We start from the raw sequence: 57,671 nt of genomic DNA on the forward strand, positions 1-57,671 counted from the left end.
CCCGTTCGGCCGACGGCCGCCTGGAGGTCTTCGCCGCCGGAGCCGACGGCGTGCACCACGCCTGGCAGGTGGGCGTCAACGGGAGCTGGTCGGACTGGGAGCCGCTGGGCGGACCGGGCGGCGCGGAGCTGGCGATCGGCCCGAACGCCGACGGCCGCCTCGAAATGTTCGCGATCAACGCCAACGTGTTCCAGCACCGCTACCAGCTCTCACCCTCGGGCGCCTGGTCCGGCTGGGAGAACTTCGGCGGCGGCGGACGCGACATCGCGGTCGGCGCCAACGGCGACGGACGCCTGGAGGTCTTCGCCTCCGGGCCGACCGGAGTGTTCCACAAGTACCAGAGCGCGCCGAACAGCGGCTGGTCGGAGTGGGAGTCCGCGGGAGGCGGCCCGGCCAACAGCCGCATCGAGATGGAGAAGTCGTCCGACGGGCGCCTCGAAGTCTTCGCGATCAACGGCGATGTCTTCCAGCACCAGTACCAGACGGCCGTCAACGGCGGCTGGTCCGGCTGGGAGAACTTCGGCGGCGGTGGCCACGACCTGACCGTGGACCACAACCAGGACGGACGCCTGGAGGTCTTCGCCTCCGGACCCGCCGGAGTGTTCCACAAGTACCAGACGGACCGGGCCAGTTGGTCCGGCTGGGAACCCACTGGCGGCCCCGCCGACTCGCAGGTCAGCAGCGAACGCTCGCCCGACGGCCGGGTGGAGGTCTTCGCGATCAACGGCACTGTCGCCCAGCACTTGTGGCAGACCGGCGTGAACGCCCCGTACGGCCAGTGGGACACCTTCGGCGGCGGCGGTACGGAGGTCACCGCGGCCACCAACGCCGACGGCCGCATAGAGGTCTTCGGCACGAGCAGCGCCGGCGTCCACCACAAGTGGCAGACCGGGATCTCGACCTGGTCCGAGTGGGCCTGGCTCAACAACACCTCCGGCCCCGCCGTCAACTGATCCCCTGAGCGGTCCATCCGGAGAAGAGCACATGCATCCGATCAGCAGGCGTCACCTGCTGCGGACGGCCGGGGCGGGAGCACTCGTGCTCCCGCTCGCGGCCCGTACCGCCGCCCGTGCCGCTGCCGCCCCCACCGACGTCCCGCCCCACCAGTGGGTCGACGCCGGCCCCTTCACACCCGTCCACGACCCGTCCACCCCCGACCGCCGCCGCTACCTCAACGACCACACCCTGCTCCGGACGAACGGCCGCTGGCACCTGTTCGGCATCGTCGGCGACAGCGCCGCGCCCGGTCAGGCCCCGGACAGCAGCGCCGAGACCGCCTTCGCGCACGCCTCCGCGCCCACCCCGTACGGCCCGTGGACAACCCATCCCGACGCGCTGACCGTCGATCCCGCGTACTACGGCGAACAGCACCTGTGGGCCCCGCATGTGATCGAGGCCGCGGGCACCTACTGGATGTTCTACGCCGCGGGCGGCAGCGCCGGGGCCGCCATCAATTTGGCCAGCTCCACCGACCTGTTCACCTGGACCCGCGTTCCGTCCGGACCGCTCTTCCGGGGGCGGGCGGCGCGCGACCCCATGGTGGTGCGGATCGGCACCGACTGGGTCATGTACTACACCGAACTCTCCGCCGACGGCCACCACCTCGTCTGCTGGCGCCGCTCCCCCGACCTGCTGCGCTGGAGCGCGCCCGGCACCGCGTTCACCGACGACAGCACCGCCGCCATGGGAGTGTCGGTCACCGAGTCGCCGTACATCGTCGAACGGGACGGCTGGTTCTATCTGTTCATCGGGCCGCGCGGCGGCTACGACGGCACCGACGTGCTGGCCTCCCGCGACCCGTTCCGCTTCACCCTCGACGGATACGCGGGCCATGTCCCCGGCCACGCCGTCGAAGCGGTCACCGACGGGCAGGACTGGTACGCGAGCGCCGCCGGATGGTTCTCGCACGGACTCCGCCTCGCACCACTGACCTGGCAGGACGCGCCGCCGGTATGGCGGAGCCCGGACAACCCCGTGGCCGCCCTGGACGTCCACGGACGCCTGACCGTCTTCGCACTCGACGCCGCCGACCGCTCGATGCTGCGGCGCGTCCAGCTCGACCCGGACGCCGACACCTGGTCGGACTGGGAGCCGTTCGGCGGACCGGCCGGCGCGGTGCCCACGCTCGGCCGCGACACCGACGGCCGCCTGGAGGTGTTCTCGCTCGCCCCGCGAGGCGCCAACCTGCACCACAGGGTGCAGCGCCCGGACGGCGGCTGGGACGACTGGGAGGAGTTCGGCGGTCCGGCCGCGGCCGCGCCCGCCGTCGCCCGCGACGCCGACGGCAGACTGGAGGTCTTCGCCCTCAGCCCGGGCGGCACCCTGATCGCCCGCCGCCGCCAGTCCACGCCCGGCTCCCCGGCCTGGGACCCGTGGGACGCGGGATTCGGCGGACCCGCCGGAGCACCGCCGGTCGTCGGCGTCAACGCGGACGGACGCCTTGAGGTGTTCGCCCTCACCCGCGGCGGTACCGCCGTCCTGCACCGCTGGCAGCAGACACCGGGCGGCGCCTGGTCCCCGTGGGAGCGCTTCGGTACGGCGGCCGGTGCGGCCCCGCGCCTGGCCCGCGACGGAAGCGGACGGCTCACCGTCGCCGCGATCGCCCCCTCCGGCGTGGCGGCCTTCCACCGGCGCCAGTCGGTACCGAGCGGCGGCTGGGACGACTGGCAGCCGCTGTTCGGCTGGTCGGCCACGGCCCCGCTGCTCGTCCCCGGCGCCGACGGCCGCCTCGAAGGCTTCGCCCTCGCCCCCGGCGGCGAGCGGCTCGCCCACCGCTGGCAGGTCTCCCCCGGCGACGCCTGGGACCCCGGCGAGGACATCACCGAGTCCGGCGTCGCGCTCGCCACCACCCCCTCGGCGGCGGCCGACGCGACCGGCCGACTGCACCTGTTCGCGGTCACCGCGGACGGCCGGATACGCACCCGCGTACAGGAGCGGCCCAGCGGCGGCTGGCGTCCCTGGACCGCCTTCGGCACCCGCGCCGTCGCCCCCTGACCGGGGCCACTCCCCGCCTTTCCGCGTACGCACAGCCCCCGTTTCGGCCGTCACGGCCGCGCGCCGAAGTGGCGGATGCCACGCGGTGAAACAGCGGAGGCAGGCGGTAACGTTCCCTCTGTCGGACAACGGGGACGGTCGGCACGCGGGACGGGGGAGCGGTGAGCGGAATTGTCATCCACCTGCCGGAGGGGAACGGCGGCGACGCGGCGACGCTGCGGCTGGGCCCCGGCGAGCGCGTCCGTTTCGGCCGGGGTTCGGCCCGCACACCCGTCGAACTGCGCCTGGACGACGAGTCTGTGTCCCGCCTCGCCGGGGAGATCCGGGCGACGGACGACCACTGGCAGCTGAGCAATCTCAGCACCACCCACGGCTATCTCGTGGAGAATCCGGAAGGGGCCGGAGAGTATCTGCGCGTCCCGCCGCGCCGCGTCGGCGCGCCCATCCCGTTCGAGTTCTCCCGGGTGGTGCTGCCCTCCCGCCGCGAAACCCCGCTCTCCTTCCAGGTGTTCGCGCCCGACCACGTCTATCTGGACCCGCACGCGCCCGGCGGCGGATCCTGGGAGAGCCGCACTCTCACCGCGTACTCCCTGGACGAGACCGCCACGTACTTCCTGGTACTCGTGGCGCTCTGCGAGCCGTGGCTGCGCGACAGTTCACCGGTCGCCGTGCCGACCACCCCGCAGGTCGTCGAGCGGCTCAGCGGCTCTGGCTCCAGCCCGGGGCTGACGGCTCGCGCGGTCAGTTCGCACATCGACTACCTCGCCGACGAGAAGCTGCGCATCGGCGTCCCGACGGCCACGGACGGCCCCGAACGCGCGGCCCGCCGCAACGGCAAGCGCGAGGCCGTCGTCGCCCTCGCCCTGAAGTTCGGGATCGTACGGGAGGAGCACCTCACGCTGTTACCCCCGCGCACCGAGCCCGCCGAGCACGGACGGTAGGACGCGGTCATGGTGCACAGGGGCGCGGATCCGGCGGACAGCGGCGAGGCGGAACTCCTGCCCGTGGGCCACCGGATCGGCTCCTGGGTCGTCGGCGAACCGATCGGGGCGGGCGGCTGGGCGACGGTCTACGCCGGCCGGCCGGACCACGACGAACCGAACGATCTGGACGAGCACGACGTCGCCCTGAAGGTGATGCCGACCGCCGGACTCGCACCGCGCCAGGCACGCAACGTGGCCGAGGCCGCCCGCCGCGAACTCGAACTGGGCCGCGGGGCGGGCCACCCGAGACTCGTCCGGCTCCTCGACTCCCTGGTCCTGAGCGCGCCGGACCGGCCGTTGCTGGACGGCGCGATCGTCCTCGTCATGGAGCGGGCCCGGTGCAGCCTGCGTGAGCTGCTCGCGGCACCGGTGACCGAGGCCGAGGCCGCCCGGCTCGTCACCGGCATCTGCGAGGGCCTGGACCATATGCACCGCAGCGGCTGGGTGCACGCCGACCTCAAGCCCGAGAACATCCTCATCGGCCAGGACGGCGAAGTGCGCCTGTCGGACTTCGGCTTCGCCATCGAGCTGACCGGCACCCACGGCTGGACGGCCCCGATGGGCACCCTGGACTACCTGCCGCCCGAGCGGTGGCGGGAACCGCTCGGCGAGCGCGGCGTCCGGATACGGCCCAGCGCCGACATCTGGGCGCTCGGCATCATCATCCACGAGGTGTACGCCCAGGGCGCCTACCCCTTCCCCGGCGCCACGCCTACCGCGCGCGGCGCGGCCGTACAGGAGTACTCCGAGGGCCGAGCGGCGTTACGGATGGACGGCGCCGTCCCGGAGTTCTGGCGGGCCCTCGCCGCCGAATGCCTCGCCCCCACGCACACGGCCCGCGCCCCTCACACGGCTGAAAGCCTCCTCGAACGCATCCGGGCCCACACCGCCGAAGGCGGCACCGGGCGTTCCCGCCGCCGACTCCCCCGCGTTCGGCGCCGCCCGCTCTTCGCCGCCCTGCTCGCCGTCCTCGGGTGCGCGGCGGCAGGCGTCGCGCTCTGGGCGTATGCGGGAGGCGGCAACGACCAAGAGACCGGCCGGATCAGGGTGTTCAACGCCGAGCGGGGCTGCCAGGACCGAGCGGACCGCGAACCGCAGTGCAGCCTGGGCCTCGCGATCGATCCGCGGCGGCCGTACACCGCCGACAACGTCGTGGGTACGCGGGTGTGGCACGGCGACATCCTCGACGCGGAGTGCCAGCTGCCGCAGGGCCAGCCCATCATCGACGAGGAGGACCTGCGCTCCACCGTCTGGTTCCGGGTCCGCGTGCCGCGCGACGGCGCCGCCGCGACGCGCCCCGACAAGGCCTGGCTGCCCGCGGTCCGTACGAAGGACCGCCCGTCGCTCCCGCACTGCTCCGCGCGGTGAGCCCCACGACGGTATCCGGCTATCGGGCACGTGGTCCGGACGTCCATGCCGTACCGGGCGGTGGGGGCGGCGGAGGGGGAGGTGGTGGCTCGTTGTGGAGCAGTGGGAGCGGGGCGTGCAGACGCCAGATGCCCGGGAGGTTCAGTCGGCCCTGTCGTTTCGCCAGCAGGATCTGCTGGACGGAGAGAGACCCCTGCAGCACGCACTCCCCGCTGCGTACGGCGACCAGCTGGGCCGCGCGTACGACAGCGACAAGCCCGGTGATCCGGAAAGTCAGGTCGAGCCCCACGTCCAGGGTGCCGATCTTCACCCCGTCCATGAGCACGTCGACGTACGGGCGGTGGCGAGAGGTGATCGCGTGTGTCGCGAGCGCGACCACCTCCTCGCTGCCCGGGGCGGCGCGGGTGCGGCGCGCGGCATCGGTGAGGGCGGCGTGCTTGCGCCAGCCGCCCGCTGCCACGTCGAAGAGGTCCATGCCCAGGAAGGAATCGATGACGGTCGCCATTTCGCGCTGGACGGCCTCATCGGCTGCGGCTGTCAGGCGGCGGGTCGTTCCACTGAGGAGCTGCCTGGCCGCCCCGCTGCCGTCAAGCGGGCCGACGAGGGCTTCGACCGAGCCGGGCTGGTCCTGGCCGAACAGGAAAGCACGGACCGTGAACGGCCCTGTCGCCGTGGTAGTCGTGGTCATGACTTCACCTCGGCAGAGGCTGGGAGGGGTGACGGCATCACGTCACCCGGGCACCGGCCCCTCGGGCACCGCCACACCCCAATTCTCCTCCCTCTCGCCGCTCCTCGCTCGTCGTCAGCGGCGCATTCCCCGGCGGACGCCGCTCAATGGACGGCCGGGCCCGCCGACGGCAGATAGCGCGGTGCGCGCCAGGCCCGCAGCCTCTGCTCCACGGCCGCACCCAACGACAGCAGACCGGCGTCCTCACGATCGCCCGCCATCAGCAGCAGACCGACCGGGAGTTCACCCACGGATCCGGCGGGCACCGACAGCGACGGGTAGCCGGCGACGGCTGCGGGAGTGGAGGACGGAATCACGTCGTTGTCACCGCGGGCGCAGTCGGTCGTCCAGGCCGGCGGGTTCGTCGGCGCGGCGATGGCGTCCAGATCATGGGCGGCCAGCGTCTCGTCCAGCGAGCGCCGGGCCAGGTCCGTCAGCTCCGTACGTAGGGCGCGGTACTTCGGATCGGTGGTGGGTGGCGCGGCGAGGGCCTGCTCGAACAGTTCCTGCCCGGCGAAGCAGGCCTGTTCCTGCGGGTGGGTGCGGTTGAACGCGATCAGCTCGGCCAGATCGCGGGGCCCTTGACGCGTACCGAGATAGGCATCGATGTCCCGGTGGAACTCGCTGAGCAGCGCGGGGAATTCGAGCTCGGCCAGTCGGGCCTGGTACGGGGGCGTCACCTCGACGACCTCCGCCCCGGCGCCGCGCAGCTTCGCCGCCGTACGGGTCATCAGGGCGTCGACCTCCGGGCCGAGCGAAGGCAGTCGCCACAGCCCGATGCGCTTGCCCCGCAATCCCCCCTGACGTGATCCCCTTTCCTCCGGCGCGGCGAGAGCCGCCGCCCGCCCGGTGGGTCCCGCGGAGCCATCGCCGGTGAGCACGGACAGCGTGAGCGCGGTGTCGATGACGTTACGGGCCATGGGCCCGGCGGTGTCCTGCTCGGCGGAGATCGGCACCACTCCCCTCTGGCTCACCAGGCCGAGGCTCGGCTTGAGGCCGACCACTCCGTTCATCCCGGCCGGGCAGACGATGGATCCGTCGGTCTCGGTGCCGATCGCCACCTGGGCCAGGGACGCGGCGAGCGCGGCGGCCGACCCGGCGGAGGATCCGCACGGATTGCGGTCGAGGACGTACGGGTTGCGGGTCTGACCGCCCACGGCCGACCACCCCGACGTCGGCTTCGCCGCCCGGAAGTTCGCCCACTCCGACAGATTGGTCTTGCCCAGGATCACCGCACCCGCCTGCCGCAGCCGCGTCACCAGGACGGCGTCGGCGCCGGGCGGCTCGCCTGCCAGCGCGAGCGACCCGGCCGTGGTCGGCATGTCCCGGGTGTCGACGTTGTCCTTGAGCAGCACCGGGATGCCGTCGAGCGGTCCGCGCAGCCGGCCGCCGCGATGCCGGGCGTCGCTGGCCGCGGCCTGCCGCAGAGCCGACGGGTCGGTATGGAGCACCGCGTTGATCTTCGGGTCGACGGTCTCGATCCGCCGCAGGTACGCCCGGGTCAGCGCCGACGACGTCAGGGATCCCTTGTCCCTGTGCGCCTGTAGTTCTGGGATCGTCACCGTGTCGAGGTCGATCCCCTTGAGGGACGACGCTCCGGGCGACGGCGTGTCCGCGGCGCCTACGCCCTGCGCGTTCGACCCCGGCGCGGCCGCCAGCAGCGACCCGGCGACCAGGGCAGTGATCAGTGCACCAACTCCACTCATTCTCATGGGAGTCAGCGCACTACACGCGTACCGTCCGGCGCAAGAGTCGTCCCGGCCCAGAACCCACGACAGGGTCAGGTCATCGCTGCCGGGACGGGGCCTCGGCCAGAACCAGACGGGCGGCGGCCGCCCAGGTGACGGAGGCGGCGAGGCGGTCGCGCACGCTGTGCATCCGTTCGAACTCCTCGTCGCGGGCGCTCAGGCACTTCTCGATCCGCGCGGCCCATACCCTGGTGTCCTCCGCGAAGTCGCCCGTGACCGGAACGATCAAGTGGTCGGCCTCGGAGCGGAGTTCCTCGCGCAGCAGCTGCGCCAGCCCGCTCTGGTCGCTGACGAGCACGGGCACACCGCGCAGGATGGCTTCCTGGCCGACCAGGCCGAACGCCTCCGAGCGGGACGGCATCACCACCAGCCCGGCGCGCAGCATGTCGGACTCCAGTTTGCGCGGGTCGGCGGAGTAGGGGCGTACCACCACACGCAGCCCGGGACAGCCCGACCAGTCCCGAATGAGCTGCTGCTGCTCGTCGGCCTTCTCCGGCGGTGCGCCTCGGGCGAACAGCTCGATCGGCTCTCCCGCCGTTCTGCTCCGCAGTTCGTGCACGATTCCACAGGCCCGCGCGGCAAGGTCGACTCCCTTGAGCCGGACGTCCTCGGTGCGGCCGACGAACAGCACCTTGTGCAGCCCGTCCGGTGGAGGCCTGCGGCGCGCGAACACGTTCGGCACACCCCTCGCAGCCGGTCCGGTGGACGCGGGCGCATCGAAGCCCGGATCCAGACGCAGCGGTTCGGGAACTCCGGCGTCCCAGAGCTCGTTGGTGAAACGGCGTTTCAGCGCCGGGCCGACCGCGACCACCCGGTGCGCCGTCAGCCCCAGCTCGCGCTCGATCTCGGTACGTTCCTCCGCCAGCCGGGAGCGGTCGACACCGTCACCCAGCTTGTGCCATTCGATCTCGTCCGGCGCCATGTGGACGAAGTGCAGCCGGCGGGCGTGCGGGAAGAAGTCCTCCTTGAGGTGGGCGGCGGCCGGTCCGGTGACGCGGGCGTGTCCGATGACCAGGTCCGGCTGCGTACCGTACGGAAGGGCGGGGCGGCGGGTGAGCCGACCGTAGTCCGGGGCTCCCGGCGCGCCGGGGTGGGTGAGCAGGGTGACGCCCTTGTCCTTGGCGTCGGTCACCTCGGAGGCGTCGGCGTCCAGCACGACGCAGAAGACCTGGGCGCCCGCGGCCGCCATCGCCACACACAGGTGCCGGTTGAAGGTGCTCAACCCGCCGCGGCCCGAGGACCACTCGGTGGCGACGACCAGGACGCAGGTCCGCTCCGACAGGACCTGGAGGATGGCCCGTTCGGCGGCGGTCGCCCGATCGAAGTCGTCGAGGCCGGTCTCCTCGGCCGCGTCGACGTCCGCGGCCAGGTCCTCGTCCGTGGTCATGATCGCGTCGACGTCAGCGCCCACGTCCTCTTCGGCGGGAACACGGGACTCCTCGGCCTCGGGAGCCGCGAGCCCTGCGTCGATGGCGCCGCTGTCGGCCAGCGCCCGCAGCAGTGGCTCCGGCGCCGCATGGCTCAGATAGGCGCTGTCCCGCACGACTTCGCCGAGGATCCGGCCGGCCGCGGCGTGGGTGGCGAGGTGTTCGAGGATGTACGGGTCCGCCGCGGCCCAGTCGCTTCGTCCGTCGGTCGTGCGCGGGGCCAGGCGGGCCAGTCCCCGGGCCATGCGCCGCTGCTGCTCGCGCTCGTCGGCGGACGCCCGCAGGAACTCGGCGAGGGTGACGTGGAAGAGCCGGTGGACCGTGGTGCCGTCGGGCCTGGTGCTGTCGACCACGAGCGAGCCCGCCCGGTCGTGGAACCGCCGAAGCTCCTCGGGCGTACACACCTCGCCGGTGAGGGCCTCGACCAGTGGCGCCCACAGTCCGATGGGCAGGCCCGCTCCCTGCGCGTACGCGAGTGGCGACAGCAGGCGCTCCGAGCGCGCCTCGTCGGGACCGAGGGGTTGGATCAGGTCCCGGAACAGCGAGGTGAGGTTGTCCCCGTTCGCCACTAGCTCGTCAGCCGTCAGCGCACCCGCCGCCAGCAGGTGCACCATCAGGAAGGAGCGGTCCACCCGGCGGGTGATGTCACGCTCAAGGTCCCCCAATATCGCGGAGGCCTGGCCGGGATCCCGGGCCAGCCGCTGGGCGACCTGACGCAGGGCGTCCTCGTCCCGGTACTCGGGCGAGTCGAGGTCGAGAACCTCGACGTCCGGTCCCAGTGACCCCAGTTGGCTCGCACGGGTCGCGACGAGGAGCCGCACCGCGGGAATGCCGCCGAGCGAGCGGACGAAGTGGGCGAGCCCTTCGTCGTACGCGAACGGGGTGATCTCGTCGAGGCCGTCGAGGACGATGACGACAGGGTCGGTCCGTCCGCTCAGCGCGGCGAGCACGGCTCCCGGGCCCGAGCCCGGGGGCAGGCCGAGCGCAGAGGCTAGGTCGGCGATCAGGGACCGCGGCCCGTTGATGCCTCGGCCACTGAGCGGAACGACGGCCAGCCCCGGCGGCGGCAGCGTCTGGGGCTCGGTGTTCATCCTGGCCGGGTTGTCGGGGTCGGTCAGTGCCAGGAAGCGGCCGAGGAGGGCGGACTTGCCGGAGCCCGGCGCGCCGGTGACCGCCAGCGGTGGCACCGCGACGCCGGGCTCCGCCCGCACCCAGGAGGCGATCCGGGCCAGGGCATTCGTCCGGCCCACGAAGAAGTCACCCTGCTCGGCGGCGTGCGCGACGCCCCGGCTGCGCGGCTCGAAGTGGTCGCGGTGCTCGTGCCGCAGCCGGGCCACGCCCACGGGGTCGAGGGTGTCGGGCGGCAGGTCCGGCGCGTATCGGGGGTTCGGGAAGAAGACCTCCGTCTCCTCCGTACGGTGTCCGATGTAGAAGGCGCGAGTCGCCCGCTCCCCGAGGTGGCGGTGTATGCCCTGGAGCACGTCGGCGATGGGGAGGTGGCGTTGCCGCGGCCCGGCGTACGAATGAGTGAGCGCGTACGTCCAGGCGTCCACCAGGGACGCGGCGTCGTCGGCGGAGTCCCTGTTGAACGTGACCAGGTGGTACTCGCTGACCTGGGGCCGCGGGTGAATGTGGGGCGCGGCCCATCCGGCTGCCGCGCTGTGACCGGCTTCGGCCGTGCACACGTCGAGAACTGTCAGGGTGCTTCCCACACCGCTGACCGCGATCGTGGCAGCGAGGTCGTCGGCGGTCAGTGACGTGCGCGCGCGGCCCGGTTCGCTGTCCGAAGCGAACAGATACAGCCGCGACTCGTCGGCGAACCCGTGGCCGGCGTAGTACACGACCAGCACGTCGTCCGGCCCGAGCCTGGCTTCCTTGGTCCAGCGCACCACACCGGACGTCAGCTGCTCGACGGTGGGAGAGGTGCCGAGTTCGGAGAGGACACGTTCGTATCCGAAGCCCGCGAGCAGACCGGCCATCCGTTCCGCGTCCGACCCGGCGCCGGGAAGGTCCGGCAGGTGCGGTGAGTCGTACCGGGAGACACCGACGGACACCAGGAATCGCCGCCCCGCGCCCGTACTACGACGCCCCGCTTCGCCTCCGTTCACGCCCCTCCCCGACGTCCGCGCCCGCTCCCCGTGGGGCTGAAGGCCACCGCTGTAGGCAGGTCCGACCCTATGGCAAGCGGCCTGCCCGCCGCGACGCTTCTCCGGGAACTCGCCCTGCGGGCGGGGTTCTTGGCTGTGCATGGCGGGGGAGCGGAGCCGCGCCAACGGCTCCGCCCGGTGGAGCATGCGCATCGGACCGTCCGCCCGGCGCAGGAGCGGGGATTCTTCAAGGTTCCGCCCCTCGCGGTGAGTATGCCGCCTCACGGACTTGTTCATCGCCCCGGCTTCTTCAGAGTCCCAACTGTGGCCGTGACCAGGATGGGAGCGGGCAACACAGGCATTGTTCAGGCCAGGCGGCCGGGCTGCGGCATTGTTCAGCGGCAGGGGCATTCCGCTGATACGGGGGCGAAGGGTGCGTCTCGCACAAGGGTGTCCAGTGGGCCCTGCCGGGGGCATGGTGAGGGAGTCGGTCGTCACCCGTTTCGCCGCCCCGGCGGCAGCGTGAGCGGGCCGCAGCGCCAACTGCGGCCACCACGAGGCGGCGACCGATGCACTCTCACGGACCGTCAAACCTCAGCAGGAGTCACCATGTTGATCTCCGGTTCCCCTTCCCGATCCCCCTTCCCCTTCGGCACACCCGTCCGGACCGTCGTCATCGTCATCATCGTCGCCGTGCTGACGGCGCTGCTGACGCATGGCGGTTACAGCCCGAGCGCCGCCCTCTCCCTCATCGCCATGGTCACGGCCACGCTGGAGCCCGCCCGTCAGCTCACCGCCGCTTCGCGGAAGCGGCGGTAGCCGCCGTGGGCACGGGGCGGCGCGGGCGCCCGGAGCGCCCGCTCGACACCACCGTCCCGGCCCTGGCGGAGCTCGCGCACCACCTGCGCGGGCTCCGCCGCACGGCCGGGCTGACCCTCGACGAGATGTCCCGCGCGACGAACTGGAGCAAGGGCGCACTCAGCGCGGCGACCACCGGCCGCGACCTGCCACGTCCGGAACTCGTCGAGGCGTGGGTGCGTACGTGTGCACCCGGAGCCAACCGGGACCTGTGGCACGCCCGTTACGTCCGGGCCGCCGAGGCCTACCACCAGGCCCGCCCCGGGCAGCCCGGTACTGCCGTCCCGTCGCCCGCGACCGCGTCCCCGGCACCCGGCGCGCCCTCGGCCCGGCCCCCGAGTCCCCGCCCGACCGCGTCCATGGCGCCACCGCCCAGGGACGAGCAGACATGGCAACGGGAAGCCCAGCGCACCCTCGTCGGCGACGAGCGGCCCTGGGGGCCGAGGGCCCATCCGGCGCCGATCCCGCTGCGCTACACCACCGTCGGCGGGGACCTCACCGACCCCGGTCCGGCCGATCCCGATCTGAGCGGCACGTACGAAGACATCGGCGAGGTCTTCGCCCTGGTCGGCTCAGGCCGTCTGGTCATCCTGGGCGACAAGGGCAGCGGAAAGACCGAACTGGCCCGCCACTTGGGCGCCCGGCTCCTCGCCGACGCGGAGAGCGTTCCGGATGCCGACCCCGCCACTGACGGCTTCGGCCCAGACGTCACCGACACGGGCGCCGCCTTGCCGGTGATGGTCTCGCTCAGCGACTGGACGGCCGAGGACGAGCCGTACGGCATCGCGGGCTGGCTGGCCCGTCGGCTGACCGGCACCTCCCCCGACGACGTACGCGAACTCCTGGAGCAGCGCCGACTGCTGCCCGTGCTGGACGACTTCGACAAACTCTCCCCGCAGGGGCGCGGCCACCTCCTGCATGCGCTCAACCAACTGCCGGAGCGAGCCTCGTTCGTGCTGGTGAGCGGCTGGGCGGAGTTCACCGAGACCGTGGAGCGGACCGACACCGTGATCGCCCGAAGCTCCGGGATCCTGATCCGCCGCCTGAACGTCGCCGACCTGGACGGCTGGATACAGCGGACCTCCCGTGCCGTACCCAAGGCCGCCGCCTGGTCCCAGGTGCTGGAGGCGCTCCGCACCGACGCGGACGCTCCGGCCCGGGAGCTGCTGAGCGACCCCTTCTTCGCGGCGGCTGCCCGGCTGTTGTACAGCGAAGGCCGCGCCGACCCGGGCGAGCTGGTCCGGGACGGCGTGAGCGCGGTCGCCCTGGAGGCCCGTCTCGTCGACCGGCTGCTGGGCGCGGCCGCGCCGCCGCCGCGCCGCACGGGCGATGAACGGATCAAGGACGCCCAGGTCGACAAGGCACTACGGCTGGCGGCACGCGCCACGGCCCGCTCGGGCGACCCCGTCCGCGATCTGCGCACCTTGTACGTGGGGCCGAGGCAGGGCCGCCTGTCCGCCGCCGCGTACAGCGCGGCCCTGTTCATCGTGTGCTTCACCTTCGGCCAGGCGTTCTACGGGATGACGGCGGCGGCGGGCGGCTACCTGTATCTGCGTCACGACCTGGAGCGGCACCGTCCCGGCCGTCGGCGGCTCCGCATTCCCCCTTACATGAAGCTCAGCGCACTCGCTGGATCTCTCCTCGCTGTCCTCTTCTCCGCATTGCTGAGAATGCCCGGCGCGGATGCGACGCAATGGGCGGGGGTCGCGGCGGTCGTCGTGGCGCTCGGGGGCTGCTGTCTGCTGCTGGGCACTCTGGAAGGGGCGTACACACGGGCGTGCGTCGGCTCGCTCCTGCGGCTGCGCGACCTCGACCCGCCATGCCTCAAGGAGGCTCTGGCCGTCGCACAGCGCCGCGGCCTCTTGCAGCGGACCTCTCAGGGCATCGGCTTCACGCATCCGGCGGTGGCCCGGTGGTACAACGGGCAGTCCCTCCGCGGCACCGGCCCCACCCTGCCCAGGGCCGCGACGCGGAAGGGTGGGGCTGCGACGGCCACGGACCACTCCGCCTCGGACGCGAAATCCTCCACGAAGTAGCGGCTCACCGTGCCGTCCGCTCGATCCCTTCCAGGAACGGGACGATCGCGTCGATGAAGTGCTCGTTCCGGTCGCCTGCCACCATGTGCCCCGCGTCGGCCACATCGATGCGCCGCGCGTGGGGGACCGCGTCACAGAACTCCTCGGCGATGTCTTCGCGCACGACGTCGCTGATGCCGCCGCGGACGAGCAGGATCGGCACGTCGGCGCGGCGGGCGGCGTCGAGGAGGCGCTCCGCCATGCCGGGCGGGTCCGTCCGGCCCTCGAAGCTGTCCAGCATCCGGGGGTCCCAGTGCCAGACCCAGCGATCGCCCTGGCGTCGCAGGTTCTTCCGTATGCTCTCGGGGTCGTCCGGAGACGGGCGATGCGGAAGGGAGGCGGACACCGCCGCGGCGGCTTCCTCCACGCCCGCGAATCCGTCCGGCCAGCGGCGCATGAACTCGACGATCCGACGCACCCCGCGGGGATCGGGGCGGTGGGCGACGTCGACGAGCACCAGGGCGCGAATCGCCGCCCTGGGTACCTCTCCGGCAGCGAGCAGCGAACTCAGGCCGCCGAGCGAGGCGCCGACGAGTACCGGCCGCTCGCCGAGTTCGGCGACGAGCGCCCGGACGTCGTCGGCGAACAGGTCGAGGTTGTAGTCACCATCGGCCGACCATCCGCTGGCGCCGTGCCCCCGCAGGTCCGGGGCGGTGACCCGCCACCCCGACGCGGCCAGTCGAGGGCCGGTCCGATCCCAGGTGTGTCGCGTCTGGCCGCCGCCGTGCAGCAGGACGAGTGGCGGCGAGGACGCCGCGCCCCACACGTCGGCCGCGATCCGGATCCCTCCACGGCCCACGAAGCCGCGCGGCTGTGGCAGTGCGTCGGCCGTCATACCGTGCCTCTCTTCCGTAGCGGCGCCAGCAGGTGGTCGCGGTGGGGATCCGCGGCCGCCGCGGCGAGTACGACGTCGAGCGCGAACAGGGCGCGCGCGAGGAACCGGTCGTCGTCGATCAGGGCGGCGACCCACTGGTGCAGCGCGCCCACGCAGGACGTGGCGACCACGGCGGCCAAGGCGTCGGTGTCGATGTCGGCGCGCAGGAGGCCCCGGGTCCGTGCATCCGCCATCGCCCGGCGGAGTTGGCCGAGCGGACTGCGGTCGAGTACGAGGCCGCTCGCCTCCCACTCACGGACCATACGGCGCGAGACGACCGGGTCGTCCACGAACAGCAGGACGGTCGCCCTGACGACCTCCCTCGGGTCACCGGCTCCCCGCGCCGCCAGGCGGCGCTCGAGTTCGTCCATGAACCCGGCGGCGAGCGCCTCCCAGATCTTGTCGCGCGGTCCGATCAGGTTGTACACGGTGGCCGGGGAGACCTCCGCCCGCTCGGCGATCCGCTCGGTACTGATCACCGACTCCGGGCTCTCCCGCAGGAGTTCACGCGTCGCGTCGAGAATCCGGTTCCGCCGCCGGGCCTTGTGCTGCTCACGCAGGCCCCCTTCTACCGGCTGCATACGCGGACACCCCTTCGGGAAATTTAGAGAGTTATCTAAATTTAGAGGTGCCTCTGGATCGGAGCAAGGGTCGGGAGAGTCCCGTGCCCGCGATGTTCCAGGGGAGAGCCACCCACTGGGGCTCAGGCGCCGAGCCCGGAGTCGACGATGTGCTCGGCGAGTTCACGCGACGCAGCCACAGACCGACTGCCGGGGCGGGTCGCACCGGCGGCGAGGAGTCCGTCGACGAGGATGAGCAACTGATCGGCGGCGAACTCCGGTCGCGCGTGCCCGAGGGCGACGAACTCGTCGGCGAACAGGCCGTGCAAGGTGCGTCGGTAGGCCCGGGTGACCTCGTGTGCGGGGTGGTCCGGGTCGGAGAGGGCTAGATCGGCGGCGAGGTATCGGCAGCCGGGGAAGTCCGGGTCGGACACGATTCGGCCGAGCCGGTCGACCACCGCGAGGAGCCGGACGCGGGGGTCGTCGCCCGCTGCCGCCATCGTCGCACGGTACCGCTCCTCGTCCTCCGCGGTGCTGCGGCGCAGCATCTCGGCGATCAGTCCGTCCTTGCCGCCGAAGTGCTCGTACAGCGAACGCCGGGCGACGCCGGCCGCCTTGAGCAGGGCGTCCACGCCGACACCGACGCCCTGGGTGTACGTCAACTCCTGGGCAGCACGCAACAGTCGTTCGCGGGGGCCCGGCTTGGCGGAGATGGTCATGACGTGATTGTGCCAGCCCTTGACTCAATAGAACAACCGGTCTATCTATAGGAGTTGCCAGAAGTAGACCGGTTGGTCTATCTCTCCTCAGGAGGATTCGTGTCCGTACGCAGCACCGCCCGCGTCATCGAGCTCTTCAACCGCGCGTTCACCGACCACGAGGCCGGCCTCCTGGCCGACTTGGTCGCCGAGGAATGCGTCATGGAGAGCGTCCAGCCCGCGCCGACCGGCGAGCGAGTCGTCGGTCGCGAGGCGTGTACGTCATGGTGGGCCGCGCTCGCAGACGACCGCACCTCGCAGTTCATGCCGCAGGAGGTGATCGTGGCGGGCGATCGCGCCACGATCTTGTGGAACTACCGGTTCGGGGACGGCCCCCACGACTGGGTGAGCGGCGTCAACGTCATGCGCGTCGTGGACGGCCGCATCGTCGAGGCCCTCGGCTTCAGCAAGACCGTGGGAGAGGTCCCGCTGGCTTCGGAGTCCGACGCCGCATGACGCCCGGGGCCGACACCCACGCACCCCCCAACGAGCGCTTCCACCCACGTCGTACGACACGAAGGGCATGACCCCGATGCGGAGCTACCACCTGTCCCACAGCGGGGCCGGGCTGTCCGGCCTGGCCGTCCGCGAGCACGACACCCCCGTACCCGGCCCCGGCCAGGCGCTGGTGGCGGTGCGCGCGACATCCCTGAGTTTCCGTGAACTCATGGTGCTCGACGGGACGTACGTCCTGCCGGTCAAACCCGATGTCGTCCCCGTCTCGGACGGCGCGGGCGAGGTGGTCGCGGTCGGCGCGGGCGTCGACGCCGTGCGCGTCGGCGACCGCGTCGCGGCAACCCTCTTCCCCTCGTGGCAGGACGGACCGTTCGGCGCCGAGCACCTCGCGCAGCGCGGTGGCTCGCTGGACGGCATGCTCACCGAGTTCGCTCTGGTCGACGCGGATTCCCTCGTGGCCGTTCCCGCACACCTGACGTACGAGGAAGCCGCGACACTGCCCTGTGTGGCGGTCACCGCCTGGAACGCGCTCACCGGTGACGGAGCCGGCGTCCGACCCGGCAGCACCGTCGTGGTGCAGGGCTCCGGCGGTGTCTCCCTCTTCGCGCTGCAATTCGCCAAGGTGCTGGGAGCGCGCGTGATCGCCACGACCAGCGGCCCCGCCAAGGCCGCACGTCTGCGCGCACTCGGCGCCGACGCGGTCATCGACTACTCAGCCACACCCGACTGGCCGGGCGGGGTCCGCGCCCTCACCGACGGCCGGGGCGCCGACCGCATCGTCGACGTCGCCGGGCTGCTCGACGACTCCGTCCGCGCCATCGCGCTGTCCGGCACCATCGCGTGCGTCGGTTTCATCGGCAATGCCGCCCCACCGCTCGACTCCCGTGCCGTCTTCGCCTCCGGCGCGACCATCCGCAGCGTGGCGGTCGGCAGCCGCGCCCAGTTCGTCGCGATGAACGCGGTCATCGAGGCGCACGGGCTCCGGCCTGTCATCGACAGCGTGATCCCCTTCGACCAGGCCGCGGACGCCTACCTTCGTTACGCCGGCGGCGATGCGTTCGGCAAGGTGGTCATCAGTCACTCCTGAACCTGACGTGGCGGGTGAGCACGGGGATTGCCGCCCCTTACCGACGGGCCGCGTGCCAGCACGGCCGTCTCACGTCCGCAGATACGACGCCCCGTTGAGGTCCAGGACCGTCCCCGAGGCCCATTCCGCCGCCGGCGAGGCCAGCCACAGTACGGCCGCCGCGATCTCCTCCGGCGACGCCACCCGGCCGAACGGGCTCTGGGTGCGGATCGCCTCGCCCTCCGCGCCGCTGAGCCGGTGCGCGACCCGCTCCGTCTCGAAGAACCCGGGGGCGACGGAGGCGACCGCGATTCCGTACGGGGCGAGGTGCACGGCGAGGGACTGGCCCAGCGCGTGCACCGCCGCCTTGGTCGCCCCGTACGCCGGGTGGTCCGGTTCGCCGCGGAAGGCCCCGCGCGAGCCGACGTTGACGATCCGGCCGCCGCCGCCCTGCTCGATCATCCGGCGGGCCGCGAGGTGGCTGAGGTTGGCCGTCCCGAGGAGGTTGACGGACACGTGGGTCTGCCAGGCGGCCGCCCAGTCCTCGTACGCGGTGGTGGCGAGCGGGTGCGGGAGGTTCACGGCGGCGTTGCTGACGAGCACGTCAAGACCGCCGAGCCCTTGGGCCGCCGCCTCGGCGACGGCGTGCGCACCCACCGGGTCGGACAGGTCGCCTCCGGCGAGCACGTGCCCCGTACCGGCGAGGGAGCCGAGGGTCGCCTCGGCCTCCTCGCGCCGCGAGCCGAAGTGGACGGCCACCCGGTCGCCGTTGGCGGCGAACGCCTGGGCGAGCGCCCGGCCGAGCCCGCGCGAGGCGCCGCTGACGAGCACGCGGCGGCCGGTGGAAGGGAAGGCACGGGCCGAGGGGGTGGTGCCGGTGGAAGGGAAGGGCGCTGGGGAAGTCATGTGGATCATGATGCCCCTCACCCCGCGCGGCCGGGTCGGCCCCCGACCGCGCCGGTACCGCGTGGCCGTCCCGGACGAAGCTCCCCCTCACCGGCCGTGCGCGGCAGTGCCGTTACTCCCATTCCCACCGCATGGCCTGGAAGCCCGGCCCGGGGTCCTCGACGGTGAAGGCGGCGCGGCCGGAGGCGCTGATCCAGACCTGTTCGGCGGGGTCCATGGGGCCACCGGCGGTGGTGCCGGAGTAGCGGTGGCACCGGACGGGGACGGCGTCGGGGTGGAACTGGACTTCCAGGGTGTAGAGCCGGGCGGGGGCGCGGAAGCCGGTGCCGACCTCGCTGGTGCGGGCACCGGTGGTCCCGAAGGCGTAGGTGTACTCGATCACGTCGGTCTCGCCCTTGGTCAGGATCCGGTCCAGGAGCAGTTCCGAGACGGACAGCGGCACCGAGGTGTCGGAACGTACCCGCCCTTTACGGGCATTACGGATACCCGTGAGCTCGGGCAGTTCGCGCTGCGGGTCGTCGCCGCGGCTGATGAGCACCAGCCGGTCCACCCGCTCGTGCTCGGCGCGCAGCACCATGGTGACGGTCAGCCGCCGCTCGGCGCCGTTCTCGTCGATCTCGTACCGGTCGTGCACGGCGAGCCGGGTCAGCCCGTCGTCGTTGGAGCCCATCGCGTCGAGCAGGCCGGGCAGGCTCTTGTACTGCTGCCACAGATCCTCGGTCTCCAGCACCCGGGGTGCGCGGTTGACCCAGCGTCCGCGCGGGCGCTGGGGACCGAGCAGGGAGACCAGGGAGTCGGTGGGCAGCCCGAGCAGTTCCTCCAGCAGCCGGACGGCCTGGCGGGACTGGGGGCGTTCGGGGCGGCTGCGGCCGCGCCGCCAGTAGCTGAGAGTGGTCACGCTAACGGCGACCCCGCGAGCGGCCAGCCGGTGCTGGATGCGTTCCAGGCTGAGGCCGCTGGCGCGCACGGCGCAGTCGAGCGCGACCTCGAACGGGCCGTGGCGCAGGGCGTCGGCCAGGTCTGGCAGCGGGGTTTGTGGGGGCACAGGTGATCCGTCCTGCGTGCCGTGCGGGGGACCACATGCTAGCGACATCCAGCCAAACGGCAGGTGACACACGTCACGATCTGAACAGTCTTGGCCAGGGCCCTGATTGCGCGGGTGCAGGCACCGACCGTTCGTTCTGCTCCGCACACGCGCGCCCATCAGGGCAGGAAACAACGGGGACACACACCCGTTACTTGTCATGATCGTTTCACAGGGGTCCTTATTAAACAGAATTGGCAACTCATTGCCCCGGAGACGTAAATCCCGCCATTCTCCGGCCCCATGAAACGATCTCTGTTCGTCGGCACACTGTCCCTCGCGGTCAGCGGCCTTCTGATAGCCGGCGCGGGCACCCCCGCCTCCGCCGCCAAGGGTCCCCGCGCCGTCTCGCCCAAGCCGAGCAAGGCCCAGGCCGTGCGGGACGCCGCCGCCGAGGTGGCCGCGAGACCCAACACGGTCCGGGCGGGCGCCCACGACACCTTCCTGTCACACGACGTGACGGTCGACAAGGACGGCACCCGCCATGTCCACCTGGACCGCCGCTACCAGGGCCTGCCCGTCCTGGGCGGTGACGTCATCGTGCACTCGGCCCCCAACGGCGAGCTGCGCTCGACCTCGCTGACCCTCAAGGCCCCGCTGTCCCTCTCGGTGACCCCGAAGGTCAGCAAGCAGCGCGCCGTGGCCGTGGCCGCCGCGACGTTCAAGGGCACCAGGAAGGGCAGCAAGGCCGATCTCGTCGTCGACGCGACGGCGGCCACGCCGACGCTCGCCTGGCAGGTCGTCGTCGACGGCACCGCCCCCGACGGCTCGCCCAGCCACGTCCACACGCTGGTCGACGCGACGACCGGCAAGGCCGGGAAGTCCTGGAACACCTTCCACAGCACGGTCGTCCCGGGCACCACCGTCAACGCGCCGCAGACCACGGCCGTCGCCGGTGCCGCCGCCTCGGGAACCGGCCACGGCTACCAGGTCGGCGACGTCACGCTGGGCACCAGCAGCATCTCCGGCGGTTTCGAGCTCAAGGATCCGACCCGCGGTAACGGGGAGACGCGGGACGCCCAGAACAAGACCGTCACCAACGACTCGCCGCCGGCCGGCTGGGGCGTCGCCTTCACCGACACGGACAACGTGTGGGGCAACGGAGCCCTCACCGACCGTGCCACCGTCGCCGTGGACGCCCACTACGGCATCCAGGCCACGTGGGACTACTACAAGAACGTCCACGGCCGCAACGGCATCAAGAACGACGGCGTCGGCGCCCGTTCCTTCGTCCACTACGGCGTCAACTACGCCAACGCGGGCTGGGACGACGACAGCTTCAGCATGATCTACGGCGACGGCGCCTCCGGCCAGAAGCCGTTCACCGAGCTGGACGTGGCCGGCCACGAGATGAGCCACGGCGTCACCGCGGCCACCGCGGGCCTGAACTACTTCGGTGACGCGGGCGGCATGAACGAGTCCACCTCGGACATCTTCGGCACCCTGGTCGAGTTCAACGCCAACAGCCCGGCGGACAAGCCCGACTACCTCATCGGCGAGAAGATCAGCTCCACGCCGCTGCGGTACATGGACGACCCGAAGAAGGACGGCGTCTCGCAGAGCTGCTGGACCACCGGCACGAAGAACCTGGACCCGCACTACTCGTCCGGTGTCGGCAACCACTGGTTCTACCTGATGGCGGTCGGCTCCGGCTCGTCCAGCTACGGCAACAGCCCCACCTGCGACGGCGGTACGGTCACCGGCCTCGGCAACGACGCCGCCGGCAAGATCTGGTACCGCGCGCTCACCACGTACCTGACGGCCGCCTCCACGTACGCGGACGCCCGTACCGCGACCATCAAGGCCGCGACCGACCTGTACGGCGCCAGCAGCACCCAGTGCACCACCGTCGAGAAGGCCTGGAGCGGCGTCGCCGTCGCCCCGACCGCGACCACCTGCGGTGGCACCACCACCCAGCCGCCGAGCGGCTCCAACCTGCTGTCGAACCCCGGCTTCGAGTCGGGCGCGACCACCTGGTCCGCGTCCTCCGGCGCCATCACCAACGACACCGGCGCCACCGCCCACACCGGCTCGTACTACGCCTGGCTGGACGGCTACGGCTCCACCCACACCGACACCCTGTCCCAGTCGGTGACCATCCCGGCGACGGCCGCGGCCCCGAAGCTGTCCTTCTGGCTCGCGATCGACACCAAGGAGACCGGCACCACCGCGTACGACACCCTCAAGGCGCAGGTCGTCTCCGGCACCACGACGACCACCCTGGCGACGTACTCCAACGCCACGCCGAGCGGCTACGTCCAGCGCACCCTCGACCTGTCCGCCTTCAAGGGCAAGACGGTCACCATCAAGTTCACCGGCGCCGAGGACTCCTCGCTGGCAACCAGCTTCCTGATCGACGACACCTCGGTCACCACCGGCTGATCCGGCGCACCACGCTGCACCGGCCTTGACGAACGGCCCGGACGGGATGCCCCCAACACCCCGTCCGGGCCGTTCCCTGCTCGGCCGAAGACACACCCGTACCTCCCGGGAAACACCTCCGCTCGGCGCTTGCGCCGAGATCGAGATGGCGGTCCAATGCTGAAGATGACTGCCGTTGGTGGACAAGGCTCCTCGGACGCCGTGACCGAAGGGTGTCCGAACCCTCTTGAGGCGCTCTCCCTCGACCAGCTCCGTCGGCGCAGGAGCATGAAGTGGCGTACGTATCCGGCGGATGTCCTGCCCCTGTGGGTGGCGGAGATGGACGTCCCGCTCGCGCCGCCGATCGTCGACGCCCTGCGCGAGGCCGTCGATGCCGGTGACACCGGATATCCCGCCGGATGTGAGTTCGCCGAGTCGCTGGCCGGCTTCGCCGCGCGCCGCTGGAAGTGGGACGGTGTGGCGGTCGACCGCACCGCCATGATCCCGGACGTGATGACGGGCGCGGTCCAGGTGCTGCGGCTGATCACCGGCCCCGGCGACCCCGTCGTCGTCAACTCCCCCGTGTACGCGCCCTTCTACGCCTTCATCGCCCATGACGACCGCCGGATCGTGGAGGCACCGCTCGGGCAGGATCTCCGCATCGACCTGGACGTGCTGGAGGAGACCTTCCGGCGTACCCGGCAGCAGAGCGGACGGGGAAGGATCGCCTATCTGCTCAGCAGTCCGCACAACCCCACCGGCACGGTCCACACCGGCCAGGAGCTCGCCGACGTGGCCGAGTTGGCCCGCCGGTACGGAATCCGTGTCGTCGCCGACGAGATCCACGCCCCGCTCGTGCTGCCCGGCGCCGGCTTCACGCCCTACCTCGGCGTTCCCGGGGCCGAGGACGCCTTCTCGCTCATGTCGGCGACCAAGGGCTGGAACCTCGCCGGAATCAAGGCGGCACTCGCCGTCGCCGGACCCGAGGCCGCCGCCGATCTGCGCCGACTGCCCGAGGAGGTCCACCACGGCGCCAGCCTCCTGGGCGTCATCGCCCATACGGCGGCCTACCGCCACGGCGACCAGTGGCTCGACGCGCTGCTCGCCGGACTGGACGCGAACCGCGCGCTGCTGGGCCACCTCCTCGCGGAACACCTGCCCGGCATCGGCTACACCAGGCCCGAGGGAACCTACCTGGCCTGGCTCGACTGCCGGTCCCTCGGCCTCGCCCCGGAGGAAGACCCCACGGACCTCGCGGTCGTCACCGACCTGGCCGGCCCCGCCCAGCTGTTCCTGGAGGACGCCAGGGTGGCACTCTCCGCCGGTCACATCTTCGGAACGGGAGGAGCCGGGCACGTACGCCTGAACTTCGCCACGTCCCGGTCCATCCTCACCGAGGCGATCACCCGGATGGGCCGCACCGTGGCCCGCCACCTGCGCTAGGGCCGGTGGCGAGGCCGTAGGGTTCTTCCTCGTGCCCGTGCTTGAGATATCCGACCTGATCACAGCGGTGGACCCGCGGAGCGGCCACCGGCTCCCGGTGTCCCGTGCCGAGGTCATCCGTCTGCTCGACGAGGCCGGTGACGCCCGGGCCGCCCGCATCGTGGCCGGCCTGCCCACCGACCGGGACGGGCTGCTCGACCCGGACGCCGTGGACCGACTGCTGATCAGCGTCCATGCCGAGCTTCAGCGTCTCAGCGAGGAGCTGCGGATCGGCGAACGCCTCGTCCATCTGCTCGGCCCGCTCCTCCAGGCGATCCGGGCGACGAACGGGCCCGGCCGGTACCGCCTGGTCGACGTCGGCTGCGGCCTGGGCTACGCGGTCCGCTGGCTGGCCGCGACCAACGCGCTCGGCCCCGACGTCGAGCTCGTCGGAGTCGACCTCGACGCCGCGCTGGTGGCCGAAGCCGGCCGCCTGGCCCGCGCCGAAGGACTCGACTGCCACTTCGTCCATGGAAACGCCTTCGCCCTGCCGGAGGCGGCGACCGTCTACATCTCCACCGGTGTGCTGCACCACTTCCGCGGCCCCGCCCTGACCGAGTTCTTCCGGTCCCAGGCCGCCTCCCCCGCGCAGGCCTTCTGCCACTTCGACATCGCCGCCACCCGCCTCGCACCCGTCGGCGCCTGGATCTTCCATCTCGCCCGGATGCGCCACCCGCTCGGCCGCCATGACGGCGTCGCCTCCGCCCGGCGCGCCCACAGCGACGAAACGCTGCTTCGCGCCGCCGACGTCCCCGGAATCACACCCCTGCTGTACGAGCCCCGTGGCGCGGCCAACCCCTTCTGCACCACACTGCGCCCGATCATCGGTGTGCGCCCGCACCTGGAGGACCCGTTCCGCCGGTCGCTCGGGCGTGCCGCCCGCCGCCTGGTCGGCCCCGACTACCTGATCGAGCCCACCCGATGACCCCCGCCGTACCGCTCGTGCTCCTCGGCCTCGTCGACGCGGCATTCAGCGGCTTCCGCGCGTACGCGGGCCGCGACGCCCGCATCCGCAAGCGCCGGGCCAACGCCCGGGCCTCCCTGCGCGGCCTGGCCACCGGGGCCGCCTTGCTGCTCGCGCCCGCGCTGGCCGCGGCCCTCCTGCTGCTGGCGGCGCCGGACCGGTCCGGTATGTACGACTCCCTGACGGCAGGCGGGTTCGGCTACCTCCTCCCCCTCGCCCTCTACGCCACCGCCGTCCTGCTCTCCCTCGCCGCCTACTTCCTCCTGCCGTTTCGCGCCAGCACACTCGCGATGGTCATCGGCCTCGGCCCGCTGACACTCCTGCGCCCGGCGGTCATCGTCGCCGCCTGCCTCGGCGCGCTCCTCAACGGCGGCGGCTGGCCCGCCCTGCTGATCGGCACGATCGCGGGCGCGGCCGCGCTGGGAGTCGAACCCGCGGTGCACCGCCGCTGGTACGGCGACGTGCTCAGGCCGTAGTCAGCCGGGCCGAGGCGGAGTGAGACGTACGCGGCGCACCGCCGCTGCCTAATTCACCGTCAGCTCCGCGACGCCCGGATGCTTCTTGGCCTCCGCGTCGCCCAGCACCGTGACCCGTACATACCGCGCGAGTCGTGCCTCGCCCGCCGCCGCGCGCTGCCAGTGCCGCCCGTCGAGGGAGAGCTCGATGGTGTAGGTGGTGGGTTTGGTGTCGGTCCAGGTGGGGGTGACCTTCGTGACGCGGACGGGCCTGGCGAGCTCCGCCGTCAGCTCGCCCCGTGCACCGTCCGGGACCCAGGCCGTGGCCGTGTTGCCGTCGACCGCGGCGCCCGCGTACATGCCGGGCTGTTCGGACGAGGCCGTGGCCGTGGTGCAACGGGCCGCGTTGGTGGTGGGGTCGAGGTCGGGGCGGCGGGTCTTGAGGACGGCCGGGGCGTCCTTGCTGACGGTCTGCTCGCCCTGGGGTGTGTCGAGCGTCATCGGCGCACCGTCGGTGAGGCGCACGGTCGTGTGGTGGGCGCCGAGTTCGAGGTCGTAGGTGCGTCCCTGCCAGGTCAGGCCGCGCAGGGTGACGCCCCGGTCGAGCTGCGGCGGCAGCATCGGGTCAAGGTGCAGGCGGTTCTCGCGCATCCGCATCCCGGTCAGGCCGTTGGTGAAGACCTGCAGGAAGCCGCCCTTGCCGGTGAGGAAGTCGTGGGCGGGCGAGCCCGCCAGGGGATCCTGGGCGCCCGCCTTGTCCCCGCGGGCCTCCGAGAACTGCGCGAAGGGGCCGCGGACGAACGGCTTGATGGACCGCTCCAGATACGTGTACGTGGAGCAGCCCGGCTCGCCGATCCCGGCGGCGTCGATGGCGTGCACCGAGTCCGTCATGGCCGGGCCGTCCGGGTCGGTGCGCTGGGCGTAGTAGTCGAGGGTGGCGGCGTCGGCGCCCTTGGGCATCGGCCACTCCAGCGGGTACATCAGCAGGACCGTGTCGGCCTGCTTGATGGTGCTGCCGCCGTAGCCGTCGTACTGCTGGAAGACCTTGTTCCGCGCGTCGTACGGGATCCGGATGCGGTCGGCGATCGCCTTCCACTCGGCGGGGGCCCGCTGGCCGAGGAGTTCGGCGGCGCGAGTGGCGTGGCGCAGCGCCGTGGCGGCGCCGGCGTTGGTGAAGACCGCGTCGTCGACACCGTTGCTGTACTCGTCGGGCCCGGCCGTGTCCTTGATCGAGTAGCTGCCGTCCGGGTTGCGGCTGACACGTCCCGCCCAGAACTCGGCGATGCCCCGCAGCACCGGCCAGCCGCGCTCGCGCAGCCACCGCGTGTCCTTGGTGGCCAGGTAGTACTGCCAGGTGGCCAGGGAGATGTCGGACTGGAGGTGGATCTGGGTGCGGCAGTGCGGCGGGTCGACGCTGTGGCACTCCTGGGCCAGATTCCCCGAACTCCCGCTGTTCCAGGGGTAGAAGAGCCCTTGATAGCCGAGCTTGCGGGCGTTCTCGCGCGCCCCGGCACGGGTCCGGTAGCGGTAGTCGACGACGGTCCTGGCAAGGTCGGGCCGGGTGGCGAGGAGGCCAGGGTACATCCACGTCTCGGCGTCCCAGAAGACGAGGCCCGCGTAGTTGTCACTGGTCAGACCCGCCGGAGCGATGCTGTTGGCCGCGCCCTCACGGGTGTTGGAGAGCAGTCCGTACTGTGCGGACCGCACCCACGACTGCATCTCGCGCTGCCCGGGGACCTCGATGTCGCTGCGCCACAGCCGCGCCCAGGCGGCGGTGTGCGTGCGCAAGATGGCGTCCCAGCCGCGGTCGGCGGCCCGCTGCGAGGCCGCAGTGGCGTCGCGGCGCGGTGCGTGCGAGGTCAGAGCGGTGTCGACGCCGACGTACTTGGTGAAGTCGTACGACCGCCCGCTCCGGACCGGGAGAGTGATGCCCTGACTTACCGTCATGCGCTGTGCCGCCTTGGCCTGTTGGGGCTTGGCGGTGTGTACTCCGCGCCCCGCGCGCAGGGTGGACGCGACGGCTCCGTCGACGTCGGTGCCGTCCGTACGGAACGCCACGTCCATCGTCGACGCGGACCGGCCGCCGTCGCGCCCGCCGGTCCGGTCACCGCCTCCGGTCTGCCGCATACGGCGCGCGCCGCGGCCGTCCAGCAGGTCGGTGACGGTCGCCTCGCCGCTCCAGTGCGGCGTCATGGTCAGGCGTACGGCGCCGACGTGCGCGTTGACGCGGTCGGCGAGCACCTCGTACACGAGGTCGGTGCGGCGGCCGTCGGCGGCGGTCCAGGTCAGCGACGTCCGCACCAGGCCGCAGTGAAGGAAGAGTGTCTGACTGTAGTGGGAGATGCGACCGGGCGATGTCGAAGAGTTGAAGGTATCGCCCTGCGCTCCCCCGGTACTGACAGCGAGCGAGGTCCAGGTGGGCAGTGCCGCGACGGCCTGCCGGTCCCCGGCGGTCTGCTGGTTGTGCGCGTACAGGCCGGACACGAAGGAGCCGTCGTAGCGGGGGGTGAACAGCGGCCAGCCGGTCTTGGCCCTGCCCTCCGCGTAACCGGCGCCGTTGGGCGGCACGCGCTGCCCCAGATAGCCGTTGCCGACGAAGGCATGGTGGTCGTCGGCCGCATCCACCTTGGTGGAGCCGAGCGTCCAGCCGTCGCTGTCGCGGCAGGTCGTGGTCGTGGCGGCGGTCTTCCGCACTGTCTGCGAGGCCGCCGACGGCGCTGAGGTGACCAGCGCTCCGGCCAGCAGCACCGCGGTCAGCCGGGCGGCACGCGGCCGCACACCGAGGGAGTACGTCATTGTTCTCCGTCACTCTGGTTCGCCTGCGAGGTCCTGGGACCATAAATTTCCTGAACGATCGACGTCAATAGCTGTGCGTTATTCATCAAGTTCCGAATCCATGAGGGCTGCGGGCGCTGCGGGCGTCCGGCACACCGAACCGGTCGCCCGTTTGGTCCGTCGTACTGATCCTGGAGTTCACCGGCGCCCAGCCGGCCCTGGTCGTCCCGGTGTTGCCGGCCGTGGTGGGCGCGACGGCCACCGAGCGGGCCTGCGGGCTGCGCACCACAGGCGGCGTCCGAGAGCGAGCGGGCCCCGGAGAATCCCGGCACGGGCAGCAGAATGCCCCGCCAGAACCGGTCTGACGGGGCATTCTTACGTCGGCGAAGCCCTGTACGTCGCTATCGCCTCCGGCGACGGAGGAGGCTCCTTGCGCACGCGGAGCCCCCTCCCGAGGCCACTGCGATCAGCGGGCGTCCGGCCCCGATTCAGGACCGACGTAGATCTCCACGCCCTCGGCATCCCACGCCCTGGTATAGCCACCGGTGGGAGCGGTCACGACAAAGTCATCGGCTTCCATGGACACCATGCCGTCATCGCCTCCCTCGGGCCATTCCACGACGATCTGCCTACCCGGCGCCAGTGCGTACTCGGCCGCGGTCGGCTCGAAAGCCACCGTGATGTCCCTGTCCGCACGGATGATGAATCGCATCGTCACTCCCCGAGGTGATCCATGTAGTACTGGAACAGATCCGCCCTCGACCCGGCACTCGGGTTGACCTTTTCCGGATTGTCGGGGAACTTCGCCACTGACTTGTTGTGAATGTTCTGGTAGAAGTTCCGCCAGTACTGGGCGTCGCTGCGGCTCATGCCGATCTCCTTCATTTTCGCCACCTGCTCCGGGGTCTTGAGCTTGGTCGCGTCTGCGAGGCTTCGCCCGCCCCACGCCGCCTGACCGAAGGCATTCCGGTCCGCGAACCCCATCCGCGTCACCGTCGAATCGAGGTCCTGAACACTCGGAGCGGTGTAGTCGCAGGGGTCGAGGGAATTGTGTACCAGTATCGGCGTTGCACCTGCCAGCACATAGTACGTGTGCAGGTCGTCGACCGTGAGGTTGTAGACCTTGCGCACCTCGGTCCAGGCGCGCGTGTTGACGACCTTCTTCAGCTCGCCCTGAGGCGTGCGGAGCCGGTCACCCGCCCGAAGGTCCTCGGCGTCGAGCCAGCGACGCTGGTTGTCCGTCCAGAACGGGTGCCCCGCAGTGGCCGTGAGCGTGCCGGTGGCGCTCCCGGCGTCGCCATCGGTGTCAACGGTGATCTCGACGAGGTCCTTCGATCCCTCACCGACGATCACACCGGTCACAGGCTTGGCCTCGGCCCTGCCGCTGTCAGGGTTCGTGGCCATGACCCGCTGCCCGATCCTGACATCCTTGATCGCCTCATGTGTCCCATCGGCCATCAGGACCCGGGTTTCCGCCGTGAAGCTATTGCCGGGCTTCGCGTTCTTTCGACACAGAGCGACCTTCTCAAGGACTTTCTCCGTCGTCTTGACGAGCTTCTTCGCCGCAGCCGCCTCTTCGAGAGCCTTGCCGAGGCCGGCCAGACGCTGGATGGTCTTGACGATCAGCGGGAAGTCCGAAATGGCCTTCAGGGCCTTACCCCAGGGAAGGTTGTTCACCAGCCCCCAGAAGCAAGCCTTGATGTTCCCCTCACTGAAGCACTTCTTGATGTTGTCGAAATCGAAGTACGACTTGAGGAATTCGCCACCGAGCTCCACCAGCAGGTCGGCGAAGTCCTTACCCGCAAGCGCTCGGGCCTTCTCGTAGTCCTCGCGGGAGATGCCCGCCTGTTCGAGAAGCTTCAGGTCCTCGTCACTGAGCTGGGGGGCGTCGACCTTGCCGGAGTTCGCGGCTGCTTCCTGGGCCTCCTTGTCCCTCTTCCGTTGGTCCTCTTCGGCCTTCTTCGCCACTTCGTCGGCTTGCTTGGCCCAATCGAGAGCGTGATCGGCGGCTTCCTTCGCCGACTTGGCGTGGGTTTCGGCCGAATCAGCGAACTTGCCGGCGTCCTCAGCATCCTTCGCGGCCTGGTCGGCCGCGCCCTGGGCAACGCCGGCCTCGTGCTCTGCCAGGCTGGCCGCGCTACCAGCGGCTGCCGCCTGCTGTTCCGCTTCCGCGGCGGCGCCGCGGGCGCGGGCGGCTTCGGCCTCGGCTTGATTGGCGGCCTGCCGGGCCGCAGCCGCGTCGGCGGCGGCCTGATTGGCAGCCTGCCGGGCGAGCCGGGCGTCTTCGCGGGCCTGGGCCTCGGCCTTGTCGGCACTGGCCGCGGCTGCGCGGGCCTTGGCGCCGTCTTCGGCGGCCGCGGCCGCGGACTTCATCGCCGCCGCGGCGGAACGCGCGGCGGCGGCCGAAGACCTGGCAGCATCCGCGGCAGCCCTGAAGGCCGGGGCGACCTGGGCGTTGGCGCGCTTGGCCGCGGCCTCGGCGTCCTCCGCGGCCTTGACCGCCTCAGCGGCCTTGGCCTCGGCGGCAGCAACCTGCTCCTGCCCCATTTTCTCCGCGGCCTTGGCGACCTCGGCCGCGAAGTCGGCGTCGACGTCCGAACCGGAGAACGGAGCGGTCAGCGCGATCGCGGTGTTCGCCGGGTCGGCGATACCGGCAGCGGTCGTCCGGGCAGCACCGGCGGCCTGGACAGCGATGCCCGCCTGGAGCCGGGCCATGGCGGCCTCACGGACCGCGCCCTCGGCTTCGTCCTTGGTGCGGTTGGCCGCCTGGAAGGACAGCTTCGCCTCGGCAGCGGCCTCCCCGGCGAGGCGAGCGGCCTCGTGAGCGGCGAGACCGGCACGAGCCTCCTGTGCGGTGGCCTCGGCAGCCTTCTGGTTGGCACGCTGAGCAGCGGCGCGGGTGGCCTGGTACTCGGCCTCGGCACGGTTGGCCGCGGCGTTGGCACGAGCGGCGGCAGCCTCGGCACGGTTGGCCGCGGCGTTCGCACGAGCGGCGTGGGCGGTGGCCTCAGCCGCCGCCGCACGTGCGCGGGCGGCAGCACCAGCGGCCTCGGTGGCGGCGGAGCGAGCACGCACCGCCGCACCGCTCGCGGTGTCAGCGGCGCCCTGGGCCTGGTCGGCGGCGGCGGCAGCGGTATCGGCGTCCGAACGGGCCGCCACGGCAGCGGCCTTGGCCTCCGTGGAATGAACGGTGCCCCGAGCCGCCGCCTCCATCGACTCGGTGGCCCGTGCCCGTGCCGCCTCGGCATCCTTGTGCTGCCTGGCCTCGAACGCCGCGTTCCGTGCGGTGCGAGCCTTGGACTCCTCACCGCGCGCGTTCTCGTCCGCCTTGGCCGCGATGCCTTCCTGCTTCTCGGCATCCGCCCGGGCCGAAGCCGCGGTGGCCGCGGCCGCCTGCGCGTCCGCCCGCGCCGCGGACGCGGTGCGCGCCTCGGCCTCGGCTCGCGCACGGGCCGCGGCGGCGATGTCCCGTTCCTTTTCGGCACGGGCGCGTGCCTGGGCGGCGAGGTCGCGCTCGCGCTCGGCAATCGCCCGCTGCTCGGCGGCGATCTTCGCCTGGCGCTGTGCCTCGACCCGCGCCTCGCGGGTCTTCTTGGCGTGCTCCCAGGCCTCCTTCTCGGCCTTCTCGGCCTCGACCCGGGCCGTCTTGGCACGGGCTGCCGCATCGGCTGCGATCTTGGCCTGCTTGGCGGCGGCATCGGCCAGCGAAGCGGCGGCCGCGGCGTGCTGCTCGGCGTTGGCGCGCCACTGCTTGGCCTGCTGCTCGTGCAGTTCGGCCTGGTTCTTGGCGTTGAGGCCCTTGGCGTCGGCCTCGGTGGCGTCGATGGCGTGCTGCGCGGTCTGGCTCGCCTTGACCGCCGCGTCCGCGGCCGCGGCGATGCCCGCGGCGACTTCGGACCACTGTGTGCCGTAGGTCAGACCGGTCTCGACGAGCACATCCGCCTGGACCTTGGCCTGCCCGGCCGCGACCTGGGCCGCCTTGGCGGCGCCGGAGGCGATGGTGACCTGGCGGGCGGCCTCGGTCTTGACGCTGTCGTACGAGGACAGGGTCTTGCCCGCGCGGTCGGCGGACAGCATGCGGTCCGCCTGGCGTGCCTGCCCGGCCGCGGAAGTCATCGCGTTGGACGCTTCCTTGAGGGCCTTGACCGCGTTGCCGTGGGCGGTGATGAGCTTGGTACGGGCCTCGGCGGCGCGGGCGGCCTTCTCGGCCAGCTCGCGGAGCTTGTCCGCGGCCTCCTGGGCCTCCTTGAGCGCCTTCTCGTGGGCGGCCCGGTCGTCCGCGTCCTTCTGGGACGCGATCTGGTAGCCCTTTTCGAGGAAGGCGGCGATGACCTTGTCGTCGTTCGTGGCCAGGGCGGCCGCGGCGGCCTTCTTGACCTCGGGGCCGCCGGTGGCCACCAGCATCTCGACGCGCTTGCGCAGCTCCGCCGCGCGCTCCTTGGCGCTCTGCTCGTTCTTCTTGTCCTGTGTGCGGGCGATGTCCGCGCCGAACGCCAGGAAGTCGGCACGGGCCTTGGCGTCGGACTTCAGGACCCGCTCGACCTCGGCGTTGAACACCGGGCCACCGGTGCCCCGCAGCGCCTCGATCTGCTGGCGGTTCTTGACGTCCGTGCCGTCACGCTTGTCCTTGGCGCGCTGGCGCGCCTCGGCCTCGCCGTGCTCCAGGAAGTCCTTGACCGCGTTCGGGTCGCTGCTCTCCAGCGCCTTCTTCGCGGCCTCGCGGACCTCGTCCTCCTCGTCGAACTCGGCGTAGTCCTCGACGAGTTGGCGGTCGCGCTCGGCACTGAGCCGGTCCAGCTCGGAGCGCGGAGCAGGCGGTGTGGCGCCGCCCTTCGGCAGGGCGGCGGCAGCGCGGTCCAGCGCCGCCAGGGCCCGGGTGTACGACGCCTGCTCGGCGCGGGCGGTGGTCGTGGCGGCGGTGGCTTCGCCGGTCGAGCCGCCCAGGATCGCCAGGACCAGCGTCGCGGACAGGGTCCCCGACGCGGCCGCGGCCGCACGGCCTCGTATCCTTCCGGCCTTCGGCCAGAATCTGCCCATCATGGAATAAATCCCCCTCAATTAGAGAAACGAAAACACCCCCTGCGCCAGGCGTCACCGCACTGAGGAGCAGGGAGGAAAGGAAAAACGCAGAGAACGAAAGGAGACGCCCGGGAAGGGAAGCGCGGCGCGCGATCCAGGGAAGCCACGGGGCGTCCCCGGGTGCCGGCCGGGCGGTCAGGCCGGCCGGCACCCGGGACGGATCCGGAGATCAGCCCTTGACGCGGCTCTCCGCCTCCTGGGCCCGCTCGAACATGTCCTTCCAGAAGCCGGCCGACGCGGCCGCTCCCGCCTGTTCCTCGGCCCAGGACGTCTGGTTGGCCTCAGCCGGATCGCCGATGCCCTTCCAGAGCCCGTTCGCGGACTCCTTGGCGGCCTTGGCGACGCTCCGCCAGTTCTCCGCCTGCGCGGCCGCGGCCTCCTGCTCCGCCAGCCACGCCTTCTGCGCGGAACCGGCGTGCTCGGACACCGCCTTCCAGGCGGCCTCCGCCTCGGCACGGGCCTTCGCGGCGTCGGCTGCGCCCTTGACCGCCTCCTCGGCGACCGCCGCCTTCGTGATCAGCTGCGACAGTGCGGCACGCCGGGCCGTCTCGGCGTCGGACACGTGCAGCCGGTACGCCTCCAGGTCCAGCGACCCCCCGGTGGCCCAGCCGTACCCGTAGAACTCGGTGATGTCCGCATCCGCGGCACCCGGCCGCAGCGCCCACTGCGCCGCCACCCGGACCTGCTCGCCCGGGGCGTTCCGGGCGAGCGCGGCGACGAACTCCCGGTCCGAGGACGCGACTTCCAGGCGATGCCGGACATCGGCCTCACGGCTGTCCCGGTCTCGCTTCTGGGCCTGCGCGTAGCCGGACTTCACGAAGGCGGCGCGGTCGGCGTCCGAGCCTTTCAGTGCCTTTTCGGCAGCCGCGCGCACCGCCGGGGAGAACTGCGTGGTGTGCGTGGCCACCACCCGCTCGCAGAAACTCCGGTTCTGCGCGCGCGAGTCCTTCAGACGCTGCTTGGCGTACGCGTAACCGCCGCCGGGAGCCATCCATTCGGCGATCGCCTCGTCCCCGCGGGTGCTGCGCAGCGCGTTCCACGCGGAGACGCGCAGCTCGGCCGGCAGCTTCGAGACGGCGATCGAGTGGACGTAGTCGCGCGCGCTCTGTGCGGCGGCGGCCTTCAACGCCGCCGCCGGGTCGGCCGACTGCTCCGTCGCGGCGGCGGACAGCGGTGCGTCCGCCCACGCGGGTGCCGCCCCCGCCGCCAGTACGCCCCCGCCGGTCAGCAGGGCGACCGTCGTGGCCTGCGCGACCCACCACTGACGCCTCACTGCCGACCTCACTTGACCTTGACCGGCTTGATCTGCCACAGCTGGGCATCGGACTGGTTGCAGTACCACGACTGGGCCTTGACGCCGTTCTCCGCCTTGGCACTGACGATGTCCAGGCAGCGGTTCTCGGTGTGGGCGGGGCGCAACTGGAAGAGCTTCCTCGCCGGGTCGACGAGCACGGCCTGCCAGCGCATCTGCGCTCCGCCTGTGCACGTCCACTGCTGAACGGCCGCGCCGGCCTTGGTGCCGCTGTTCTCGACCTCAAGGCACTTGTTGCCGGTCACGGTCCGCAGCTCGTACGAGGCGCCGCCCTTGGGAACCATGCGCCACTGCTGGGCGGTGTTGTCGGGGTTGCAGGCCCACTGCTGGGCCGGCAGGCCGTCGTTGATCGCGCCGTTGTTGATTTCCAGGCATTTGCCGCTGGAGGCGACCTGGAGCTGGACGGTCGCCTCGGGCAGCTTCGCCCGCGCGGCGGCCTCGTCGGCGCTCGCGCGCGCCGTGTTGGCCGCTTCCCTGGCGGTCTTCGCCGCCTTGGCGGCCGCGTCTTCGGCCGCGTCGGCGTGGACGGCGGTCGCGGTGCCGGCCAGGGCGGCGACACTGGCGGTGAGGGCCAGCGCGGCACGGATGATCCGGGACATGGGGTGTTCGTTTTCCTCTCGAAGGTGGGGGGTGCTCAGGCCCGTGCGAAAGCCGGTGCCGGGGCCGGTGTTCAGGCCTCGACGGGCTTGATCTGCCACTGCTGGGCCGCGCTGCCGTTGCAGTACCACAGCTGGGCGTTCGCGCCCTCGGTGACGGCGCCGCCCTTGATGTCGAGGCAGCGGGGCACGGTCGTGTGCGCGGGGCGCAGCTCGTACAGGTCCTTGACGACGTCCACGAGGAACGGGCGCCACCGCATCTGGCCGCCGCCGTTGCACCACCACTGCTGGACGTTCGAGCCGCCCTCGGTGCCGCTGTTCTCCACTTCGAGGCACTTGCCGCTGTGCTTGGGCCGCAGCTCAAGGGTGCCGTCGCCGGTGGGGGCCAGCTCGAAGAGCTGGCTGTCGAGGCCGTCGGCGCACGGGGTCTGCACCGCGTTGGCGCCGTTGCGCAGGCTGCCCTTGTCGATGGTCAGGCACTGACCGCTGTGCGTTGCCTGCAACTGCACGGTGGCCGGCTCGGGGGCGGCGCCGCTCGTGGTGGTGTCGGCCGCGTGGACGGCGGTGACGGTGCCGGCCAGGGCGGCCAGGCCGGCGGTGACCGCCAGCGCGCCTCGGATGATCCGGGACATCGGGTGTTCCGTTCTGTTCATTTCCGCGAAGGAGAGTCTGCGAAGGAGTGGGGCCGGTCGGGCCGGATCAGGACGCGAGCGGGGTGGCCGGCTTCCAGCTGGCGTCCTGGGCGAAGTCCTTGCCGCCGTCGAAGCGGTTCTTGCCGTCCTTGGCGGCCGCGTAGACGTCGCCGTCGAAGTGCCGCAGCCAGCGGTCCGGCTGACTCGCCGACTCGAACGACTTGCCCGAGCCGGCGAGGCCCGGGCGGGCGCACCAGGTGGCGGCCCTGGCCGAGCCGTCGCTTCCGTCGTGCGCGGCGGCGACGACCCGCTGGCCCTTCAGCGTCAGGAAGGAGCCGCGGTCGCGGGCCGACTCGAAGGAGTAGCAGTCGGCCTTCTTGGCCAGGGAGGGCACCACGACCCAGGTGGCGTCCTCGCGGTCGGCCTGCTTGCCCTTGGCGGCGACGGGCGCGAGGAAGGCCTCACCGGCGTCCACCTTCGACTGCCGGACGAAGAAACCGCCCGGCTTGCCGGTGGCGGGCTGCAGCGACTGGCGCATCGCGCGGTACTGGTTCTCCTCCTTGAGGAAGTCGACGACCTGCTCGTCCGTGCCGGTCAGCGCCTTGTTGGCCTTGGTGACGAACCAGGGGTTGACGCCGGTCTTCGCCAGGGCGGCCGCTATCTGCTTCAGACGCAGCTTGTTGGCCTCGGCGATCTGCTTGCGCCGGTTCTCCGCGTCGGTCTTGTACGCCTTCTCCGCGCCCGTGTGGATGAACTCGCGCCAGGCGGCCGCGTCCGGGCTCAGCGCTGCCTTCTGGGCGGCGGCGTACAGCTCGGGGCCGTTGGCGGCGACGGCCTGGCGCAGCAGCTCGCGGATGAAGTTGTCGTCACTGAGCCCGAGCATGGCCTCGGAGGGCGTGAGGTTGAACAGCGCGGCGGTGGCCCTGCGCGCGGCCAGCTCCTGCCGGCGCCGCGCCTCCTCGCGGTTCTTCTCCTCAAGCTCCTTGAGCTCGGCCGCCACATCGCGCTGGTGGGCCTCGCGGGCGCCGTTGGTGATGAACTCGCGCCAGGCGGCCGCGTCACCGGCGAGCGCGGCTGCCGCCGCGGCCTTGACCTGCGGACCGGCGGCCTGGTGCTTCATGACGGCGCGTACGAAGTTGTCGTCGCTCAGCGCCAGCAGGTCGGGGCTGTTGGGGATGCCCACCGCGATCAGCGCCTGCGACTTGGCGAGCCGGTCGGCACGGGCCGCGGCCTCGCGTTCCTGCTCGCGCTTCTTGTCGGTCGCGTACGCCTCGTGGATGCCGCTGGCGATGAACCGTACGTGGGCCTCCGCGTCGGGGTCGAGCATGGCCTCCTCGGCCGCCATCCGCACCGCTTCGTACTTCTCGCCGCCCTCGCGGGCCTTGCGCCACAGCTCCTGGATGAAGTCCAGGTCGCCGCGCTGGAGCACGTCCCAGGTGGCGTCCAGGCCGACGACCGCGGCCGCCTCCACGCGCTGCTTCTCGTCGGTGCCGACGGCGGCGGCCGCGGCCACGGCCTGCGCGGGCCTGGCGATGGCGATGCCCGGCGCGGCCGCACCGGCCACGGCGGCCAGAGCGGTGGTGGTGACGACGCCGCGGGTGATGACCCGGCGCATACGCGCAGGGGTGATGTCTTGCTTGTCCATGCTGGTTTGGGTTGCCCTCTTCATCACGTAATGCCCCCGTAAGTAAAGGGGAGATGAGGCCGAAGTCTTGAAGAGTCACCCAATAGGAGTCAAACCGGACTAGAGGGATATGATCTTGTCCAGCACACCCAAAAATTGATTTGCTTTTGCAATTTTATGGGGTGCAAGTGACCTGCCCTTTACCTGAGGAGTCGGAGCCGAGCTACCTGTTGGCCGCGGCGACCGCTTCGATGACGTCCTTCGCCGCTGACGTCGCATCCCTCATCGTGCTCGCGGAGTCGGGCGGGAGCGCGTCCGCGAAGCCCGTGCCGCTGTCGTAGACCCTGACCACGACATTCCCCGTACGGACCACGACCGTCGCGTCCTTGTAGTTGTGGTTGTTCGTCTTCGAGTCGGAGCTGATGGCGGTCACCTGATCGCCGATGCCGGACACGGGCTCGGTCCTGATGTTCCAGGCGTCGGTGCTGGTCCGGACGTCGGAGACTGCGTCCGTGTAGGTGTCCTCGGCGTGCTGCTGGCCGCTCCGCGTGTCGGAGTCGTGGCGCCACACGGCAACGGAGAGGAAGCGGAAGTGGTCGGTGCTGTCCTTACCGCTCCAGTAACAGGTGGTGTGGTCGGCCGTATTGCTCGATCCGGCCTCGCCGTTCGTGTCCGTCACGCCGGGCAGCAGCTGCTCAAGCTCCCCTGTGGTGAGGGCCTTGCAGGCCTCCGGTGCCCTGGCGAACCTCGCGGCGCCGACCTCCGGGCTCTCTGCCGTGCTCGGCGAGTACTTGGAGTGCGAGAGCCCCGTGTCCTCGGAAGGATCGTCGCCCTGGCCTTTGGAACCCGTCTCCCCCAGAAAGACCGCGAGTACCGCAATCGCCGAAACCGCCAGGGCCACCCCCAACGCGGCCATCAGCGGCGGTATACGGCGGCGGTGCCGCTCCGGCCTCGGCGTCGGAGGGTCGAGGAGCTCCGCATCGGCCGGAGAGGCCAGGACGGGGCTGGACGGTGCCCCGGTCTCGGTAGGCGCGTGGTGCAGCGCGGGCGGCGGTGCGGGAGCGGGAGTGTTGGGGGGTGCCGAAGGTTTGTCCGGCACAACCGGGGGTGGCGTGTGAGGCAGGGATGCATCGGTGTGTTCCCGTACGAGCCGGGCGATCCGATCGGGCATCCAACCGGGCTCGGTGAGCAGCACCGTGACGTCGGCCGTCTCTTCCCCCTTGCCGCACCCGCCCATGGTGGTCAGCCGGTCGAGCAGGGCAGCCACGGTGGGGCGCTCGTCGGGCTCCTTGGCCAGGCACGCGGCGACCACAGGGCGCAGCTCGGGTGAGAGGGTGTCCAGGCTGGGCTGTTCGTATACGGCACGGAAGTGCAGGGCGTGCGGAGTGCCGCTGCCGAACGGGCCGACTCCGGTGGCGGTATAGGCCAACAACGCGCCCAGGGCGAAGACGTCGCTGGCCGGTCCGACCGCCCGGCCCGTGAGTTGTTCGGGCGACATGAACCCGGGGGTACCGATCGTCATGCCGGTATGGGTCAGCGCGCTGTCCTCACCGGCCAGCGAGATGCCGAAGTCGATCACCCTCGGGCCGTCGGCGGCGAGGAGCACGTTGGAGGGTTTGAGGTCCCGGTGGACGACCCCGGCCGCGTGGATCGCCTCCAGGGCCTCGGCCAGACCCGCGCCCAGGGCGAGTACCGGCCGCACCGGCCAAGGTCCGTGCGCGGAGATCGCCTCACCCAGGGAGACACCCGGTACGTAGACGACGGCCAGCCAGGCGGGGGAACCGTCCGGGTCGGCGTCGACCACGCCCGCGGTGAAGGCGCCGCTGACCCGCCGGGCGGCGGTCACCTCGCGGGCGAAGCGGCGCCGGAACTCGGCGTCCCTGGCCAGCTCCGGGCGTACCACCTTCACCGCGACCAGACGCCCGGCGGGTGAACGCGCCAGGTACACCTGGCCCATGCCCCCGGAGCCGAGTCGTGCCACGATCCGGTAGCGCCCCGCCTGCCGGGGGTCCTGCGGCTCCAAGGTCTCCAGCGCTGCCACCCCGTGCCCCCTGTCCCGCGGCCCATGGGCCGCTGTCACGATGCCGAACTCTTCGCGAAATGCCAGCTCTTGCCTCAACGCGACGCCTTCACGGGCGGCGGTGGGCGCCTTGACGACGAGGGCACTGTCGAGTTCGCGGCAGCGGACGGGCCCGACGCGCCCCGACACTGCCCCGTGTCGAGGTCACCGGCGCCCCCTCCCCCGCCCTCGCCGCCCGGAACGCTTACCAGCATCGCGCCGCCTGTTCGGTGGAGCCATAGCCGACGATGATCGAACGTGGCTCGAACTGTCGCGCTCCGGCGCGTGCGCCCCCGGCACACAACTGCCCTGCCGCTCAATGGTTTTCCGAGCCCGAGCCGACCGGCGGACGGCCTGGGACCACCCGACCTGCGCCGCGTCGCCCCGGACGCGAGACGTCGCCTCCCGAATCGGATGCCGCCATGCGCCAAGTGCGCCTGCGTTCGAGCTGACCGAATACTTTCGACGCCCGGAACAAACGTCATACGGGGCAAGACCACTGCATCGAGGTAACAACAACCGATCTTGGCCTGCGCCGGGCGCACCGGCCCTTTACTGGTCCTCGGGAGCTGACGGGCGCGCTGAGGTCTGCCCTCGTTTCGCCTGCACCGGTTGGCCCGCGTACCAACGAACCACCCCCTCGCGAAGGAGAGCCCGGCCGATGACCATCGAGACCAGCCCGGAAGCGGAGCTGGAGCCGGCTCGGCAGCAGAGCCTGGGCACCGCGGCTGCCCGCAACCTCGCCACCACGACCAAGTCCGCACCGCAGATGCAGGAGATCACCTCCCGCTGGCTGCTGCGGATGCTCCCCTGGGTGGAAGCCAAGGGCGGCACCTACCGGGTGAACCGACGGCTGAGCTACACCGTGGCCGATGGGTACATCGCGTTCGTCCAGGACGGTCCCGATATCCGGGTCATTCCCCAAGAGCTCGGCGAACTGGCCCTGTTGCGCGGCTTCGAGGACGTCGACGTACTGACCGCGATCGCCGACCGGTGCGTCCGGCGCGACTTCCGCGCCGGCGAAGTGCTGGCCGAGCGCGGCGCCCCCGTCGAGGGGCTCAACCTGATCGTCCACGGCCGCGTCCGCCAGACCTCCGTCGGTCAGTACGGTGACGAAGTGGGCGTCGGCCTGCTCGCCGACGGCCACCACTTCGGTGAGCAGGCGCTTGTGGGCGCCGGTGCCACCTGGGACAGCACCGCCACCGCCGAGACCGCCGGTACGCTGCTCACCCTCTCCCGTGCCGACTTCGACGCCGTGCTGTCCAGGGCCCCGAGCCTGCGGGCCCACATCGAGCAGTCCACGTCGCTGCCCCGCCAGCGGCAGAACCGTCACGGCGAGGCCGAGATCGGTATGTCGGCCGGTCACAAGGGCGAGGCCAGACTGCCGGGCGCCTTCGTCGACTACGAGCTCCACCCGCGCGAGTACGAACTCTCCGTCGCACAGACGATCCTGCGGGTCCACACGAGGGTGGCGGACCTCTACAACGGGCCGATGAACCAGACCGAGGAGCAGCTCAGGCTGACCATCGAGGCGCTGCGCGAGCGCCAGGAGCACGAGCTGATCAACAACCGGGAGTTCGGTCTGCTCCACAACGCCGACTTCAAGCAGCGGATCCAGCCCCACTCCGGCCCGCCCACCCCGGACGACCTCGATGAACTGCTCTGCCGCCGCCGGGGCACCAAGTTGTTCCTCGCCCACCCCAGGACGATCGCGGCGATCGGGCGCGAGTTCAACGCCCGCGGGATCTATCCGGGCCATGTCGACCTCGGCGGGCAGCTGGTCCGGGCGTGGCGGGACGTGCCGATCCTGCCCTGCGACAAGATCCCCATCAGCAAGGAGAGCACCAGCTCGATCCTCGCCATGCGCCTCGGCGAGGACAACCAGGGCGTCATCGGGCTGCACCAGACCGGCCTGCCCGACGAGTACGAGCCGGGTCTGTCGGTGCGCCGCACGGGCATCAACGAGCAGGCGATCATCTCGTACCTGGTCAGTACCTACTACTCCGCCGCCATCCTGGTGCCCAACGCGCTCGGTGTGCTGGAGAACGTGCAGATCGGCCGCTGGGGCGACTAGGGAAGCCGTCCAGCGTCCCCACGGCCCGGACCTCCCCCCCCGGCCGCTGGTCGAACATGCCCGGGACCCGGGCACCGCCTCACCCCATCAAGGAGCTACGGATGCCCGATCCCGATGCTGCCCCTGTGCAGTCGAGCCTGCCGGCGGCTGCGGCCCGTTTCGGGGAGCACACTGTCGCCGCCTGCGTGGAAGCCGGTGGGGAAGCCAGTGCCCGGCCCCGTCTGCCAGGGCCGCCCCCCGTTCCCGTACCTGCCCTCAAAACCGCTCCTCCGGTCCCGGAAACCGCCGGTCCGGACGAGTCCGCACTCGGCGACGCCCCGGGCGGCGACCTGGTGGCGCAGCAGGTGCGGGACGGTGCCGCCGCCGAGGTGAGGCAGCTGAGCTCGGTTCTGGAGCAGGTCCTGCGGGGTCCCACCGGTCTGGGTACGGCAGGCCTTCGGCTGAGCCTGTGCGAGCACTCCCCGGACCCGGTGACACCGGTGGAGGGCACCCCGATCCCGGGCCTCTACCACCATCCGGTGCTGCCGCCCGACCCGGCGCGGGTGGAGGAGGTCAGCCGCAGGATCAAGGCATGGGCGGTGGACGAGGTCCAGGCGTACCCCCCGGAGTGGGAGGACCAGTTCGACGGCTTCTCCGTCGCCCGCTACATGGTGGCCTGCCATCCGGACGCCCCCACCATCGACCACCTGATGGTCGCCGCACGGCTGATGGTCGCCGAGAACGCGGTCGACGACTGCTACTGCGAGGACCACGGGGGCTCGCCCATCGGTCTCGGCAGCCGCCTTCTGCTGGCACATACGGCCCTCGACCCGCTGCACACCACGAAGGAGTACGAGCCGGAGTGGGCCGCCTCGCTCCAGTCGGACGCACCCCGGCGTGCCTACCGCTCCGCCATGGAATACCTCCTCCAACTCGCCACCGACTCACAGGCCGACCGGTTCCGGCACGACATGGCCCGGCTGCACCTGGGATACCTCGCCGAGGCCGCGTGGGCCGAGACGGACACCGTTCCCGAGGTGTGGGAGTACCTGGCGATGCGCCAGTTCAACAACTTCCGCCCCTGTCCCACCATCACCGACACCGTCGGCGGGTACGAACTGCCGGCCGACCTGCACGCGCGGCCCGACGTGCAGCGCGTCATCGCACTCGCCGGCAACGCCACGACCATCGTCAACGACCTGTACTCGTACACCAAGGAACTCGAAAGCCCCGGCCGTCACCTGAACCTGCCGGTGGTGATCGCCGAACGTGAAGGCATGTCCGACCGGGACGCCTATCTCAAGGCGGTCGAGGTCCACAACCAGCTCATGCACGACTTCGAGACCGAAGCCGCCGCAGTGGCTGCCGCCTGCCCCGTACCCAGCCTGCTGCGCTTCCTGCGCGGCGTGGCGGCGTGGCTCGACGGCAACCACTACTGGCACCAGACCAACACCTACCGATACAGCCTGCCCGATTTCTGGTAAGGAGTGGACATTCCCGTGACCACCGAGCTCACCGCCAACACCTCCGCCTTCATCCCCGCCCCGGCATCGCCCTACCAGGGGGACATCGCCCGCTACTGGGACCAGGAGGCCAGGCCCGTCAATTTGCGTCTCGGCGACGTCGACGGGCTCTACCACCACCACTACGGCATCGGCGACGTCGACCATGCCGCCCTCGGGGACCCCGCCGACAGCGAGTACGAGAAGAAGCTGATCGCCGAGCTTCACCGTCTGGAGTCGGCACAGGCCGAAGTCCTGCTGGACCACCTCGGCACCATCGGCCGTGCCGACACGCTCGTGGACGCCGGCTGCGGGCGGGGCGGGTCGATGGTCATGGCCCACCAGCGGTTCGGATGCAGCGTCGAGGGCGTCACCCTGTCCGCCAAGCAGGCCGACTTCGCCAACCGGCGCGCCCATGAACTCGGCATCGAGGACCACGTCCGCGCCCGCGTGTGCAACATGCTCGACATGCCCTTCGAGACCGGCCAGGCCGCCGCCTCCTGGAACAACGAGTCGAGCATGTACGTCGACCTGGAGGACCTCTTCGCCGAACACTCCCGCATCCTGCGCGTCGGCGGCCGCTATGTGACCATCACCGGCTGCTGGAACCCGCGTTACGGCCAGCCCTCCAAGTGGGTCTCCCAGATCAACGCCCACTTCGAATGCAACATCCACTCCCGCAGGGAGTACCTGCGGGCCATGGCCGACAACCGCCTCGTGCCGCAAGCCGTCATCGACCTGACGGCCGCGACCACGCCCTACTGGCAGCTGCGGGCCACGTCCTCCCTGGTCACCGGCATCGAAGAGGCCTTCCTCAAGTCGTACGAGGACGGCTCCTTCCAGTACCTCCTGATCGCCGCCGACCGCGTCTGACCGACCACTGCCCGCAAGGGCCGGGTCCGCTACCCGGCCCTTGCGGCTCAGGGTCCCGAGAGGGGTTTCACCGGGGCCTGCGTGCTGTCGGTCCACAGACGGGGACCCCCGTGGTCGCGCAGGCGGCGCAGAAAGGACAGCACGCCCGCGCTGCCGGTGGCCCACCCCGGTCCCGAAGCGGCCAGGGTGTTGTCGGGGAACACCGGCCGCCGCGGAGTACCACCGCTGCGGGACAGGATCAGGCCCGCCATGTCCTCGGCGGCGCGGTGCAGTTGGCCGTCGCCGGTGACGGCCGCGGCGTCGATGAGCAACTCGCCGACCCCGGCCAGCCCGCAGCACTGGGACACCGGGCTCATCCGGGGCGCGAGGTCGCGGCACGCCCAGGCGCACCGCACCCCCAGGTCCGTCAGGCGCGAGGCCCGCTCGTACCCACCCGCCTCGATCAACAGGGCTCCGATCCCGGCGAGTCCACGGCACCAGGACCCGTAGCGCCGGTGGGCCTCGGGGCGGGCTGCCAGCGCCAGCAGGCGCGGTGTGTGCACGGCGAGTTCGTCCAGCCCGGAGCGGGCGGCCGCGCCGACGGCCGGGTCACCGGTGAAGCGGTGGTAGGCGTGCAGGAAGTGGACGACGCCCGCCCGGCCGTGGGCGAAGCCGAACGGGAACGCCGCCTCGGACGCCGCCGCCGAACGCTGCGGCTCCGGATGCTCCCGCCCACCCTCCATGGCCAGGAGGTCGCGGACACACTCCCCCGCTGCGGCCAACCGCGCGTCGGCCTCCTCGTTCCGCCCCGCCGCGTACGCACGGCAGGCCAGCGCCAACAGCCCGCTCCCGGCGCCCGCCGCACCGCCGATCTGGTCACCGGTGTCGTCGTAGGGCCGCAAGCCCGGTGGGGGGGCGAACTTCTCGGCCGTGCCAATCCGTTCGGCGGCGACGTCGAGGAAGAGGTCGACGCCGGTACGGCCGGTGTACAGCGCGTTGGTCAGGGTCGGCAGGGCGGTGTGGCGGGCAGTGCGATGGGCGAGGTCGGCCACGGCCTGGCGGACGCCTGGGTGTTCCAAGTGGTGCAGCAGTTCCAGACCCACGCCGGCCGCACCGTCGTAGAGGGTCAGCCCGAAGTGAAGTTGCCCGTGCCGGGGCTGCGGTCCTGCGGGCAGTTCGGTGGCGGCGGTCGCACAGATCGTGACGGTATGTGCGATCAGGTCGTCCAGGAGGCCGCGGGTGACTCTCGGCGGTGACGGAAGTCGGCGCCCGGTGGCCAGGGGTGCCGGGCGGCCGCGCCACCGCCGTGCGCAGGCGGCACGCTGTACAGGATCGGGGTCCAGGAGCCCTGCGACGAGTTCGCGTGCCGACCGGTGCGGCGCGCCCGGGAGCACGGCGGCAAGACACGCGAGGGTGCGGTCCCGGTTGACCGCCGCATCTCGGTCGACGACCACCGGGTCCATGCCGGTCAGCGCGAAGTACAGGGTCGCACCGAGCGCATACAGGTCGTCGGCCGGTCCGGGCGGCTCGCCCTCGCGGTACACCGGCATCGAGTAGCCCGGCGTCGCCCCGGCGGGCCGGTCGCCGTGGAGCGCGCTGACGCCGAAGTCGACGAGGTACGCGGTGTCGTCCTCACCGAGCACCACGTTGGACGGTTTGAGGTCGCCCACCACGACGCCACGCGCGTGCACCGCGTCGAGCACGGCCAGCAGACGCCGTGCCAGCGCGGCCATTTCGCGGTTGTTCGCCTTCACACCCCCTGCCCCGGCGCCTACGGACGTGGGTTCGGCGGCGGGTGCGTACGGGCCGTGGCCGAGCACATCGCGGCGCAGGTCACGGGGCCCGCAGTCGGTGGTGATCAGGTACTCGTCGTCGCCGTGACGGAGGTGGTCGCGAACCTGGGGGACGCCTTCGACGCCCGCCAGGGCGCGCAGAACGGTGTGCTCGTGCCGCAGACGGCCGCAGGCATCGACACCGTCGGGGCCCTCACCGACGTAGGCCCTGGCCTGCTTGACGATCACGCGCTCGCCGGAGGCGGTGTCCACGGCACGGTAGACATCGCCGTGGGGGGAACGGGCGATGCCCGTGGTGAGCCGGTACCGCCCGCCGACCAGACGGGCAGGGCGGCCCGAGGCCGGTTTGGCGGACCGGAACGGATCGGCGGCCCACGGTGGTTGGCGGTATCGCGTGCCCGCGCGCCCACTCCAGCGCGTCCCGTCGGGGCCCGTCATGACAAGGGCGGCATCGTCGGTGCCGGTGGCCCGGAACGGGCCGTACCGGTAGTAGACGGGGGCGTCGGAGCGGATCTGCCGGTCGCTGAGCACCCGGGGGCCGGGCCAACCGGCCAGCAGAGCGGCGAGTTCTGCGCCCAGCACCGTCACATCCTGCGGTCGCGGGTAGAGGGTGACCGCCTTCCCGACGAGCGCGGCATCGAGGGCGCCACTGTTCATCAGGCCCAACACCGTCGCGTCGCGGGCGAATTTGGCGTCGCAGACATAGCGCAGCAGCACAGGGACGATCAGGTCGGCGACCCGTTCAAGATCCTCCGGGCGGGTGGATACGTGCAGTTTCCAACCATGGCTGGGGAGTTCACTCGCCCGCGGGTGGGGAGCGAACAGGTAGAGCCACTGTTCGTCGGCGACGAGACGCCGCTCGCGGCCCGCGAGCAGGTTCCCGACTCTCTCGTCGAGGCCGCGTTCCGGGCCCGGCGCGCGGGAGCCCGTGCGGTGCGGTGTTCCGGGCGGCGGTGGCGTCGGCACCTCGCCAGTGGCGGCCGTCCCGGACCTGTCCTCACCGGCCCAGGCCGGTCCGGCCGTCACTCGCGCCCCTTGCCTAGTCGCAGGCGAAGCGGGTCGTCGCGGTCACCCAGGGGTCCGCCAGACACGCCTGGAGACCACGGCTGGGGTCGGCCTGTTCCTCGAAGGGGATCTCTTCTTCCTCCACGGCCACGTCGAGCGGGCCGGCGTCGCGGATCTGCAGTGCCACAGGGCTCATGACGGTCCTTTCTGTGTGCATAACGAGAAGGTTCGGTGGAGAGTTTGTCAAGCGCATGCCAGTTTCATCGAAGTCGAACGAACCGGCAAGAGGGGCGACCGCAGAGATCTCCAACCCAACACCGTTCGATGTACGGCCACTTGGCGCACGGTGCGCATGCGAACGGCGGGGGTTCGCCCGGCTTCGGCCTACGAGCCGGCGGCGAGCCGGGGGCTCCGATGGGCGGTGCGGCCGCAGAATGACCGGCCCACGACCACTGGGACCGCCCGGGCCCCAACCCTCGCCCTCCGTGCCGGTTCCCCGCCCGTTTCGTACGCTGGCTGTATGCGCATGCGCCCCACGCTCAGCTGGACCCCCGACACGAGCCTGCCGCCCGGCACCACGGATCCGGGGCCGGTCGCCGATGTGCTGAGCAGCGGCGGTGTGGTGGTGCTCAGCGGAGCCGGTCTCTCCACGGAGTCGGGCATCCCCGACTACCGGGGCGAGGGCGGAAGCCTCAGTCGGCACACGCCGATGACGTACCAGGAGTTCACCTCCAGCCCCCGGGCCCGGCGCCGGTACTGGGCGCGCAGTCACCTCGGCTGGCGCACCTTCGGCCGCGCCCGGCCCAACGCCGGGCACCGGGCCGTGGCCGCGTTCGGGCGGCACGGCCTGCTCAGCGGTGTGATCACCCAGAACGTCGACGGTCTGCACCAGGCCGCGGGCAGCGACGGAGTGGTGGAGCTCCACGGAAGCCTGGAGCGGGTCGTCTGCCTCTCCTGCGGCGACTTCAGCCGGCGCCGTGAGCTCGCCCGGCGGCTGGAGGAGGCCAACGCGGGCTTCGCGCCGGTGGCCGCCGCGATCAACCCCGACGGCGACGCCGACCTCACCGACGAACAGGTCGGGGACTTCCACGTGGTGCCCTGCACCGTCTGCGGTGGCGTCCTCAAGCCGGACGTGGTGTTCTTCGGCGAAGCGGTTCCGCCCCAGCGGGTGGCGCACTGCCGCACGCTGGTGGGCGCGGCGACCTCCCTGCTGGTCCTGGGTTCCTCGCTCACGGTGATGTCCGGGCTGCGTTTCGTACGCCAGGCCGCCCAGGCCGGGACCCCGGTGGTGATCGTCAACAGGGACCCGACCCGGGGCGACCAGCACGCCGTCACCCGGGTCGCGCTCCCTCTGGGAACGACCCTTACCACCGTCGCCGAGCACCTGGGCCTGCCACTGGACGACCCGGCGACAGCCTGATCGAAGCGGTCGCCTTCGTCAGCCGCGTGAGGTCGACGAGCGCCCGGTCAGAACCAGTGCAGGCAGTGCGGGGCGCGCTCGGCGCGGAAGAGGGCGTCGGCGAGGGCGGCCGCGCCCGGGCGGTGGGCCCGGATGTGTCCGGCCCGTACGAGCGTGCTCGGTGCGGTGCCGCCGAGGTAGATCGAGCCGAGGTCGCTCACGTCCAGGGACAGGTCGGGCTCCCGGTCCGTCGGGACACACTCGGCCTTGCTGTCCCGGACGGTCAGCAGGTACCGGCCGTGCTCGCCGAGGAACGGGTCGTCGACGTCGAGGACGAGCTCGCCGTCCATGAACCAGCCGCGCGCGGTCAGCGCACGCGGGACGTCCAGCAGCCGCACCCAGAGCCAGTCGGTGTCGTTGCTCACCTGCCCCGCACGGAAGTCCGTGAGCTGCCAGCGCAGCGGGTGCTCGGGCGGGACGTGCTTGAACACGACCTCATTGACCAGGTCGTGTCCGAGGACGAACCGGGCCAGGGCGGTGAAGACGGCGTCGTCCGCGGCGATGGTCTCGTCGACCGTCAGGGTGCTGGAATCGTCGATCGAATAGCTGGCGTACCCGTCGGGGACGCCGTGGGCGTCACGGTGGACGGCGACATAGCGCGGCGCCCGCGAGATCGGCGGCTGCCCGGCGCCCATGGCCCACCAGCGGTGCGGTCGGGACAGCGCGCCGGGCTGGGCGCGGCGGTACCGGTCGTAGACCTCTTCCAGGACCTCCCCGCAGTCGGCACGCCGCAGCACTTCGACCGAGCCGGTGTCCGAGCGGGCCTCGCCGCGCGCCCGAGGCGGGGCGAAGGCGCCCTTGTGGTGTGCAACCGTCAGTCGCTGGGTGTAGGTCGCCGGCCCGTACCCGAACCGGCGATAGATCAGCGCCTCGGACGCCAGCAGCACGGAGAGGAACTCGCCTCGGGCCCGCAGCTCGGTGAGTTGGTGCCGCATCATCGCGCTGAGCACGCCCTGACGCCGGTGCGAGGGCACGACACCGACGGCGGTCACCCCGGCGGCCGGGGCGAGGATCTCGCCGGGCAGGGTGAGCTCGAAGGAGTACGCGCCGGCCGTACCGACAGGGCGCCCCTGCGGCGTCATCGCGAACAGCCCGCGGTCCATTTCGAGCGCCGACCACCACGCCCCGCTGCCGTGGGCCCAAGTGTCCGGGAAGCGCCCGAACGCGGCATGGAGGGTGTCGACGAAGACATCCAGGTCCTGGTCGGTGGTGGAACGGATCTCCATGGCTGCGACTGCCTCCCCGCGATACCGGCACCACCGGTCGTGGTGTCCCGCCACAGTGCAGCGTTGCCCCATGACCAGGTCAAGCGAATTACCGCCGGACCCGGCTCGCCACGGGCTGAGGGGCCGTGCGCGCGGGCCGTGTGCGGGCCCGCGCGCGACGGGAGGTCAGCGCACGGTCACGTTGAACACCGGCGAGGCGGTGCTCCCGCTCACGATCCGCAGGTCGTTCTTGCCCTTCAGGCCCAACTTGACGCCGAGGGAGTAGGTGCCCTTGGAGCCGAGCGGCGTCACGGCGGGCAGGCTGACCCACTTGGCGCCCTGCTTCTGCTGGAGGACCATCTTGCTGCCCGCCTTCAGCCCGGTCGCGGTGCCGGTGACCCGGAACAGCTGCCACGCCTTGACCGAGGTCACCGACGGCTTGGCGGTGATACCGGCCTTGGCGGCGGGCGCCTGCGGGGCGGAGGCGGCGGCCGGGGTGGCGGCCGAGGCAACGGTTCCCGCGAGAACGACGGACGCCGCGCTGACGACGCCCACGGCAGCGATACGCAGGGAGTGCCGCTTGGTGATGGCCATGAATATCCCTCTCGGTCGAAAAGCACCGGATCTCGCGCTTCAGCGAGTTGGTGCCCTTTGCTCGCTTCTTGCCTGAAGAGATATCCCTTGCCTCGAATGCGTTGCCCCGCCTTTGTCACCGTCCTGCAACAGCGGCCACTGGCCTCCCTCGCGCCTTCAGGGGGTGTACACGGCGTCGCTTCCGTACAGCTGCCGGGTGAAGGCGGTCACGTAGGTGTGCCGGTCGGAGCCGTCCAGGTTGTAGGTCAGGTAGACGCCGTAGCCCTCGCTGACGGTCCGCCTGGCCAGGCTCGCCGCGGTGGTCGAGGACGTCGATCCGAAGTCGATGGCCGCCGGTGAGAGGTTCGCCTTCGGCAGAGCGATGCCGGGCACACCCCAGGTGCCGTAGTACGGGTTCCAGGCGTAGGTGAACTTCGACGAGACGTTCACTCCGCCGTAGGACAGCCTCGTCGCCGACGGGCCGATGTTGTAGAGCGACATCAGCTTGTCCGGCATGTTGGCGCGCAGCGCGGAGACCAGGTAGACGAACGAGCTGTCGTTGGGCTGGCCGGTGCCGTTCCTGCCGTACTCGGCGTACTCGTCGTCGAAGTCGATGCCGTCGAGGCCGTACGTGCTCACGGCGTCGGACAGTTGCTTCGCGAAGGCCGAAGCGGCCGCCTTGGAGGGGAAGTTGGCGAACCCGGCGCCTTGGTGGTTGCCGAGCACCGACAGCATCACCTTGATGCCCTTCGCCTGCAGCGGGCGGATCTGGGTCGCCGCGTTGTCGAGGACGCGCTGCACGTTGGGGTTGAAGTACAGGTACGCCGACTTCTTGGCGGTGTCGTAGTTGATGTTCGCGGCGAACACCACGGCGATGTCGAAGACGTTGCCGCCGCCGTTGGCCAGCTTGTACTTGCCGACGTTGAGCATGCTGTTGCTGTTCACCTCGATGTAGGCCACCGAGGTCGGCCCCTGCTTCTTCACCGCGGGTGCCCCCGCCGCGGAGGTGGTCGCCGTCGCGCCGACCGCGAGTGCCGCGGCGGCCACCAGGGCCAGTGCCGTCGTCCGTGCTGTGCTCCGGCGTGATGTGCGCATTGCCGATCAGCCTCCCGTCGCATGGCTCGTGCGGTGTGGCCGCCGGCGGCAAAGCACGCTTCGCTCCTGCCGCGCGGAAGCGGACGGCTGATGCCCTACGGTCCGCCTGCTCCGGCCGGACCGGAGCCTGCCATACCGCAGGGCGGCCTGGATAGGGTGCCTCGGGCACGCGCTGCCGCGCCTCGGGTCCCTCGCGTGTGACAGCCATGTCCGCACCACGTCACAGGGCTCGTATTGCTCGGTGACCTTTCTTCCCCAGGAGCCCCGTCGGTGGGATGTTTACGGGCCGAAGCGGGCGGCAGCAGGCCGCACGGAGGGATCGGGGTGGACACCTTGACACACCATCAGCAGAGCACAGGGAACGGCGGAACCGCCGTGAGGGAGCGAAGACTCGGCAGGACCGGCAACGGCACCGCGCGGCGCCGGGCGGCGGTCGCCGCCATGGCGATGGCCATGGCAGCGCCACTGACTCTCGGCGCGGCAGGAGACGCGGGGGCGGCCGGAGGCCACCGGATCGTCTTCGCCCGGTACACGGCGGCAGCGCCCACGGAAGACCTCTACGCGATCTCCCCCAGCGGCGGCACGCCCGTCCCGCTGACCCACACCGCCACCGTCAGCGAGGTGATGCCCAGTTGGTCGCCGGACGGCAAGCGGGTGGCCTTCGTCCGCTATGGATCCGGTGGCGCCATCGACGGCATCTGGACGATGAAGACCACGGGCGGCGACCTGAAGGCCGTCCCGGGCACCAAGGGCGCCTCCGACCCGGCCTGGTCCCCCGACGGCAAGCGGATCGCCTACGCCAAGCCGGTGGGCACCCAGCGCGAGATCTATGTGGCCGACATCGACGGCACGCCCGCCACCCGGCTCACCCACACCGCGGCGGACGACCTCCACCCGACGTGGTCCCCGGACGGCAAGTACCTGGCGTTCAACCGCACGGACGCGGCCGGACACAGCAGGCTGATGCGGATCCGGCTGTCCACCCTGGCTGAGACCGCGGTGACCGGTCCCGGCTCCCACGACTGGACGCCCGACTGGTCGCACGGCAACCGCATCGCCTTCAGCCGCGTGGACGCCTCCGGGTTCGCCCACCTCTACTTCGTCCGTCCCGACGGCACCGGACTCCACCGCATCACCGCGGCCCGCTTCAACGACAAGAACCCTTCCTGGTCCCCCGACGGCAGCCGCCTCGTCTTCACCAGAGGCGGCACCGACGACACGGACCCCGAACACCTCTGCCTGGTACGGGCCGACGGCACCGCACTGGCCCTGCTCACCAAGACCGACTCCCATGACCTGGAGGCCGACTGGCGCCCGTAGACGCAGGTCAGCGGTCGATGACTGCCCGGGTTCGGCGAACGGGGTGCCGGCCCGGGCGAGTCACGCCGCAGACGGCCGACGCCGAGCAGTCCATACGCGAGGCCTCTACTCAACCGGACCAGCGAGCGTTTCGATGGGCTGGAGCGGCCATTTCGGCTCCTTCCGCGTCAGGCGCGCCAGCTCTTCCGGTGGTTCGGCACCGTCCCGAACGCTCGTGACGTAGGCCTTCGCCTCCTGAAGGCTCAGTCGCGGAGCCTCTCGGCGCAGGTGAACCATCGCGGCCACGCCCCCGGCGGAGTGCACGAGCGCGCGAACAGTGGCAGCCAGTGGATCAGGCCGCCTGATGCCTTTGACCTCCAGGAGGTACTGCTCCTCCCAGCCCTCCTCCTCTCCCCGGACGGCGGGCACGTAGTGGATGCTCCCGTCGAGCCGGTCCACCAAGTAGTGGCCGCCGACGAAGCTGCCGCGCATGTCACGGGCGCGGGCCTGCTCCGCCGAGCGCCAGAAGACGAGCCAGCCGACCGCGCGTTCCTCCACGTGGTAGATGTCCGGCGTGGGGGCGGGTCCCTCCCATCGCCACGTCGGCAGCTCCGTGGCCAGGAAGGACTCGATGAGCTCGACGGCGCGTTCCTTGGAGATCACGATCTCATCTTTCACCACGGGACACCCCACGCCGGGCCGGTGGGACCGTCAGCTCAACTGCCGTACGGACATGAGCAGATGCTGGTGCTCGTCGCGCTCGGTGTGGTCCGACCCCGGTACGCCGGTGAGCAGCGCCCGCTGGCCGGGGCCCAGCAGTTCGAAACGCACCCGCGCGGCGCTGAAGGAGTTGAGGGCCTCCAACAGATATGCCGGGTTGAAGGCGACCGCCATGTCCTCGGCGGCCGTCAGGGCGGCAGGAAGCTGCTGGGCGGCGATGTCGTCCTCGTAACCCGCCTGGAGGAGGACCGATCCCTCGGTGGAGAAGTCCAGGCGGATCGGGCTGTTGGGTTCCGCGACGATCGCGACGCGGCGGACCGCGTCGGCGAGCGGCTCCCGCTCGACGACCGCGACGGCCGGGCTGTCCAGGGTGAACAGCTTGTCGTAGCGCGGCAGTCGGCCTTCCAGCAGCCGCACCGTCGTGTGCATCCCGGCTCCCTCGAAACCGATGAGACCGCTACCCGGGCTGCCCGGGCCACTCAGTCCGATACGGATCAGGCCTGACTTCGCCAGCGAGCGGGCGATTTCGGTCAGCCTGCGACCGGGAACCACCACCTCCACGGCTTCAGAGTCCACCGCGTCGGGGTTCCACGTCACCGTACGCACGGCATAGCGGTAGCGGTCCGAGGCCGCCAGCGTCATCGACTCGCCGTCCAGCCGGAGCCCGATGCCGGTGAGGACCGGAAGGGCATCGTCACGCCCCGCGGCGATCACGACCTGAGCCACCGCCGCCGCGAACTCCCCGGCGTCCACCACACCGCGCAACTCCGGCAGCCCGGGCAGCCGCGGATACTCCTCCCGAGGCAGCGTCGAGAGTCCGAACCGCGTACCACCGCCTTCCACGGTGAAACGCGCGCCATCCAGCGCGCACTCCACCACGGCGTCGGGCAGCACCTTGCAGATGTCGAGCAGGCGGCGCCCCAGGACGAGGACCTGGCCGGCTTCCACCGTCTCGGCCGGCACCTCGATGTTCGCGGACACCTCGTAGTCAAAGCCGGAGATACGGAGCAGGCCCTCCTCGGCGGTCAGCAGGAGGCCGCCCAGTACCGGCACGGGCGACCGCGTGGGCAGCGACCGGGCAGCCCACGCCACAGCCTCCGCGAAAGCGCTTCTCTCGATTCGGAATTCCATCCGTACTCTCCCCGGTCCAGTCCTGCCAGTTGACCCGCGCACGCTATACGCCGCCACTGACAACGGCGCCTGGAGCCGGAGCGCGACTACTGGCGGGAGAGGGTTGTCGCGACCGCGCGCGGTTCCGCTCCCGCCAGTAGTCCTCACGCCGAGGACTCAGGGGTTGGTCAGGAGACCGTCGCCGGGGTGTCCCTCAGAGTGACGTTGGCGTGGCTCTCCTGGAAGCTCTGGTCCGATACGAGGGTCAGCCGGGCCGTGGACTGGAATTCCGGCAGGGTGTTGGAGCCGCAGGAGACCATCGTGGTCTTGAGCTTGGCGACGGTCAGGGCGAGCCCTTCGTTGAGGTCGCCCGCGTAGGGGACGTAGCCGTCCACGCCTTCCTCGAAGACCAGCCCCTGACCTCCCTGGCCGTAGCGCTGCCAGTTGCGGGCCCGGTTGGAGCCCTCGCCCCAGTACTCCTTCACGAAGCCGTCGCGGGTGGGCAGCTTCGCGCCGGCCGCCTGGTCGAAGCGGGCGAAGTAACGCCCCATCATGACGAAGTCGGCCCCCATCGCCAGCGCCAGGGCCACGTGGTAGTCGTGCACCAACCCACCGTCGGAACAGATCGGTACGTACTCACCGGTGCGTTCGCGGTACGCGTCCCGGGCCGCCGCGACGTCCAGCACCGCGCTGGCCTGGCCGCGGCCGATACCCTTCTGGTCCCGGGTGATGCAGATGGAACCGCCGCCCACCCCGACCTTGACGAAGTCCGCTCCCGCCTCGGCGAGGAAGGTGAACGCCTCCCCGTCGACCACGTTGCCGCCGCCGACCGGGATCTCCGGATGGTGCTTCTTCACCCAGGACAGCGCCTGCGCCTGCCAGTCGCTGTAACCGTCGGACGAGTCGAAGCACAGCGCGTCCGCACCGGCCTCCAGCAGGGCCGGGACGCGCTCCTGATAGTCGTGGGTGTTGATACCCGCGCCCACACGCAGACGCTTGGCGGCGTCCACGACCTGGTTCGGGAAGCGCTTGTTGTCCGCGTAGTCGGAACGGAACACCAGGTGCTGCAGATGGCCCTCGGTGTCGAGCACCGGGAGGCAGTCCAGCCGTTCGTCCCACAGCCGCGCGTTGGCTTCGGAAAGCGTGATGTCGGCCCCGGCATGGGCCAGTTCGGCGACGGGGGTCATCCGGCCGCTGACCGGTCCGTCCAGGTCATGACGCTGGGGGTGGAAGTCCCGGGAGGTCACCAGGCCGAGCAGACGGCCGGTGGCGGTCCCGTCGTGGGTGACCGCGGCGGTGCTGTGACCGGTGCGGCGCATGACCTCGACCAGGAGGCCCAGGGTGTCGTCGGGGCGGACGTTGGTGTCGCTGGTGACGAACCCGGCCTTGAAGTTCTTCACCTGGCGGACCGCCGCGGCCTGGTCCTCGATCGGCTGGTTGTGGTGGACGAAGCTCAGACCACCGCTTCGCGCGAGCGCGATCGCGAGCTCGGGTGTACTGACGGCCTGCATGATCGCGGACGTGAACGGGGACTGCAGCTCGATCGCCGACGCCTCGCCCGCGACGTGCCGCACCAGCGGCGTACGCAAGTCGACCGTCGCAGCCGAACAGTCGGTCCGCGTCCGGTTCGGCAAGAGCAGAAACTCGTTGAACGTCCGCGAGACCTCGGCGATGACCTGTGCCACTCGTTCCTCCTGACCCGTCGGCCGGGGCCTGCTGCCCCGCCGTGAGGACCGCCCCTCCCCATCCCGGGATCCGAGGCAGGCAGAGGTCGGCCCAGCAGCCGTGGAGGTGCCACCAACTACGGCAGAGCCCTGACCGGCCCGCGGATCGAACGGGGGTACGGTCGTGACCAGGCACCTTATCGATCACGCGGCCAATGCACGAATCGGCATCGCCGCAGGCACCCGTGGCCGTGCGCGCCATGGCGAGGACTCTTCCGTACTATGGCGACGCGCAGTTGAGCCTTCCGCCTCGGGATGGTGTGGTCTTCGGCGGATCCGCAACGTGACCGGGAGGTCCTGACATGACCAGTAAGTTCACCGAGCTGGCGATCGACTGTGCGGATCCCCAGGGTCTCGCCCGGTTCTGGTGCGCGGTTCTGGATTACGAGGTGCAGGAGGAAGAGGACGGATTCGTAGCCATCGGCTCCCCTCTGGTGCCTGAAGGCAAGGACCGCCTCGGCCCGGTGCCACCGTCGTTGACCTTCGCGCGCGTACCCGAGGGCAAGACCGTCAAGAACCGGCTCCACATCGACGTCAACCCCACCGACAGGGAGCAGGACGAAGAGGTCCGTCGTCTGCTCGACCTGGGTGCACGACATGCAGATGTCGGGCAGACCGGTGAGGAGAGCTGGGTGACCCTGGCCGACCCGGAGGGGAACGAGTTCTGTGTCCTCGCGGGACGCCGCCCCTGACCCGGAGGCCTCATCTCGGGCGGGAAGCGCCGGTTGGGCCCGCTCGGCCGGAGTCAGCAGAATCGCGGCCGGGCGGGCCAGGTGGGGCACATCAATTCTCGCTGGCGCGGGCGAGGGCGTCCGTGATCAGACGGGTGGCGAAGTCGGTGTCGTCGGTGATGCGGTTGATGTGCTCCGCGAGCAGAAAGGCGGTGACTTCGAGGGGAGTCATCTCCTCCTCGGTCCAGTCCCCGTACTGTTGGCGCCACAGGCTCGGGCTCAGGCCGGTGCCCGCGGCGATGACCAGGCCCGCCATGGTGGGAATGGCCTCGGGACTCACACTCCTGGGCATCATCCGCATCGCGGCCACCAGGTTGGGCACCACGTGCTCGATGACGTCCTTCTCGTGCTCCTCGTGGGCCTTCCGTAGCCACGTCATGAACATATAGATCAGCGTGCAGGCGCCGTCCAGCAGGTCACTGGCCCCCTCCGGGCCCAGTGACGCGATGAACTGCTCGACCAGCGCCTCTTGTTCCGGGTCGCTCTCGGTCTTGCCGCCGTAGACCTGCTTGAGCCGGGAGTCGATCACCATCAGAGCCGCGCTCACATCGCCGGCGGGGGCATGCTGGGGACCATAGCGCGATAACAACAGGTTCCTCCTCAGGTGGCCGCAATGGGCAGTACGCCGTATCCGCACCCTAGAGGACCCGGGAGCCGGGGGTCCGGCAATCCCGTGAAAAGCCCCGCGACGGCGTACCTCTAACTCGGCTATTCCCTCCTGCTGTTGAGAGTGCTGCCGGTCAGTCCTCGGCGGTGTCGGAGGCCTCGTCGACGGGTCTGTCGACGCGGTAGACGTAGTGGGCGCGGTCGTCGTCCGGGTTGTCCGGGGCGAGGTCGGCGGTGCCGATTCTGCGCAGCCCGGCCTTCTCCAGCGCGCGCCACGAAGCGCGGTTGGCCATGTGGACCGGGACGATGACGGCGGGCGCGTCCGGGTGATCGGCCCAGGTGGCTTCGACGATCGCCCGGATGATGCGCGGCCCCAGGCCCTGCCCTACCCGGGCGGGGTCTCCGATCAGGTAGTCGATCGTGACCGCCGCATCCGGGAGCTCGATCTGGCCGTCCAGTTCCGCGCCGTAGTCGGGGTAATCGGCGAACCGGCACCGCTGCACCAGGGCTACCGGCGTGCCTTCCACCAGCACCAGGAAGTCCTCGGAGGGCTCCTCTCCGCGCGCCGCCGGGCCGAAGTCCCGTGCGACCGCCTCCGCGGAGGTGTCGTGGTGCCACCACCGGGCCACGTGCG

At 71.3% G+C, this 57,671-nt stretch carries 44 protein-coding genes (2 of these 44 only partly in view); 18 read left to right on the top strand and 26 right to left on the bottom strand.

Annotated elements, in window-relative coordinates; translation table 11 throughout:
- The 4 genes from BX283_RS03910 to BX283_RS03925 all read left to right on the top strand — a co-directional run.
- Nucleotides 1-953: the 3' portion of a transglycosylase SLT domain-containing protein gene (locus tag BX283_RS03910; RefSeq protein WP_257581890.1), read on the top strand. Its footprint begins 514 nt before the window's first position; 953 of the gene's 1,467 nt are visible here — the last part of the coding sequence; the start codon falls outside the window, past its left edge; its stop codon occupies nucleotides 951-953.
- 31 nt (nucleotides 954-984) lie between these two features.
- Nucleotides 985-2,994: a family 43 glycosylhydrolase gene (locus BX283_RS03915; protein WP_101386261.1), complete on the top strand. Its 2,010-nt coding sequence runs from the start codon at nucleotides 985-987 to the stop codon at nucleotides 2,992-2,994.
- Between the two features lie 161 nt (nucleotides 2,995-3,155).
- Nucleotides 3,156-3,935: a serine/threonine protein kinase gene (locus BX283_RS03920; RefSeq protein ID WP_101386262.1), complete on the top strand. Its 780-nt coding sequence runs from the start codon at nucleotides 3,156-3,158 to the stop codon at nucleotides 3,933-3,935.
- Nucleotides 3,936-3,944: 9 nt separating this feature from the next.
- Nucleotides 3,945-5,345, top strand: a complete 1,401-nt coding sequence (locus BX283_RS03925) for a serine/threonine-protein kinase (protein WP_101386263.1) — start codon at nucleotides 3,945-3,947, stop codon at nucleotides 5,343-5,345.
- A gap of 19 nt (nucleotides 5,346-5,364) precedes the next feature.
- Here the strand turns inward: BX283_RS03925 and BX283_RS03930 are convergent, their stop codons facing one another.
- The 3 genes from BX283_RS03930 to BX283_RS03940 form a co-directional block, all read right to left on the bottom strand.
- A complete protein-coding gene (locus tag BX283_RS03930; protein WP_101386264.1) occupies nucleotides 5,365-6,033 on the bottom strand; it encodes a hypothetical protein in 669 nt (222 codons plus the stop codon).
- 143 nt (nucleotides 6,034-6,176) lie between these two features.
- Nucleotides 6,177-7,778, bottom strand: a complete 1,602-nt coding sequence (locus BX283_RS03935) for an amidase (protein ID WP_373979111.1) — start codon at nucleotides 7,776-7,778, stop codon at nucleotides 6,177-6,179.
- A gap of 79 nt (nucleotides 7,779-7,857) precedes the next feature.
- On the bottom strand, nucleotides 7,858-11,355 hold the full coding sequence (locus tag BX283_RS03940; protein WP_180357038.1) for a glycosyltransferase: 3,498 nt from the start codon (nucleotides 11,353-11,355) through the stop codon (nucleotides 7,858-7,860).
- Between the two features lie 588 nt (nucleotides 11,356-11,943).
- On the opposite strand from BX283_RS03940, the gene BX283_RS03945 reads away from it, so the two are divergent.
- Nucleotides 11,944-12,153: a hypothetical protein gene (locus BX283_RS03945; RefSeq protein ID WP_101386267.1), complete on the top strand. Its 210-nt coding sequence runs from the start codon at nucleotides 11,944-11,946 to the stop codon at nucleotides 12,151-12,153.
- A 5-nt stretch (nucleotides 12,154-12,158) separates the two neighbouring features.
- Nucleotides 12,159-14,228, top strand: a complete 2,070-nt coding sequence (locus tag BX283_RS03950) for a helix-turn-helix transcriptional regulator (protein ID WP_101386268.1) — start codon at nucleotides 12,159-12,161, stop codon at nucleotides 14,226-14,228.
- A gap of 4 nt (nucleotides 14,229-14,232) precedes the next feature.
- Here BX283_RS03950 and BX283_RS03955 read toward each other — a convergent pair whose 3' ends face one another.
- The 3 genes from BX283_RS03955 to BX283_RS03965 all read right to left on the bottom strand — a co-directional run bounded on the left by BX283_RS03955 (nucleotide 14,233) and on the right by BX283_RS03965 (nucleotide 16,420).
- Nucleotides 14,233-15,102: an alpha/beta fold hydrolase gene (locus BX283_RS03955; protein WP_180357039.1), complete on the bottom strand. Its 870-nt coding sequence runs from the start codon at nucleotides 15,100-15,102 to the stop codon at nucleotides 14,233-14,235.
- The gene (locus tag BX283_RS03960; RefSeq protein WP_101386269.1) at nucleotides 15,099-15,722 is read right to left on the bottom strand and encodes a TetR/AcrR family transcriptional regulator; all 624 of its coding nucleotides are present in this window, start codon (nucleotides 15,720-15,722) and stop codon (nucleotides 15,099-15,101) included. The genes BX283_RS03955 and BX283_RS03960 overlap by 4 nt, the downstream gene beginning before the upstream one ends.
- Nucleotides 15,723-15,844: 122 nt before the next feature.
- Nucleotides 15,845-16,420: a TetR/AcrR family transcriptional regulator gene (locus BX283_RS03965; protein ID WP_101386270.1), complete on the bottom strand. Its 576-nt coding sequence runs from the start codon at nucleotides 16,418-16,420 to the stop codon at nucleotides 15,845-15,847.
- Nucleotides 16,421-16,519: 99 nt separating this feature from the next.
- Here BX283_RS03965 and BX283_RS03970 point away from each other — a divergent pair, with 99 nt between their 5' ends.
- Together BX283_RS03970 and BX283_RS03975 are read left to right on the top strand one after the other, a co-directional pair.
- Entirely contained in the window at nucleotides 16,520-16,915 is a 396-nt protein-coding gene (locus tag BX283_RS03970) for a nuclear transport factor 2 family protein (protein WP_101386271.1), read from the top strand.
- 67 nt (nucleotides 16,916-16,982) lie between these two features.
- Complete coding sequence (locus tag BX283_RS03975) at nucleotides 16,983-18,002, top strand: NAD(P)-dependent alcohol dehydrogenase (RefSeq protein ID WP_257581892.1); 1,020 nt, start codon at nucleotides 16,983-16,985, stop codon at nucleotides 18,000-18,002.
- 69 nt (nucleotides 18,003-18,071) lie between these two features.
- Here BX283_RS03975 and BX283_RS03980 read toward each other — a convergent pair whose 3' ends face one another.
- A complete protein-coding gene (locus BX283_RS03980; RefSeq protein WP_101392115.1) occupies nucleotides 18,072-18,887 on the bottom strand; it encodes an SDR family NAD(P)-dependent oxidoreductase in 816 nt (271 codons plus the stop codon).
- Between the two features lie 112 nt (nucleotides 18,888-18,999).
- Nucleotides 19,000-19,932, bottom strand: coding sequence for a hypothetical protein (locus BX283_RS03985; protein WP_101386272.1), 933 nt, complete (start codon nucleotides 19,930-19,932; stop codon nucleotides 19,000-19,002).
- 282 nt (nucleotides 19,933-20,214) lie between these two features.
- Here BX283_RS03985 and BX283_RS03990 point away from each other — a divergent pair, with 282 nt between their 5' ends.
- From BX283_RS03990 to BX283_RS04005, 4 genes are all read left to right on the top strand, one after another.
- A complete protein-coding gene (locus BX283_RS03990) occupies nucleotides 20,215-22,353 on the top strand; it encodes a M4 family metallopeptidase (RefSeq protein WP_101386273.1) in 2,139 nt (712 codons plus the stop codon).
- A 156-nt stretch (nucleotides 22,354-22,509) separates the two neighbouring features.
- Complete coding sequence (locus BX283_RS03995) at nucleotides 22,510-23,775, top strand: MalY/PatB family protein (RefSeq protein ID WP_101386274.1); 1,266 nt, start codon at nucleotides 22,510-22,512, stop codon at nucleotides 23,773-23,775.
- Nucleotides 23,776-23,812: 37 nt separating this feature from the next.
- Nucleotides 23,813-24,739 carry a class I SAM-dependent methyltransferase gene (locus BX283_RS04000; protein WP_257581895.1) on the top strand — a complete coding sequence of 309 codons (927 nt, stop codon included), beginning with the start codon at nucleotides 23,813-23,815 and terminating at the stop codon, nucleotides 24,737-24,739.
- The gene (locus tag BX283_RS04005; RefSeq protein WP_101386276.1) at nucleotides 24,736-25,254 is read left to right on the top strand and encodes a hypothetical protein; all 519 of its coding nucleotides are present in this window, start codon (nucleotides 24,736-24,738) and stop codon (nucleotides 25,252-25,254) included. The genes BX283_RS04000 and BX283_RS04005 overlap by 4 nt, the downstream gene beginning before the upstream one ends.
- 48 nt (nucleotides 25,255-25,302) lie before the next feature.
- On the opposite strand, the gene BX283_RS04010 is transcribed toward BX283_RS04005, so the two are convergent.
- The 8 genes from BX283_RS04010 to BX283_RS04045 all read right to left on the bottom strand — a co-directional run bounded on the left by BX283_RS04010 (nucleotide 25,303) and on the right by BX283_RS04045 (nucleotide 39,292).
- Nucleotides 25,303-28,029, bottom strand: coding sequence for a discoidin domain-containing protein (locus tag BX283_RS04010; protein WP_101386277.1), 2,727 nt, complete (start codon nucleotides 28,027-28,029; stop codon nucleotides 25,303-25,305).
- A 445-nt stretch (nucleotides 28,030-28,474) separates the two neighbouring features.
- On the bottom strand, nucleotides 28,475-28,720 hold the full coding sequence (locus tag BX283_RS04015; RefSeq protein WP_101386278.1) for a hypothetical protein: 246 nt from the start codon (nucleotides 28,718-28,720) through the stop codon (nucleotides 28,475-28,477).
- Between the two features lie 2 nt (nucleotides 28,721-28,722).
- Nucleotides 28,723-33,048 carry a polymorphic toxin-type HINT domain-containing protein gene (locus BX283_RS04020; protein WP_101386279.1) on the bottom strand — a complete coding sequence of 1,442 codons (4,326 nt, stop codon included), beginning with the start codon at nucleotides 33,046-33,048 and terminating at the stop codon, nucleotides 28,723-28,725.
- Nucleotides 33,049-33,256: 208 nt separating this feature from the next.
- Entirely contained in the window at nucleotides 33,257-34,360 is a 1,104-nt protein-coding gene (locus BX283_RS04025; protein ID WP_257581899.1) for an ALF repeat-containing protein, read from the bottom strand.
- 8 nt (nucleotides 34,361-34,368) lie between these two features.
- On the bottom strand, nucleotides 34,369-34,998 hold the full coding sequence (locus tag BX283_RS04030; protein ID WP_101386281.1) for an RICIN domain-containing protein: 630 nt from the start codon (nucleotides 34,996-34,998) through the stop codon (nucleotides 34,369-34,371).
- 71 nt (nucleotides 34,999-35,069) lie between these two features.
- On the bottom strand, nucleotides 35,070-35,648 hold the full coding sequence (locus BX283_RS04035) for an RICIN domain-containing protein (protein ID WP_101386282.1): 579 nt from the start codon (nucleotides 35,646-35,648) through the stop codon (nucleotides 35,070-35,072).
- A gap of 46 nt (nucleotides 35,649-35,694) precedes the next feature.
- Nucleotides 35,695-37,272: an AbfB domain-containing protein gene (locus BX283_RS04040; RefSeq protein WP_101386283.1), complete on the bottom strand. Its 1,578-nt coding sequence runs from the start codon at nucleotides 37,270-37,272 to the stop codon at nucleotides 35,695-35,697.
- 202 nt (nucleotides 37,273-37,474) lie between these two features.
- Nucleotides 37,475-39,292, bottom strand: coding sequence for a serine/threonine-protein kinase (locus tag BX283_RS04045; RefSeq protein WP_257581903.1), 1,818 nt, complete (start codon nucleotides 39,290-39,292; stop codon nucleotides 37,475-37,477).
- Between the two features lie 679 nt (nucleotides 39,293-39,971).
- On the opposite strand from BX283_RS04045, the gene BX283_RS04050 reads away from it, so the two are divergent.
- The 3 genes from BX283_RS04050 (at nucleotide 39,972) to BX283_RS04060 (ending at nucleotide 43,738) form a co-directional block, all read left to right on the top strand.
- Complete coding sequence (locus BX283_RS04050) at nucleotides 39,972-41,384, top strand: family 2B encapsulin nanocompartment shell protein (RefSeq protein WP_101386284.1); 1,413 nt, start codon at nucleotides 39,972-39,974, stop codon at nucleotides 41,382-41,384.
- A 101-nt stretch (nucleotides 41,385-41,485) separates the two neighbouring features.
- Nucleotides 41,486-42,847: a family 2 encapsulin nanocompartment cargo protein terpene cyclase gene (locus BX283_RS04055; RefSeq protein WP_101386285.1), complete on the top strand. Its 1,362-nt coding sequence runs from the start codon at nucleotides 41,486-41,488 to the stop codon at nucleotides 42,845-42,847.
- Between the two features lie 15 nt (nucleotides 42,848-42,862).
- Nucleotides 42,863-43,738: a geranyl diphosphate 2-C-methyltransferase gene (locus tag BX283_RS04060; protein WP_257581906.1), complete on the top strand. Its 876-nt coding sequence runs from the start codon at nucleotides 42,863-42,865 to the stop codon at nucleotides 43,736-43,738.
- Nucleotides 43,739-43,785: 47 nt separating this feature from the next.
- Here BX283_RS04060 and lanL read toward each other — a convergent pair whose 3' ends face one another.
- Both lanL and BX283_RS40460 read right to left on the bottom strand, forming a co-directional pair.
- The gene (lanL, locus tag BX283_RS04065; RefSeq protein WP_257581908.1) at nucleotides 43,786-46,536 is read right to left on the bottom strand and encodes a class IV lanthionine synthetase LanL; all 2,751 of its coding nucleotides are present in this window, start codon (nucleotides 46,534-46,536) and stop codon (nucleotides 43,786-43,788) included.
- Between the two features lie 13 nt (nucleotides 46,537-46,549).
- Complete coding sequence (locus BX283_RS40460) at nucleotides 46,550-46,711, bottom strand: SflA family class IV lanthipeptide (protein WP_180357040.1); 162 nt, start codon at nucleotides 46,709-46,711, stop codon at nucleotides 46,550-46,552.
- A gap of 324 nt (nucleotides 46,712-47,035) precedes the next feature.
- On the opposite strand from BX283_RS40460, the gene BX283_RS04070 reads away from it, so the two are divergent.
- Entirely contained in the window at nucleotides 47,036-47,935 is a 900-nt protein-coding gene (locus tag BX283_RS04070) for an NAD-dependent protein deacetylase (protein WP_101386287.1), read from the top strand.
- Nucleotides 47,936-47,982: 47 nt separating this feature from the next.
- Here the strand turns inward: BX283_RS04070 and BX283_RS04075 are convergent, their stop codons facing one another.
- From BX283_RS04075 to BX283_RS04085, 3 genes are all read right to left on the bottom strand, one after another.
- Nucleotides 47,983-49,200, bottom strand: a complete 1,218-nt coding sequence (locus BX283_RS04075; protein ID WP_101386288.1) for a GNAT family N-acetyltransferase — start codon at nucleotides 49,198-49,200, stop codon at nucleotides 47,983-47,985.
- Nucleotides 49,201-49,365: 165 nt separating this feature from the next.
- The gene (locus BX283_RS04080) at nucleotides 49,366-49,773 is read right to left on the bottom strand and encodes a hypothetical protein (RefSeq protein ID WP_101386289.1); all 408 of its coding nucleotides are present in this window, start codon (nucleotides 49,771-49,773) and stop codon (nucleotides 49,366-49,368) included.
- A gap of 156 nt (nucleotides 49,774-49,929) precedes the next feature.
- Nucleotides 49,930-50,847 carry an endo-beta-N-acetylglucosaminidase H gene (locus BX283_RS04085; protein WP_101386290.1) on the bottom strand — a complete coding sequence of 306 codons (918 nt, stop codon included), beginning with the start codon at nucleotides 50,845-50,847 and terminating at the stop codon, nucleotides 49,930-49,932.
- Between the two features lie 375 nt (nucleotides 50,848-51,222).
- Between BX283_RS04085 and BX283_RS04090 the strand changes: the two genes are divergently transcribed.
- Entirely contained in the window at nucleotides 51,223-52,167 is a 945-nt protein-coding gene (locus BX283_RS04090; RefSeq protein WP_101386291.1) for a PD40 domain-containing protein, read from the top strand.
- 105 nt (nucleotides 52,168-52,272) lie between these two features.
- Here the strand turns inward: BX283_RS04090 and BX283_RS04095 are convergent, their stop codons facing one another.
- From BX283_RS04095 to BX283_RS04105, 3 genes are all read right to left on the bottom strand, one after another.
- Nucleotides 52,273-52,809, bottom strand: a complete 537-nt coding sequence (locus BX283_RS04095; RefSeq protein ID WP_101392118.1) for a hypothetical protein — start codon at nucleotides 52,807-52,809, stop codon at nucleotides 52,273-52,275.
- A 48-nt stretch (nucleotides 52,810-52,857) separates the two neighbouring features.
- Nucleotides 52,858-53,997 (bottom strand): DNA polymerase III subunit beta, encoded by a 1,140-nt coding sequence (dnaN, locus tag BX283_RS04100; RefSeq protein WP_101386292.1) that lies wholly within the window; start codon nucleotides 53,995-53,997, stop codon nucleotides 52,858-52,860.
- A gap of 167 nt (nucleotides 53,998-54,164) precedes the next feature.
- Nucleotides 54,165-55,661: an IMP dehydrogenase gene (locus BX283_RS04105; protein ID WP_101386293.1), complete on the bottom strand. Its 1,497-nt coding sequence runs from the start codon at nucleotides 55,659-55,661 to the stop codon at nucleotides 54,165-54,167.
- A gap of 341 nt (nucleotides 55,662-56,002) precedes the next feature.
- Here BX283_RS04105 and BX283_RS04110 point away from each other — a divergent pair, with 341 nt between their 5' ends.
- On the top strand, nucleotides 56,003-56,392 hold the full coding sequence (locus tag BX283_RS04110) for a VOC family protein (protein ID WP_101386294.1): 390 nt from the start codon (nucleotides 56,003-56,005) through the stop codon (nucleotides 56,390-56,392).
- Nucleotides 56,393-56,483: 91 nt separating this feature from the next.
- On the opposite strand, the gene BX283_RS04115 is transcribed toward BX283_RS04110, so the two are convergent.
- The gene (locus tag BX283_RS04115; RefSeq protein ID WP_101386295.1) at nucleotides 56,484-57,020 is read right to left on the bottom strand and encodes a hypothetical protein; all 537 of its coding nucleotides are present in this window, start codon (nucleotides 57,018-57,020) and stop codon (nucleotides 56,484-56,486) included.
- A 151-nt stretch (nucleotides 57,021-57,171) separates the two neighbouring features.
- Nucleotides 57,172-57,671, bottom strand: the 3' portion of a protein-coding gene (locus BX283_RS04120; RefSeq protein ID WP_101386296.1) for a GNAT family N-acetyltransferase. It continues 64 nt past the right edge of the window; only the last 500 of its 564 coding nucleotides appear in the window; its start codon lies off the right edge, out of view; its stop codon occupies nucleotides 57,172-57,174.

The organism is Streptomyces sp. TLI_146 (assembly GCF_002846415.1).
In the GTDB taxonomy this organism is placed as follows: Bacteria; Actinomycetota; Actinomycetes; order Streptomycetales; family Streptomycetaceae; genus Streptomyces.

Excerpts from the sequence above, each read along its gene's own strand:
- BX283_RS03945 (WP_101386267.1), top strand. The coding sequence starts at position 11,944 with ATGTTGATCTCCGGTTCCCCTTCCCGATCCCCCTTCCCCTTCGGCACA.
- BX283_RS04005 (WP_101386276.1), top strand. The coding sequence starts at position 24,736 with ATGACCCCCGCCGTACCGCTCGTGCTCCTCGGCCTCGTCGACGCGGCA.
- BX283_RS04055 (WP_101386285.1), top strand. The coding sequence starts at position 41,486 with ATGCCCGATCCCGATGCTGCCCCTGTGCAGTCGAGCCTGCCGGCGGCT.
- dnaN (WP_101386292.1), bottom strand. The coding sequence starts at position 53,997 with ATGGAATTCCGAATCGAGAGAAGCGCTTTCGCGGAGGCTGTGGCGTGG.
- BX283_RS03980 (WP_101392115.1), bottom strand. The coding sequence starts at position 18,887 with ATGACTTCCCCAGCGCCCTTCCCTTCCACCGGCACCACCCCCTCGGCC.
- BX283_RS03965 (WP_101386270.1), bottom strand. The coding sequence starts at position 16,420 with ATGACCATCTCCGCCAAGCCGGGCCCCCGCGAACGACTGTTGCGTGCT.
- BX283_RS04070 (WP_101386287.1), top strand. The coding sequence starts at position 47,036 with ATGCGCATGCGCCCCACGCTCAGCTGGACCCCCGACACGAGCCTGCCG.
- BX283_RS03960 (WP_101386269.1), bottom strand. The coding sequence starts at position 15,722 with ATGCAGCCGGTAGAAGGGGGCCTGCGTGAGCAGCACAAGGCCCGGCGG.
- BX283_RS03915 (WP_101386261.1), top strand. The coding sequence starts at position 985 with ATGCATCCGATCAGCAGGCGTCACCTGCTGCGGACGGCCGGGGCGGGA.
- BX283_RS03925 (WP_101386263.1), top strand. The coding sequence starts at position 3,945 with ATGGTGCACAGGGGCGCGGATCCGGCGGACAGCGGCGAGGCGGAACTC.
- BX283_RS40460 (WP_180357040.1), bottom strand. The coding sequence starts at position 46,711 with ATGAGCCCTGTGGCACTGCAGATCCGCGACGCCGGCCCGCTCGACGTG.
- BX283_RS04010 (WP_101386277.1), bottom strand. The coding sequence starts at position 28,029 with ATGACGTACTCCCTCGGTGTGCGGCCGCGTGCCGCCCGGCTGACCGCG.
- BX283_RS03930 (WP_101386264.1), bottom strand. The coding sequence starts at position 6,033 with ATGACCACGACTACCACGGCGACAGGGCCGTTCACGGTCCGTGCTTTC.
- BX283_RS04075 (WP_101386288.1), bottom strand. The coding sequence starts at position 49,200 with ATGGAGATCCGTTCCACCACCGACCAGGACCTGGATGTCTTCGTCGAC.
- BX283_RS03955 (WP_180357039.1), bottom strand. The coding sequence starts at position 15,102 with ATGACGGCCGACGCACTGCCACAGCCGCGCGGCTTCGTGGGCCGTGGA.
- BX283_RS03990 (WP_101386273.1), top strand. The coding sequence starts at position 20,215 with ATGAAACGATCTCTGTTCGTCGGCACACTGTCCCTCGCGGTCAGCGGC.
- BX283_RS04040 (WP_101386283.1), bottom strand. The coding sequence starts at position 37,272 with ATGGACAAGCAAGACATCACCCCTGCGCGTATGCGCCGGGTCATCACC.
- BX283_RS04080 (WP_101386289.1), bottom strand. The coding sequence starts at position 49,773 with ATGGCCATCACCAAGCGGCACTCCCTGCGTATCGCTGCCGTGGGCGTC.
- BX283_RS04110 (WP_101386294.1), top strand. The coding sequence starts at position 56,003 with ATGACCAGTAAGTTCACCGAGCTGGCGATCGACTGTGCGGATCCCCAG.
- BX283_RS03975 (WP_257581892.1), top strand. The coding sequence starts at position 16,983 with ATGACCCCGATGCGGAGCTACCACCTGTCCCACAGCGGGGCCGGGCTG.
- BX283_RS04015 (WP_101386278.1), bottom strand. The coding sequence starts at position 28,720 with ATGCGATTCATCATCCGTGCGGACAGGGACATCACGGTGGCTTTCGAG.
- BX283_RS03935 (WP_373979111.1), bottom strand. The coding sequence starts at position 7,778 with ATGAGTGGAGTTGGTGCACTGATCACTGCCCTGGTCGCCGGGTCGCTG.
- BX283_RS03995 (WP_101386274.1), top strand. The coding sequence starts at position 22,510 with ATGCTGAAGATGACTGCCGTTGGTGGACAAGGCTCCTCGGACGCCGTG.
- BX283_RS04030 (WP_101386281.1), bottom strand. The coding sequence starts at position 34,998 with ATGTCCCGGATCATCCGTGCCGCGCTGGCCCTCACCGCCAGTGTCGCC.
- BX283_RS04085 (WP_101386290.1), bottom strand. The coding sequence starts at position 50,847 with ATGCGCACATCACGCCGGAGCACAGCACGGACGACGGCACTGGCCCTG.
- BX283_RS04050 (WP_101386284.1), top strand. The coding sequence starts at position 39,972 with ATGACCATCGAGACCAGCCCGGAAGCGGAGCTGGAGCCGGCTCGGCAG.
- BX283_RS04035 (WP_101386282.1), bottom strand. The coding sequence starts at position 35,648 with ATGAACAGAACGGAACACCCGATGTCCCGGATCATCCGAGGCGCGCTG.
- BX283_RS04020 (WP_101386279.1), bottom strand. The coding sequence starts at position 33,048 with ATGATGGGCAGATTCTGGCCGAAGGCCGGAAGGATACGAGGCCGTGCG.